This is a genomic window from Neobacillus cucumis (assembly GCF_023715505.1).
The window spans coordinates 1-57671 of the sequence record NZ_JAMBOH010000027.1 but is presented as its reverse complement, the minus strand read 5'-3'; the positions used below and the strand labels follow the sequence as shown (position 1 = coordinate 57671).

Annotated in this window: 52 protein-coding genes, 1 pseudogene and 1 riboswitch (1 of these 54 running past the window's edge); of the genes and pseudogenes, 24 read left to right on the top strand and 29 right to left on the bottom strand. The window is 38.1% G+C overall.

Annotation, left to right across the window (positions count from 1 at the left end; genetic code table 11):
* The 5 genes from M3226_RS25280 to M3226_RS25260 all read left to right on the top strand — a co-directional run.
* Positions 1-732 carry the 3' portion of a beta-glucoside-specific PTS transporter subunit IIABC gene (locus tag M3226_RS25280; RefSeq protein WP_251571406.1) on the top strand. 1113 nt of this gene lie to the left of the window's left edge, so 732 of the gene's 1845 nt are visible here — the last part of the coding sequence; its start codon lies off the left edge, out of view; the stop codon is at positions 730-732.
* An 18-nt stretch (positions 733-750) separates the two neighbouring features.
* On the top strand, positions 751-2211 hold the full coding sequence (locus M3226_RS25275; RefSeq protein WP_251571405.1) for a glycoside hydrolase family 1 protein: 1461 nt from the start codon (positions 751-753) through the stop codon (positions 2209-2211).
* 33 nt (positions 2212-2244) lie between these two features.
* Positions 2245-3093: a PRD domain-containing protein gene (locus tag M3226_RS25270; RefSeq protein WP_251571404.1), complete on the top strand. Its 849-nt coding sequence runs from the start codon at positions 2245-2247 to the stop codon at positions 3091-3093.
* 222 nt (positions 3094-3315) lie between these two features.
* Positions 3316-3444: a YjcZ family sporulation protein gene (locus M3226_RS25265; RefSeq protein ID WP_144565903.1), complete on the top strand. Its 129-nt coding sequence runs from the start codon at positions 3316-3318 to the stop codon at positions 3442-3444.
* 393 nt (positions 3445-3837) lie between these two features.
* The gene (locus M3226_RS25260) at positions 3838-3954 is read left to right on the top strand and encodes a YjcZ family sporulation protein (RefSeq protein WP_098996083.1); all 117 of its coding nucleotides are present in this window, start codon (positions 3838-3840) and stop codon (positions 3952-3954) included.
* A 319-nt stretch (positions 3955-4273) separates the two neighbouring features.
* Here the strand turns inward: M3226_RS25260 and M3226_RS25255 are convergent, their stop codons facing one another.
* Positions 4274-4420: a hypothetical protein gene (locus M3226_RS25255; RefSeq protein WP_251571403.1), complete on the bottom strand. Its 147-nt coding sequence runs from the start codon at positions 4418-4420 to the stop codon at positions 4274-4276.
* Positions 4421-4681: 261 nt separating this feature from the next.
* Positions 4682-5197: a DUF5683 domain-containing protein gene (locus M3226_RS25250; protein WP_251571402.1), complete on the bottom strand. Its 516-nt coding sequence runs from the start codon at positions 5195-5197 to the stop codon at positions 4682-4684.
* 330 nt (positions 5198-5527) lie between these two features.
* Between M3226_RS25250 and tagU the strand changes: the two genes are divergently transcribed.
* On the top strand, positions 5528-6460 hold the full coding sequence (gene tagU / locus M3226_RS25245; RefSeq protein WP_251571401.1) for a polyisoprenyl-teichoic acid--peptidoglycan teichoic acid transferase TagU: 933 nt from the start codon (positions 5528-5530) through the stop codon (positions 6458-6460).
* 456 nt (positions 6461-6916) lie between these two features.
* Here the strand turns inward: tagU and M3226_RS25240 are convergent, their stop codons facing one another.
* The gene (locus M3226_RS25240) at positions 6917-10240 is read right to left on the bottom strand and encodes a glycosyltransferase (protein ID WP_251571400.1); all 3324 of its coding nucleotides are present in this window, start codon (positions 10238-10240) and stop codon (positions 6917-6919) included.
* Between the two features lie 335 nt (positions 10241-10575).
* Positions 10576-10658: riboswitch (cyclic di-GMP riboswitch) on the top strand.
* Between the two features lie 341 nt (positions 10659-10999).
* On the opposite strand from M3226_RS25240, the gene M3226_RS25235 reads away from it, so the two are divergent.
* The gene (locus tag M3226_RS25235; RefSeq protein ID WP_251571399.1) at positions 11000-11980 is read left to right on the top strand and encodes an LCP family protein; all 981 of its coding nucleotides are present in this window, start codon (positions 11000-11002) and stop codon (positions 11978-11980) included.
* Between the two features lie 600 nt (positions 11981-12580).
* On the opposite strand, the gene M3226_RS25230 is transcribed toward M3226_RS25235, so the two are convergent.
* From M3226_RS25230 to M3226_RS25225, 3 genes are all read right to left on the bottom strand, one after another.
* Positions 12581-13141: a DUF6241 domain-containing protein gene (locus tag M3226_RS25230; RefSeq protein WP_251571398.1), complete on the bottom strand. Its 561-nt coding sequence runs from the start codon at positions 13139-13141 to the stop codon at positions 12581-12583.
* A gap of 249 nt (positions 13142-13390) precedes the next feature.
* Positions 13391-13480, bottom strand: coding sequence for a hypothetical protein (locus M3226_RS32855; RefSeq protein ID WP_374110688.1), 90 nt, complete (start codon positions 13478-13480; stop codon positions 13391-13393).
* 341 nt (positions 13481-13821) lie between these two features.
* Complete coding sequence (locus M3226_RS25225; RefSeq protein ID WP_251571397.1) at positions 13822-14355, bottom strand: NUDIX hydrolase; 534 nt, start codon at positions 14353-14355, stop codon at positions 13822-13824.
* A gap of 578 nt (positions 14356-14933) precedes the next feature.
* On the opposite strand from M3226_RS25225, the gene M3226_RS25220 reads away from it, so the two are divergent.
* Complete coding sequence (locus M3226_RS25220; RefSeq protein WP_251571396.1) at positions 14934-16109, top strand: glucose-1-phosphate adenylyltransferase; 1176 nt, start codon at positions 14934-14936, stop codon at positions 16107-16109.
* Positions 16110-16248: 139 nt separating this feature from the next.
* On the opposite strand, the gene M3226_RS25215 is transcribed toward M3226_RS25220, so the two are convergent.
* The gene (locus M3226_RS25215) at positions 16249-16443 is read right to left on the bottom strand and encodes a hypothetical protein (RefSeq protein ID WP_251571395.1); all 195 of its coding nucleotides are present in this window, start codon (positions 16441-16443) and stop codon (positions 16249-16251) included.
* 656 nt (positions 16444-17099) lie between these two features.
* Here M3226_RS25215 and M3226_RS25210 point away from each other — a divergent pair.
* The 4 genes from M3226_RS25210 (at position 17100) to M3226_RS25195 (ending at position 18525) form a co-directional block, all read left to right on the top strand.
* Entirely contained in the window at positions 17100-17510 is a 411-nt protein-coding gene (locus M3226_RS25210) for a VanZ family protein (RefSeq protein ID WP_251571394.1), read from the top strand.
* Positions 17511-17794: 284 nt separating this feature from the next.
* On the top strand, positions 17795-18013 hold the full coding sequence (locus M3226_RS25205; RefSeq protein ID WP_251571393.1) for a DUF1659 domain-containing protein: 219 nt from the start codon (positions 17795-17797) through the stop codon (positions 18011-18013).
* A gap of 36 nt (positions 18014-18049) precedes the next feature.
* The gene (locus M3226_RS25200) at positions 18050-18268 is read left to right on the top strand and encodes a DUF2922 domain-containing protein (RefSeq protein WP_251571392.1); all 219 of its coding nucleotides are present in this window, start codon (positions 18050-18052) and stop codon (positions 18266-18268) included.
* A 119-nt stretch (positions 18269-18387) separates the two neighbouring features.
* A complete protein-coding gene (locus M3226_RS25195) occupies positions 18388-18525 on the top strand; it encodes a YvrJ family protein (RefSeq protein ID WP_098996039.1) in 138 nt (45 codons plus the stop codon).
* Between the two features lie 55 nt (positions 18526-18580).
* On the opposite strand, the gene M3226_RS25190 is transcribed toward M3226_RS25195, so the two are convergent.
* The gene (locus tag M3226_RS25190) at positions 18581-19792 is read right to left on the bottom strand and encodes a DUF3298 and DUF4163 domain-containing protein (protein WP_251571391.1); all 1212 of its coding nucleotides are present in this window, start codon (positions 19790-19792) and stop codon (positions 18581-18583) included.
* Positions 19793-20041: 249 nt separating this feature from the next.
* On the opposite strand from M3226_RS25190, the gene M3226_RS25185 reads away from it, so the two are divergent.
* Positions 20042-21217, top strand: coding sequence for an N-acetylmuramoyl-L-alanine amidase (locus M3226_RS25185; RefSeq protein WP_251571390.1), 1176 nt, complete (start codon positions 20042-20044; stop codon positions 21215-21217).
* Between the two features lie 212 nt (positions 21218-21429).
* Here the strand turns inward: M3226_RS25185 and M3226_RS25180 are convergent, their stop codons facing one another.
* Positions 21430-22362 carry a ribokinase gene (locus tag M3226_RS25180; protein ID WP_251571389.1) on the bottom strand — a complete coding sequence of 311 codons (933 nt, stop codon included), beginning with the start codon at positions 22360-22362 and terminating at the stop codon, positions 21430-21432.
* Positions 22363-22380: 18 nt separating this feature from the next.
* Complete coding sequence (locus M3226_RS25175; protein WP_251571388.1) at positions 22381-23265, bottom strand: MurR/RpiR family transcriptional regulator; 885 nt, start codon at positions 23263-23265, stop codon at positions 22381-22383.
* 229 nt (positions 23266-23494) lie between these two features.
* Here M3226_RS25175 and M3226_RS25170 point away from each other — a divergent pair, with 229 nt between their 5' ends.
* Together M3226_RS25170 and M3226_RS25165 are read left to right on the top strand one after the other, a co-directional pair.
* Positions 23495-24487, top strand: a complete 993-nt coding sequence (locus M3226_RS25170) for a sugar phosphate isomerase/epimerase family protein (RefSeq protein ID WP_251571387.1) — start codon at positions 23495-23497, stop codon at positions 24485-24487.
* Between the two features lie 15 nt (positions 24488-24502).
* Positions 24503-25756: an MFS transporter gene (locus tag M3226_RS25165; protein ID WP_251571386.1), complete on the top strand. Its 1254-nt coding sequence runs from the start codon at positions 24503-24505 to the stop codon at positions 25754-25756.
* 190 nt (positions 25757-25946) lie between these two features.
* On the opposite strand, the gene M3226_RS25160 is transcribed toward M3226_RS25165, so the two are convergent.
* On the bottom strand, positions 25947-26573 hold the full coding sequence (locus M3226_RS25160) for a response regulator transcription factor (RefSeq protein ID WP_251571385.1): 627 nt from the start codon (positions 26571-26573) through the stop codon (positions 25947-25949).
* Between the two features lie 224 nt (positions 26574-26797).
* Here M3226_RS25160 and M3226_RS25155 point away from each other — a divergent pair, with 224 nt between their 5' ends.
* Positions 26798-27748, top strand: a complete 951-nt coding sequence (locus M3226_RS25155) for an alpha/beta hydrolase (protein WP_251571384.1) — start codon at positions 26798-26800, stop codon at positions 27746-27748.
* A gap of 49 nt (positions 27749-27797) precedes the next feature.
* Positions 27798-29438: a flavin-containing monooxygenase gene (locus tag M3226_RS25150; protein ID WP_251571383.1), complete on the top strand. Its 1641-nt coding sequence runs from the start codon at positions 27798-27800 to the stop codon at positions 29436-29438.
* 155 nt (positions 29439-29593) lie between these two features.
* Here M3226_RS25150 and M3226_RS25145 read toward each other — a convergent pair whose 3' ends face one another.
* Positions 29594-31027 carry an MDR family MFS transporter gene (locus tag M3226_RS25145; RefSeq protein WP_251571382.1) on the bottom strand — a complete coding sequence of 478 codons (1434 nt, stop codon included), beginning with the start codon at positions 31025-31027 and terminating at the stop codon, positions 29594-29596.
* A gap of 705 nt (positions 31028-31732) precedes the next feature.
* Between M3226_RS25145 and M3226_RS25140 the strand changes: the two genes are divergently transcribed.
* Complete coding sequence (locus M3226_RS25140) at positions 31733-31909, top strand: DUF2187 family protein (RefSeq protein WP_098532599.1); 177 nt, start codon at positions 31733-31735, stop codon at positions 31907-31909.
* Positions 31910-32378: 469 nt separating this feature from the next.
* On the opposite strand, the gene M3226_RS25135 is transcribed toward M3226_RS25140, so the two are convergent.
* From M3226_RS25135 to M3226_RS25125, 3 genes are all read right to left on the bottom strand, one after another.
* Entirely contained in the window at positions 32379-32507 is a 129-nt protein-coding gene (locus M3226_RS25135; protein WP_251571381.1) for an SDR family NAD(P)-dependent oxidoreductase, read from the bottom strand.
* Positions 32508-32523: 16 nt separating this feature from the next.
* Complete coding sequence (locus M3226_RS25130) at positions 32524-33363, bottom strand: aldo/keto reductase (protein WP_251571380.1); 840 nt, start codon at positions 33361-33363, stop codon at positions 32524-32526.
* A gap of 92 nt (positions 33364-33455) precedes the next feature.
* The gene (locus tag M3226_RS25125) at positions 33456-34382 is read right to left on the bottom strand and encodes an aldo/keto reductase (RefSeq protein ID WP_251571379.1); all 927 of its coding nucleotides are present in this window, start codon (positions 34380-34382) and stop codon (positions 33456-33458) included.
* Between the two features lie 164 nt (positions 34383-34546).
* Between M3226_RS25125 and M3226_RS25120 the strand changes: the two genes are divergently transcribed.
* A complete protein-coding gene (locus tag M3226_RS25120) occupies positions 34547-34873 on the top strand; it encodes a winged helix-turn-helix transcriptional regulator (RefSeq protein WP_251571378.1) in 327 nt (108 codons plus the stop codon).
* 57 nt (positions 34874-34930) lie between these two features.
* Here M3226_RS25120 and M3226_RS25115 read toward each other — a convergent pair whose 3' ends face one another.
* The 3 genes and pseudogenes from M3226_RS25115 to M3226_RS25105 all read right to left on the bottom strand — a co-directional run bounded on the left by M3226_RS25115 (position 34931) and on the right by M3226_RS25105 (position 35955).
* Complete coding sequence (locus tag M3226_RS25115) at positions 34931-35119, bottom strand: hypothetical protein (RefSeq protein WP_251571377.1); 189 nt, start codon at positions 35117-35119, stop codon at positions 34931-34933.
* Between the two features lie 67 nt (positions 35120-35186).
* Positions 35187-35381, bottom strand: a pseudogene (locus M3226_RS25110) (aspartate aminotransferase family protein); the annotation flags it as partial.
* On the bottom strand, positions 35374-35955 hold the full coding sequence (locus M3226_RS25105) for an MMPL family transporter (RefSeq protein ID WP_308211988.1): 582 nt from the start codon (positions 35953-35955) through the stop codon (positions 35374-35376). The pseudogene M3226_RS25110 and the gene M3226_RS25105, both read right to left, overlap by 8 nt.
* On the opposite strand from M3226_RS25105, the gene M3226_RS25100 reads away from it, so the two are divergent.
* Positions 35852-36628 (top strand): processed acidic surface protein, encoded by a 777-nt coding sequence (locus M3226_RS25100; RefSeq protein ID WP_308211987.1) that lies wholly within the window; start codon positions 35852-35854, stop codon positions 36626-36628. The genes M3226_RS25105 and M3226_RS25100 overlap by 104 nt on opposite strands.
* Positions 36629-36971: 343 nt before the next feature.
* On the opposite strand, the gene M3226_RS25095 is transcribed toward M3226_RS25100, so the two are convergent.
* A complete protein-coding gene (locus M3226_RS25095) occupies positions 36972-38192 on the bottom strand; it encodes an ammonium transporter (protein WP_251571375.1) in 1221 nt (406 codons plus the stop codon).
* Between the two features lie 405 nt (positions 38193-38597).
* Between M3226_RS25095 and M3226_RS25090 the strand changes: the two genes are divergently transcribed.
* The gene (locus M3226_RS25090) at positions 38598-38879 is read left to right on the top strand and encodes a hypothetical protein (protein ID WP_251571374.1); all 282 of its coding nucleotides are present in this window, start codon (positions 38598-38600) and stop codon (positions 38877-38879) included.
* 747 nt (positions 38880-39626) lie between these two features.
* Here the strand turns inward: M3226_RS25090 and M3226_RS25085 are convergent.
* The 3 genes from M3226_RS25085 to M3226_RS25080 form a co-directional block, all read right to left on the bottom strand.
* Complete coding sequence (locus M3226_RS25085; protein ID WP_251571373.1) at positions 39627-40289, bottom strand: hypothetical protein; 663 nt, start codon at positions 40287-40289, stop codon at positions 39627-39629.
* A gap of 106 nt (positions 40290-40395) precedes the next feature.
* Positions 40396-40719, bottom strand: coding sequence for a DUF805 domain-containing protein (locus tag M3226_RS32850; protein ID WP_374110689.1), 324 nt, complete (start codon positions 40717-40719; stop codon positions 40396-40398).
* 252 nt (positions 40720-40971) lie between these two features.
* Complete coding sequence (locus M3226_RS25080; RefSeq protein WP_251571372.1) at positions 40972-41241, bottom strand: hypothetical protein; 270 nt, start codon at positions 41239-41241, stop codon at positions 40972-40974.
* Between the two features lie 931 nt (positions 41242-42172).
* Here M3226_RS25080 and M3226_RS25075 point away from each other — a divergent pair.
* From M3226_RS25075 to M3226_RS25065, 3 genes are all read left to right on the top strand, one after another.
* Positions 42173-42391 (top strand): DUF1659 domain-containing protein, encoded by a 219-nt coding sequence (locus tag M3226_RS25075; protein WP_251571371.1) that lies wholly within the window; start codon positions 42173-42175, stop codon positions 42389-42391.
* A 37-nt stretch (positions 42392-42428) separates the two neighbouring features.
* On the top strand, positions 42429-42647 hold the full coding sequence (locus M3226_RS25070; RefSeq protein ID WP_251571370.1) for a DUF2922 domain-containing protein: 219 nt from the start codon (positions 42429-42431) through the stop codon (positions 42645-42647).
* 102 nt (positions 42648-42749) lie between these two features.
* Positions 42750-43739: a DnaD domain protein gene (locus M3226_RS25065; protein ID WP_251571369.1), complete on the top strand. Its 990-nt coding sequence runs from the start codon at positions 42750-42752 to the stop codon at positions 43737-43739.
* A 376-nt stretch (positions 43740-44115) separates the two neighbouring features.
* On the opposite strand, the gene M3226_RS25060 is transcribed toward M3226_RS25065, so the two are convergent.
* The 7 genes from M3226_RS25060 to M3226_RS25030 all read right to left on the bottom strand — a co-directional run.
* Positions 44116-45012, bottom strand: a complete 897-nt coding sequence (locus tag M3226_RS25060) for an SH3 domain-containing protein (protein ID WP_251571368.1) — start codon at positions 45010-45012, stop codon at positions 44116-44118.
* Between the two features lie 151 nt (positions 45013-45163).
* The gene (locus M3226_RS25055) at positions 45164-46180 is read right to left on the bottom strand and encodes an extracellular catalytic domain type 1 short-chain-length polyhydroxyalkanoate depolymerase (protein ID WP_251571367.1); all 1017 of its coding nucleotides are present in this window, start codon (positions 46178-46180) and stop codon (positions 45164-45166) included.
* Positions 46181-46898: 718 nt separating this feature from the next.
* Complete coding sequence (locus M3226_RS25050) at positions 46899-47423, bottom strand: type 1 glutamine amidotransferase domain-containing protein (protein ID WP_251571366.1); 525 nt, start codon at positions 47421-47423, stop codon at positions 46899-46901.
* A gap of 377 nt (positions 47424-47800) precedes the next feature.
* Entirely contained in the window at positions 47801-47989 is a 189-nt protein-coding gene (locus M3226_RS25045; protein WP_251571365.1) for a hypothetical protein, read from the bottom strand.
* A gap of 24 nt (positions 47990-48013) precedes the next feature.
* Positions 48014-48370 (bottom strand): hypothetical protein, encoded by a 357-nt coding sequence (locus M3226_RS25040; protein ID WP_251571364.1) that lies wholly within the window; start codon positions 48368-48370, stop codon positions 48014-48016.
* 192 nt (positions 48371-48562) lie between these two features.
* Positions 48563-52060: an immunoglobulin-like domain-containing protein gene (locus tag M3226_RS25035; protein WP_251571363.1), complete on the bottom strand. Its 3498-nt coding sequence runs from the start codon at positions 52058-52060 to the stop codon at positions 48563-48565.
* Between the two features lie 131 nt (positions 52061-52191).
* The coding region (locus M3226_RS25030; protein WP_251571362.1) for an Ig-like domain-containing protein at positions 52192-57671 on the bottom strand (5480 nt) is incomplete at its 5' end.

Genomic DNA, 57671 nt, shown 5'->3' with positions numbered 1-57671 from the left:
CTCCAAAATAAAAAGGTGCTAACAAGTGTAATGATTGGCTCTTTCATTGGCGGTACATTTATCGGAATCGTCGGTTTACAGGCGTTCGTACTTGTTGGACCAGGGTTAGCGAGTCTATCGATGTTTATCTCTGAAGATTTGCCAAAAAATATTATCAATGCCATCATTGGTTTGGTTATCTCATTTGCAGTATCATTTGTAGCAGCATTTATCCTTGGGAAAGATAAAAAGGTAAAAGAAGAGCAACAGGATTTCATTTCAAATTTAACGGCTGAAAAAGAGTTCAAAAGTCCTATTATCGGGCAAATGATTCCACTATCAGAAGTCAAAGATGAAGTCTTCTCATCAAAGATTATGGGTGAAGGAATTGCTGTAATTCCCTCAAAAGGAGAATTATACGCACCTGTTGACGGCAAAATTGAAATGATTTTTGATACCAACCACGCACTGGGAATGACGACAGTAAATGGAGCACAGATTTTGTTCCATGTAGGGATTGATACAGTCCAACTAGGAGGGAAATATTTTACTCCGCAAGTGAAGGTTGGAGATGAAGTAAAGGCCGGAGATTTATTGTTAACGTTTAATATTGATAAGATTGTGGCAGAAGGATTTGATCCAGTCACAATGGCTGTTGTAACGAATAAAGACAAGTATTCAGTCAAAGTAGCTGATTTAAAGAATGTTGATCGTAAAGATACCTTAATGTTTGTAACGGCATTAGGAAACTAGAATAGAGGAGAATTTGATATGACTAAAGGATTTCCAGAGAATTTCTTATGGGGCGGCGCTGTAGCCGCCAATCAGGTAGAAGGCGCATGGAATGTAGATGGAAAGGGACTGTCGGTAGCCGATGTGGCTACTTATAAGTCTAACTTAAAATTAGATGATTATGAGGGCCACGTTTCCATTTCGTCTGAAGTGATTGAAAAAGCGATCGCTGATCAAGATGATAAACTTTATCCAAAACGGAGAGGGATTGATTTTTATCATCGTTATGAAGAGGATTTGGCGCTGTTTGCGGAAATGGGATTCAAAACCCTGCGTGTCTCGATTGCTTGGAGCCGAATTTTCCCTACTGGAGAAGAGGAACAACCAAATGAATTGGGATTACAATTCTATGATCGCTTATTTACGGAAATGAGAAGATTGCGAATTGAACCGATTGTCACCCTCTCCCATTATGAAATGCCTCTCGCTTTAAGTGTGAAATATAATGGTTGGGTGGAAAGAAAAGTAATCGACCATTTCGTAAGATTCTCGAATGTTTGCTTTAATCGATATAAGGACCTAGTCAAATACTGGCTGACATTTAATGAAATTGATAGTATCAACCGTCATCCATTCACCACTGCTGGAATCATTCCAGACCGTTGCCCGGAAGGCAAAGAAGAAGAACTCGTTTACCAGGCATTGCACCACCAATTCGTCGCATCCGCTTTAGTTACAGCCGATTGCCATCGAATCATTCCGGGCAGCCAGGTAGGCTGTATGCTGACAAAGCTTACGACTTACCCTAATACTTGTAGCCCTGAGGATGTAGAAGTGACCCTAAAACGAAATCTTCACAACTATTTTTACTCAGATGTACAGGTTTTCGGGGAATATCCAGTCATGATCGAAAAAATGTTTGAGCGGAAAAATATCCAGATTAAAATGGAACCAAATGATCGAGACATTCTTCGTAATCATACGGTTGACTTCATCTCGTTTAGTTATTATATGTCACTGACCGAATCTGCAAAAGATGGTTTGGAAAAGACTGCTGGAAATACTATAATGGGCGTTAAGAATCCATATTTGCCTTCAACGGACTGGGGCTGGCAAATTGATCCTGTCGGCTTAAAGATATCCTTAATTGAATTGTATGATCGTTATAAAAAACCACTTATTATTGTAGAAAATGGCATGGGTGCATTTGATAAAGTTGAAAGTGATGGATCCATCCATGATGACTATCGAGTGAATTACTTTAGAGAACACTTCAAACAGATGAAAGCAGCCATTGAAGAAGGCGTGGAACTCTTTGGTTATACAAGCTGGGGACCTATTGACCTGATTAGTGCAGGAACATCCCAGATGTCCAAACGATACGGCTTTATTTATGTTGACCAGGATGATGAAGGAAACGGCACGCTAAACCGCAGCCGCAAAGATTCCTTCTACTGGTATAAAAAAGTAATTGGAAGCAATGGAGAAGATTTGGAATAGTAATCCGACTTCTCTCATGGGAAGGTGATAACGGTGATAAAAATTAAAAAAGTCCTAAATTCAAGCGTAGTATTGGTAGAAAATGAACAAAAGAAAGAATACATTCTTTTTGGTAAAGGAATTGGTTATGGACAGAAAGCTGGTAATGTTATTGAGGAACACCAAGCGGATCAAATGTTCCTACCAGTTGAAAATATCAAAGTGAAAGAGTTTCTTGGTTTATTGGATACCATCCCACCTGTATTTATAGAGCTGACTCAGCAAATTGTCAATTTTGCGGAAGAAAAGCTGAACACGAAGCTCAATACGGGTATCTATTTTACGTTGATGGATCATTTACATTTTGCCGTAGAAAGATATAAAAAAAATATCAACATCACCAACCGCGTCTATTGGGAGATTAAAAATTATTATTCAGAGGAATTTGATATTGGCGTATATGCCCTAAAGAAAATGAATGAAAAGCTCAATATTGAATTACCAATTGAGGAAGCCGCCAATATCGCTTTCCATTTAATCAACGCTCAAGGGGAAAAGAAGGAATCGAAAAATGGCATGAAGTTTGCCAAAATGATTGGAAGTATTGTCAACTTGGTCCGGTACACGTTGAATATCAACATAAATACGGAAAACATTCATTATACTCGGTTTATCACCCATGTTAAATTTTTTGTAGAGCGTTTCTATACAGATAAGATGATTGATGAAAAAGACAATGTACTGTTTGAGCAAATTGCCAGCTTGTATCCACACGCTATGGATGGTGCGTTTAAAGTGAAGGAATATATTAAACAAGTTCATGAAAAGACGATTCCAAATGCGGAACTTGCTTATCTTGCCGTCCATATACACAGGTTAATTTCTTATAATCAGCTTGGATAAGCATGATGCCACTTGCTTTATATAGCAAGTGGCCTTTTTTTGCCTAACTTAAGCACAGGGACGGTTCTCATGCTTCGGAAGCATGAGAACCGTCCCTGTGCTCCCCTTGCTCCGCCTGTTAGACTATTGTACTGTCCTACTTATAATTAGGGAAAGAGCCCTTCCATACTTTATTTCTTAACATAAAGTATAGGGAAGAAGTCTATAGGGAGGTTTTATAAAATGTTTGGTTATGGTGGTTTCGGTGGTTGTGGCGGCTATGGCTACGGCGGCTTTGGTTATGGCGGTTTTGCTTTAATCGTAGTATTATTCATCTTGCTGATTATCGTTGGAGCAGTCATTTGTTTCTAAGGAAAACCTAAAAAAGCCCTCTAAAAAGGGCTTTTTTGATGCAACTTTTCCATTTTGGAAGTGATAGTCTAAGGACCTGAATATGGTTAGACTGGCTACACTCTAGAGTATGCACCTGTTTATATAACTACCCAAAGGGGAAGTCTCATTATCTTTTTAATTTAACTCAGCACTTGTCCATGCGATTTTAATACTGATACATATGCTATTACTCCACCAAACATCAAACATTTTGTTTCTTTCTTCCCGGAACGCCTGTTAAGCAGGCGTTTCTGATATTTAGTCAAATCCCTGATTTTGTCCTAATTAATGATAATTGTCCATACCATCACGGTCTTAAAAAATATACTAAAGTGTACTCAAAAAAATCGGTTTTGATTGGTGGTGATAATAATGGGCTGGTTTTGTGGCGGCTACGGCTACGGTGGTTATGGTTACGGCGGCAGCACTTTCGTATTAATCGTCGTATTGTTCATTCTTCTTATTATTGTTGGTGCATCCTTCTATTAATCAATGTAATTCGAACTGGGAAAAGGCTCCGTTTTGGAGCCTTTTCTTATTCTAACCAACGCCAGTAGATCTTTAGGTTCGATTAAATGCGAAAAAAAGGCAAATAAAAAAGAGCCAAATAGCTCTTACAGAAAAATAATAGTATCAGCCCCACCTACGCTGTATACCTTGATGGCCACGTTTGCCATCCGACCTAATATCATTATAATTGGAAGCGTTTTCAAAATCAAGATATTTTTATAGATTTTTACCTATTTTTTTAATTATGCTCATAAAAAAGGACTGCCAGGGTTTCCCCAACAGCCCGTTCATCTATTATTTAGCAAATGACCAGTTGTTTTAAGTCCGCTTTTAAATCTTCCATCAATTTTTCAAGTGTCAATTCAGTTTCATTTTCGCCTTTTTCATATGCCTTTTTGACAATCTGTGAAAAGTCAATAAGGTTCTGCTTTGCGTTATGATTCAATTTCCTATTTTCCCTCCTCGTAATATACTAAAATTACATTTTACTATCAATTTCGACAATTGTAAACGTCATTCAGTAGAGAAAATTATGTCATTTTTGTGAGAAAAAACAGAGGTTTGTAATGGTTTTGTAGTTTAAGTAATAATACATGCCAACAGTCTTTTATAACAATTTATTTACCACTTCTGCAACTTCCTTAAACACACAAAAAAACCGCTCTTAGTAGCAACGGTTTCATGTTTACAAACTATAGTTTTACGCTTAAGAGCTCGGTATTTTTCGATATATTTTTATTTCACCCAAATGAGCCAACAGCCCAAACATAAACCCAAGAAACAGTCCGTTAAACACTGGATAATCAAGAAATGGAAATATTGTAATGACGTTGCTATCATGCAAGCATAAACCGAAGTCCATTCCGATAACGAGACCTATAAAGAACCCAGAAAAATAGGTTCGTTTTTCAACAACTTTTCCCTCTAGTTTATTATTATTGGATATTGCCGAATTATAGGCCTGCCAGATAGCAAATCCATATAGGGAAGGATAGAATAGCCCCCAACTGTAATTAATCGTTTGATGAGCGTTCAGGATATCCCCTGTTAAGGTGCTAAATAAAACTAGATTTAGGTGTGATTTCAAGTTGATTAAGAATTCTAATATTAGTAATAGAAAACCGATAAAGTATTCTTTATTATATAATTGTCCGAATCCCGGTAGGACGATTGACCATAACATGGCAGCATTTGGCGATTTATAGGGCCGGCTACTTCTCATCGGGGTCTCTCCCTTTAAGTGAAATATATTACTATAATTTCGCCGTATTCAGGTTAAATTCCTCCCTTTTTACATATTTTAGTAATTAAGTCCTAACCTACACTTTTTTTGAATTCTTCCCACCAATATCGATCAGTTTATCTGCGTTTATCCAAAGTTAACCTTTAATAATTGCTTTCCTAAAATTTCATTTCTTCGTCAATCTTTATACTAAACCCATCCATAAATTCCATGAAAATCCCATATCTTTTTTATATCTATTTTCCTATATTTTTGGTATTCTAATAAACGAGTGTAAAATATTTGTCAAAATTTTGGAGGTATACTCGAATGAGGTCTCAAAAAACAAAGAAAAAGAGAACTTGGTTGAAAGCCACCGGTATTATTCTTCTAATCCTTGTTATTGGTGTAGGAGTTTACGCATATAATGTATATAGTTCATTAAAAGAGGCTGTCACAACGATGCATGAGCCAATTGATAGACAGAAGTCAGAAAAACGCGAGGCCCCGGTTGCCTTTACAGATAAAGACCCATTTTCAGTGTTAATGCTTGGTGTCGATGAGCGACAAGGAGACAGAGGCCGTTCCGACACAATGATCGTGCTGACTGTTAATCCAAACAACAACTCAGTGAAGATGCTTAGTATCCCGCGTGATACACGCACAGAGATCGTTGGTAAAGGTAAGCAAGATAAAATAAACCACGCTTACGCTTTCGGCGGAGTTCAAATGTCGATTAACACAGTTGAAAACTTTTTAGACATTCCAATTGATTACTACATGAAGGTCAACATGGAAGGTTTCAAGGATATTGTTGATGCTGTTGGTGGTATCACAGTACAAAACGATCTAGATTTTTCTAATGGAGGCTATCATTTCCCAATAGGACAGGTAACTCTAAACGGGGATAAAGCTCTAAGCTATACAAGAATGAGATATGATGACCCCCGCGGCGACTTTGGCCGTCAATCAAGGCAGCGTCAAATCATCCAGGGCGTTATTAAAGAGGGAGCAAGCGTATCAAGCTTGACCAATTACTCAGATATTTTAAATGCCCTTGGCAAAAACGTGAAAACAAATCTTACTTTTGATCAAATGGCCGACATTCAAAAGAATTATAAATCTGCAGGATCAAACATTACCCAAATGGAGATTAAAGAAACAGGAACCAAAATCAATGGGATTTATTATGGTTTAGTTTCTGACGCAGAGAAGCAAAGAGTTCAGAATGAATTGAAGACTCAATTAGAATTAAATAAATAAAAACAAAAAGCTGATTGGATTTGATAACCAATCAGCTTTTTTATATCTACTTGAATGACAGTTTAATTATCAAACCAATCCCTTTAGCTGGTGAATAGTACCATCTTCGGAAATCATCAATTAAATGAAGCATGAGAACCGTCCCCGTGATTCCCCTTTTCCTTCCCACAAGTTACACACTTGTCTGTATAGTAGCTATATTTATGATGTCTACGGAAGTAGCAAATAATTCCCAATAATTTATGTTTAATCATTTGAAATGATTCCTCCTCTGATTACTATGTTAATAAGCATAATAGAGAAATGTTATCAAACAATGACCATCAGATTAAAAACTATTAAATTCCAATTAAATTAGGATTAAAAAAATGCAAGTGTAGCGAGTATAGCAAACGGCATTTTTATATATAAATAATTGGGTTCAGCAAAGTTGCTGAACCCAATTGTAATAAGAGTTTATCCTACCTTCTTAACCACTTCTATATTTCCAGTTCTCTCTAATTTTCCCCAACCAACTCGTCCACCTTTAATGGCTTTGAAGATCGATTTCCAAGAAACCCATAATAACATGTAGCGGTAAAAGATTCTTTGGAAAAACAAAAAAAACAGAGGGGTAAGTTTAGATTTTTCCCATCTTAACACTAATAGGCAAATTACTAAATCAACGATAAAATATCCTGTATAAAGGATTAAAAAGTATTTTAAATTCCCCGTGATTAATCCAATAACCATTAAAATGTCTAGTAAAGGTGCAAAAAGAGGGACTAAGAACTGAAACAACAAAATATTAGGAAGAGCAATAAAACTTAAGGATTTGTTGTTATTTTTCCAAAAAGCATTCTTATGTTTCCATAAGCATTGCAAGGTACCATAATTCCAGCGAAAACGCTGTTTAAGAAAATCCCTGATATTTTCAGGTGCCTCTGTATAAGCATAGGCCTGCTCTTCAATTGCCACTTTATATCCGGCACTTAGTATCCGTAAAGTGAGGTCCGTATCTTCAGCTAACGTGTCATCAGTAAAATTCCCCAGATTTTCAACGACCTGTTTTCTCCACGCCCCTATAGCGCCGGGAACAACCGTAACACAATTAAGCAAGGCATGAGCCCGTTTTTCTAGATTAAATCCATTTACATACTCCATATGCTGCCATGTGGTTATTAAATTTCTTCTATTTCCCACTTTTACATTCCCAGAAACAGCCGCTACCTTGTCATCCGCAAAATGTCGGACAAGCAGCGAAATGGCTTTCGGCGCGATCATGGTATCCGCATCAATGGCCACTATAATTTTGCCCTCTGCCTTTTTAATCCCCATATTAATAGCGGAAGATTTACCACCGTTTCGCTTAGAGTACCTTCTAACCTTTGGATGATTAGAGAAATTTTCAGAGATGACGACTGAAGTCTTGTCCTTCGACCCGTCATCTATAACAAGGACTTCTAAGTTTGCATAAGTACTATCCAGAACGGACTGAATCGTCCTTTTGATAACCTTTTCTTCATTGTAAGCAGCAATCACTACACTGACTAACGGATTATATCCTTCTTTATAAGTCTTCAATAAACTGCGTTTTTTATGTCTCCATGCGAAAAAAATAAACAATGAAAGACGAAGGATAAAAACAATAAGAGCTCCGTAAAACAATTTCACAAGTACATTTTTTAAAACCGATATCGTCTCTAAGACAAGAGAAAGATATTGAATATAGGAGTTTTCCTTTTTCGAAGTCTTAGGAGATACACTTTCTTCGTTTCTATTCATCATGTCGCTCACGGTGACAAACGTATATCCCTGATGTTCCAACTGCTCGATTATCATGGGTAACGCCTGAACAGTAGCTGTTCTGTCCCCACCGCCATCATGAAGTAAAATAATGTCCCCGTTAGCTGCCTGTTTCATGACATTCTCAACAATGTCTTGTTTATTATTTAATTTCCAATCCGAAGAATCAACGTCGTAATTAACCGTCATATATCCCATCTGTGATATATCCATTAATCTTTGAAACTGTGATTTCACATAAGGAGTCTGCTGATCCCCATCATACATATTAAAATCATCCCCATAAGGTGATCTATATAGGATGGATGAATGCCCCGTAATCGCTTGAATAATACGTTCAGTTGAATTCAATTCCCATTTCAATTGGGGATAAGAAACATTATATATATTCGGATGTGAAAACGTATGATTCCCAATTTCATGGCCTTCTTGATCAATTTGTTTAACAATATCCGGGTGAAGGAGGGCATCTTTACCGATGATAAAAAAGGTTGCCTTTATATGATACTTCTTCAATATCGCTAATATCCTTTTTGTATAAGTAGGATCTGGTCCATCATCAAATGAAAGGACTACTTCTTTGGGGGTTGAAGGTTTATTTAATCGCTCTATTTCAGATGCCTTAGGAAAAGAAAGATAAGACTCACTTTTAATTAATCCCAAATCATCAAAATTCAAGCTTCTACTTCCTTCCTGCTGATCTGTTAATGGATGAAGAATACTCCCATTCCCATAATTATAGGTACTATCTCCGTTCTTTACAGATAATAAGGTATTGGTTTTTAGGCCTCCTACCACATTCCAAACAGATGGATCTTCCGTTCCTAATCTCCATAAAGCGATCCCTTTAGCCCCGCTTGATACAGCAGCTTTCCATTGATTATAGAAAGTCACACTATCTAAGAACCATATTTCATGTATTCTTTTATCCTTTTGATAACGAATATAAGGGCTTTTACTCATGTCATCCCACTGAACACTTAAGTTTGATTTCTCAGCCATCCTCATGATGTCTTTAAACGAGACAACCTTCCCTGCCTGCCCCGTCTCCCAGTCCCAATCGTACCCATAATTCCCCAAACTAATAATGAGCTTGTCTTTCGGCACTTTTGAAAGATTCTCCATATACCATGATTGCGATGAGATAGGTCCGGGATTTTCCATATTCTCATCATATAGCATTAAGATCATTCGATCACAATACTCTTCAAGTTTAGTATAATCAAACGAGTCATTCGAAGGTTGGATATCCATGGTTACGAGAAGGCCTTCTTTATGAAAAGATTGATAAAGCTCTCTCATAAAATTTGTCAATAAATCCCTGTCACTTACTCTATTAAACTCAAAATCTATGTTAATACCATCGTAGCCATTCTTTTTTATTTCCTGTTGTAAATTACGTATAAGTGTGGATTGTGCCCTAGGAGAGTGTAAAAGACGATGAATGATTTCTTCGTCCCACTTCCCATTTACCACATTATTAATTAACGGAATTACCATGGTATCATGTTTTTTTGCTAGTGATCCTATATCCTTTTCCACATCACCTTTTAATTCCAAGTTGGAACCTAACTGATACCATCCTGGTATCAGTACATCTATTTTATTTATATTTCGCTTTAAGGAATTTTTACTATTCTTATCCCAATTAACATAAAAGGCATAAACATCCGTTTGGTTTGCCATTTCCTTTTTTAAAAACTTTTGATTTACCTGTTCATTTGAATCGGCGGAGTAATTTACGAAATCCCCGTTAACAGGTTGAAGAGCAGAGTAGGTACCCCATTCCGTTTTTTTCAATGAAGGTACTATTGGGTCTTTGACTAAGCTTAAAACAGTTATGAAAAGGCTGGAAAGAAGTAGAAGTACTAGTAGGACAAAGATGAATACACTCCACCTAAGATTAGATGTATCTTCGAAGATAATTCGCGTTTCATTAGCTGTATTCATTTTTTTCTTAGGATTGTTATAACCATCGGGTGCCCTCTTAAACAAATCTTCCACCTTCTCACTATGCTTCCGCATTTATCTTCTATTTTTTTAAAAATAAAAAGGTTCAGCATGTTGCTGAACCCATTCATTTCACATTTATTGATTTTAATACTAATAGCGTGGAAAATCAATCCATTTTTGGTTTAAGCACTAAGTAAACGTTGTAGACCTTCGTTCCACCCACCGTTCGATAAGAAATATCCATAAATTCAAAGGGATAGATGAATAAATAAAACCATAATAAATGGAGATTCATTAAAATTGTATTAGGATTAGCTTTTCACTATCAGAATAGTAGAAATAGTGTTACAATATTAGACATAATTGCTACTATTTAAATCTGATAAAGGCAAACTTATTGAAAAATAAGGACGCAAAGTCTCAGATCTAAGGTGAAAGCTAAGATGGCTGGACTACGAGATTAATATTCAAAGGGGCTGGATCACTTGAGTATTAAATCCATAATTTGTTTTTTTTCCAGAAAACATAAAATAGACTACTACACCAGTAAATGTGTTAGATGTGGTAAAAAGTGTAGAACTCGATAATACGGGTTCTTTTTTTCACCTCTACTTTCAATAATCGATGTTAATTTTATACATCCAAAGCTTTAATCATCATTACCTATCTTTTCCACATCAGCAAAAAATGCGATTTTCCATTTATAATATATTGAGTCCAATCTCCAATAATAGTAAGATGAGTCAGTAATTATAATTCTAGATAACATCATTCTATTAATTTAATACAGTGGAGGAAGAAATGAAGAAAAAGGGCACTAGAAAATGGAAAGTCATAGGCTTCAGCATTTTAGGAATCTTTGTTTTAGGGATGGCTGCATTTGGTTATGAATACTATCAATTACAACCCAAGAATCATTTTTCATCAGTGCCTGTAGTGGGTGCTAAAGGGTCATCTAATTCAACTAGTGCGGATGAAAAGGTTGAAGTGAAAACACCAGTATTTAACGTCCTCTTAATTGGTTCTGACCAAAGAAAAGGGGACAAGTTAGGTCATACCGATTCTATGGTGCTAGTTCACGTAGATTTGAATAATCATAAGTATCAAGCAGTAAGTATTCCTCGTGATACACGTGTACATTTAGATGGTTATGGATATACAAAATTAACTAGTGTTCAATATATTAAACAAGCTACCGATGGGTCTAAAAAAGGGATCGAAGCTGCTGTTACTGCCATTAGTGAATTTATGGGTGTTCCAATCAATTATTATGTTGAAACAGACTATTGGGGACTCCAAGCGATGGTGGACTCGTTGGGCGGAATCAAGATGGACGTACCTTTTGATGTAAAATTAACACACCCTTGGTATGCTGAAAATAAAAATAAATTAATTAGTAAAGGTACCTATTCATTTGATGGAAAAATGGTAACAGAGGTTGTTCATGAACGTTACTCACTAAAAAATGGTGAATACGGCCGTCAACAACTTCAGGAAGAGGCATTAAAGGGGATTGCAAAAAAAGCTTTAAGCCCGAGCAATATCACAAAATTGCCAGCACTTGTAAAGACAATACCTGATTTTGTCGTGGCCACAAATATGTCCACATCTGATATGTTGAGCCTTGGACTGTCCGCCAAGAACTTTGATCCAAAAACTCAGCTAGTTTATCAGCAAATCCGTGGTGAAGGAAAGAAACTTTACGATGATATCTTAAAAGCAAACAATTACCAGATTGTTATTAATCAAGAACAAGTAAAGGATATAGCTGTTAATTTCTAATAATAATAGTATAAAAAAGGACCTGTGCTTATAGCGGACAATCGGAAGTTTTGCATGGAAAAAGGCACAACTAGCGTTAATGCTAGTTGTGCCTTTGATGTTTTCTAGGCAGAACTTCTACACTCAGATGTAATGAATGAATCATTGAAAGAGGAGCTATTTAAGATCTTACTTGTTGACAAATAGAGTTTATCTTTATTTTTGTTGCTATTCAAATGAATAATATTCAACAAATTAGTCCCTACCACCCAAAAATATATTTTTAAATAATACAAGTAATTTATCCTATTGCAATTGTAACCGTTTTCATTTATAGTAATAAAAAACATACTTACGATACATAATGGGTACCTACAACTATATAGTAGGAGTGGATGAGCATGGACGAGCAAGGGAATCTTTTAGTTGGGTTATTATGGGGTACGTCTCTGAGTGTTCCGTTATGGATTGCGTTTATAGGTTGGATGAAACTTCTTTTACAATTTGTCATGTAGCTATATGCTAGATACTATAAATATCACTTTTAATAGAGTAGGGACCCACAACTGTATAGGATCCTTACTCTTTTACATTTAACCAAACTGTTTTTTTGCCGGCCTCTTATCGAAAGTTTTGTTCAATGAATTCTTGTTCTTCTCCTGGTGTCAACAGCCGTGTCGCAACTCCGATTGACCCGTCTTGAAGGGAGAGAATTTCATTATGTGCTTCGACCGCGTTTTCGAAATTCCCTGCGTTCCACTCGTTCAAGATTCGGAAATAAACGTCTTTGTAAACATAATTCGTTTCGTCTAGTGTTTTAAGCAATTCGTGAATTCTTTCGGGTGTCATTTCGGTCGCTCCGTCTTTGATATCTGCAGCAACCTTTTGGTGTGTCATACGGTGAACAATCCATTGGAATTCGGCTTCCTTAGGAATGTATTTGCCTTTAGTGATTTTCTCTTCAAGTTCGGCTTCGCTTTCTATTAGCGTATCTTCGTTTTCTATTGGCAAGTCAAGCGAAGATACGTCTTCGTTTTCTACGTTTGTGTCAGACGAAGTTACGGCTTCCGCTTTTTCGTTCCCGTAGCTAGTCGCTTGATATATTAGCACACCGACAATAATGATCCCCAACACCGCAACAATCGAAATACTAATCAAAAATCTGTTCAAGAATTTTTCCATTTTCCCAACCGCCTCTTTAAACTTATCATAATTCTAATGAATACGGATTTGAAAGCATTTCGTTACAAAATAAGGGTCAAGCCACGATTCTTTTTCAACTGAATCGAATAACATATTTATCTTGCAGAAATGTGTTTTTCAGTATTCTCAGACGGTTCTCATGCTTTGGAAGCATGAGAACCGTCCCTGTGCTCTAAAAATAAAAGAGGAAGGATTATAACGAAATACGCCCCTTCCTCTTTTAAATAATTAAGTATGTGAAACAATTATCTCACAATGACCGTCTACCTCAAATTCTCCAAAGCCGACAGGAATAACAAAATGGGTGCCCTTCTTCAATCGATAATCTATACCATTATGAGAAAGAGTCCTTCTCCATTGATCACACTAAAAAGCAAATATTGATCATTAAATGAAAAGCTGGACTTCCCGCCCACTTCCTACTTATAAACGGAGAAGAACTCAGATTCCACATATGTAGTCATCCTAGTATTACCTTTCTCCTCAACCAATTTCGTACTTACAGCATCTTGATGCGGAACAGTAGTAACCTCCATTGCTTTCTGTAGATGAAGATCCCTTAAGTTCCCTTCTGCATCCCGACGATCATAGTCGTACACCCGGTAGGTTGTATAAAAACGTGTTTTAAAATTAATTGTTCCAAAAGAAGGTGATCCTCATTACTGTTCATCCGTCGTAAACTTATATCTTAAAATAGCGGCAAGACCTGCTCCATGCTTAAACTCATCTTGAAGAACCAAATCTTTCAACTCTTCCATTGTGAGATCATGCAATTCAAGTGTCTCGCTATTCTCTAGCTTTTGCTCTGTCGGTGTTAACCCCGCTGCCGCAAACAAGAATATTTCCTCTGTCGTTGAGCCTGGAGAAGGATAAAAACTGCCTAATTCAAGCCAATGCTCGGCAACATGACCTGTCTCTTCCTCTAGTTCCCTTTTGGCCACTTCAATTGGTAAATCATCTTCCTTATCAATCATTCCGGCAGGCAGTTCCCATTGCCAGCTATTTATCGCATGACGATATTGTCTTAGACAAATTACTTTATGATCATTGGTTATAGGAAGAATGCAGACTCCCTTGGCAAAGTCTAAATAAGAAAAAGTCTTTTCGTCCCCGTTAGGAAGAATAACCTCATCAACTGTAATTCCAAACCGGTCTACCCTTTGCTTAGTAGAGTGTTTTATTTTCCAATCCATGCCGTTCACCTCAATTATCAAATCTTTTATATTAAAATTTACCTAAAATTATGTCCAGATATTAGGATACTATAATTCATTACCAAAGGATAGAATCAATTTCCTTTTTACCTTATCTTAAAATAAGTTCCGAGACTCACTAAGCGAATTGCTTCGATTATAAAAATATAGTAAAGAAATTTTCTGTAAAACCTTGTATGCATATTTTTTATAATTTTCAGATTCTTTTCGTTATAATTCGACAGAAAAAGAGAAGGTTCTATTATTAATTTTAAATAATATATGGGTTAAACATCAGATTACTTAAATTATGTCGATTTATGTTTGTAAAAGTCGGAATTGTTTGATTTTATCTTATTACCTCGTTTGCTACAATGGAAAACAGATTGCAACAAACTTACAACATGGAAGGGGCTTAAATTTGATGCAAAGTCTATTAGATAAAATAAAGTTGGAAGACACTTTTACCATAAATGAGGAAGATGAGCAAGAATCTGAAGAGTTATATTACAAGTTATGGGAAGATGATCGATTATAACTAAAAATAAATACATATATCCTTTTACATGGAGGCAACTATGACGAAAAAACAATGTATTGCTATGCTATTAGCTGGGGGAAGAGGTTCTCGATTAAAAGAATTGACCAAATATATAGCAAAGCCTGCTGTTCCATTTGGTGGAAAATATCGAATCATTGATTTTACATTAAGCAATTGTAGTAATTCTGGTATTGATACTGTTGGTGTTTTAACACAATATCAACCTCACACTCTTCAAAATTACATTGGTGATGGCAAGCACTGGGACTTAAATCGAAAAAGCGGCGGCGTTACCATTCTTCCGCCATATCAATGTGAGTCAGGTGAAAGATGGTATGAAGGCACCGCACACGCTATTTATCAAAACCTAAGATATATTGAACATTACAATCCAGAGAACGTTCTCATTATTTCCGGTGATCACATTTATAAGATGGATTACAGTAAAATGCTAGAGCAGCATATAAAAACATCGGCAGACGCCACCATTTCTGTCATAAACGTACCATGGAATGAAGCGAATAGATTTGGCATTATGAATATTAATCCCGAATCAAAAGAAATACTAAATTTTGAAGAAAAACCAGAAAATCCTAAATCAAACCTCGCCTCTATGGGGATTTACATTTTTAAATGGGAACTGTTAAAAAAATATTTAGAAAGAGAAGAAAAAAACCCACTCTCTTCTAAGGATTTTGGGAAGGACATTATCCCTGCGATGATCAATGATAATCGCAAATTACAGGCCTATTGTTTTAAAGGCTATTGGAAGGACGTCGGAACCATTCATAGTCTCTGGGAAGCGAATATGGATTTACTCTCCTTTAAAAGCAATCCCATCTTACAAAATGAAGACTGGTCTATTTATACTCATGAAACTTCCCAGCCGCCAACCTATTTGGACGGAAAGGCTAGTGCACACCAATCTTTGGTAAGTGAAGGCTGTAAGGTGTTTGGAAAGGTAGAAAACTCAGTTCTTTTCTATGGAGTTACCGTAGGCAAGGGAGCTGTTATTAAAGATTCCGTTATTTTGCCCAATACCATCATCGGTGAAAATGTGGTGATTAACCGAGCCGTTGTTGGTACAGGAACGGTAATTGAAGCTAATGTTAAAGTGGGGGAAGCTCAGCCGTTTAGTGAAATTACCTTAATTGGGGATAACCAGACTATTCAAAAGGATATTACTGGAGAAATTAAGGTAAAAGTTGTTTAGATAAAAATTCTTAACATATAAACAACATTAAAAAACTCCTTACAGAAAGGAGTTTTTTGTTATTTGTCTAATCGAGGCTCCTCTTTTTCCACTGAACGACACCCGACTTTAGCAATTTTATTATGACAATTACTCGGCATTAATGCCTTACAGAAACATTGAAATATTGTTCTTCTAGCGGATGCGGATAACGGAACTGTACAGGTGTACCCTCTGGAATTTCTGGTTTCACCACAACTGTATGGGATAATTTTTGAATCTCCTGAATTCTTTCCGCTATTTGGTCTAAATTTCTCCCATCAAAATACAACGGGTGGTTTTGATCTAATTTCATTCACTTTCTCCCCCTATTTTAAATATGTCTGTTTCCTTTTAGGTTTTAATTAATACACTCTTAAACCTAATGCAATTCTCCTATAACTAGGCAGAATTTTTTTCTCAAGCAACCAAATTACCCAGGTTTATGTAAAAACACTTTACCTTATAATAATATAGTCGTAGTGCTAAAGTTGTAAATTAATGGTTTTCGACAATATTTTCAGGTCCTTCGTTTTTCTATGCATCTACTGCAAAGGACTTTCTTGATTACATGGGAGTAACGGAGTTCTCTTTATGGATAACCACATATGGCTTTTTGTACAAAAAACATACTGTCCTTCACAACACTTTTCTTCTCCCCATTCACCAATATATGGGACTAAACACCTTCCATTCAGGGAATAATAAGAGCTATGTTTTGTTTAATCATTAGACTAATTAGTGCACACAATGGAGTGGAGTATATGAAAGAGAATGATGATGGAAGGAAATTTGGTGTAGGATGTTTATGGGGTATCCTATTATCCATTCCCTTATGGATGATCGCTTATTTCATATTTCGTCATGTACTACATTAATCAATACTTTCACCTACATACCTAAGTGCATACAGGACGACAAATAAAATAAACATGTTAAGATATTCCTATAAATGATTCAACAGGAGTTCCAATGAAAAAAAAGATCCTTATTAATCTACTTTTTATTTTTTCACTGATTTTTATAGTCCGCTACACTATGTTTCCCAACTCTTCCCTAGGCATAGGTATGAGCAGAGGAGAAATAAACTTAATCCCATTCAAATCGTTAGGGAATCCACTATCTCCTGGTTTTGTTGTTAATGTTGGGGGAAATATTCTATTATTTATTCCTTTTGGTCTGGTTTTACCATTGAAGTTTAATAAGATTGATAGATTGCAGATAGCCACTTTGATTGGATTATCTGTATCGATTATGATTGAGTGTATTCAATTAACGATGCCTAATAGAACGACGGATATTAACGATGTTATTTTAAATACTTTAGGAACCTATATTGGTTTCCGTTTATTCAGTAAGCTTAAGTTAGCGTACAATTTATAATATTTATATAACAGATAAAATGGTGCATCATTCTATTAATCAAAATAGCACGCACAGGAAAAGACTCCGCTATGGAGTCTTTTCCTGTTCCACCCCACGCCGGCTAAACACCTTCCTCACGGTTTCTTCAACTATTAGGACTGAGGTGAAGCAAAATAATCTTCCTGTCTTTGTAAATTAACCAGAAGAAAAGCTAAAGAACCGGTCCTTAAAAAACATTTTCGACCTACCTGTCCTTTTAGCCTCTCAAACTATATATATAAGGCGAAAGGAGGTGATTGAAGATGGCACAGGGATTACTAGAAACAACAAAGCTTCGATTGGTATTTCAAGCGGGCATCGATAACGAAGGAAATCCAATTTTAAAGTCTAAAACGTTTAGCAATGTAACGAAAGCAGCAACAGCTGACCAGTTGTTCCAAGTCGCTCAAGCGATTTCAGTTTTATGCAACGGCGACTTAAACAAAGTGGAACGTAATGACAGCTCGGAGATTATCGGTTAATGTTCAAAAAAATCCAATAATGGGAGGTGAAAATAAATGGCGAAAACATTAGAATTGCAATTTGACACCGAGTTTGGCAAAACCGCGAAAATCACAGTCGACAATCCAAAAGAGCCAGTTAACGAGGAAGTCGTAAAACTCTCGATGGAGCAGATTATTGCAGCTAACATATTTACTACAGGAAGCGGCAAACTTGTCTCTTCAAAAGGCGCAAGAATCATCGACCGCAATGTAACCGACTATGAACTAGCATAATAACAACGAGGCCGGATTCTCATGAACCCGGCCTTTTTTTTGAAGTGTGTGAAGCGGGAAGCACGGGGACGGTTCTTGTTCTTCGGAATCAAACCTTTAGGAGAAAGGAGTGAAGAATCGTGGAACAAATCATACCATTCATTAGTGAAGTAGGATTCCCTATCGTAGTGACCCTTTATCTGCTATACCGGATTGAGTCAAAGTTAGATCTGGTGGTCCAATCGATACAAAATCTGCCCGACCGAATGAAGCCGTAAGGAATTAGGAGATGTGAAACAGTAAAAAGGAAGCATGGGAACCGTCCCCTCGCTTCTAATCATCAATTTGAAATGTTTTCATAATTTCGGGAACAACATTCTTTATGAAATCATTGGCTTGTAAATTAGTCTGTGGGGTTTGTGCAACAGAATACGAATAAATAAGATCACTATCTTCAGCAAGTTTAACTTCCGCTCTAGAGTTTAATGAGGTCCATATAGGTTTTTCATACATATGAAAGCTAAACAATAAGGGTTGATCAGCAGAATGGTAATATACATTGATTTCAGATAACCATTGATTCTTCTCCGAGTATTCAGCTCTTTCAAATCTCAAACGGTCCATCCATTCATTTGGAACTGAAAAATGATAGCCCTCGGAAACATAAATGGTTGTGGGATCATTGGATTGTAAAATATTAATCCCATGACTCTTGAAAAATGCTGCGTTTAATACACCTTGAATATCCGAAAAAGAAAGATGATATTGGAGCGTACCTTCAGCGAATGAGGCATATTCATAAGGCGGAAAATACATCATTAAGCCATCCTTCGTTAAATAAACCTGTTTTAAATCATCAGAACTGATTTGTTTAAACTCCCCCATCACTTCAAGCGTATGCAAAACATCTTGTTTTAGGACGAGTTCGCTAATGAGTTGTTTTGTTTGCGTGGAACCATTAAACAGTTCATTTGGCTCAACCATCCTGCCATTATCCAAGTCAACCAGGATAGGTACGCGCGACGGCATGCCATGTGCAGCCCCGCTAAGATAAGAATATTGATCATATACAAAACTGATAAGATGGTCATTCTGAAAAGTGATTTTGTATTTTGATTGGAACGATGAAGGCGCACTTGGATCATCATTCGTCATTTGACTCTCGTCAGCTGCGTTCGCTTTCTTCTTCAAAAGATCATTAATTTTTCCTTGTGCGATTTTGTCTTTCATGCCATCAAGTTGCGGGTAAATAATATTGATAATCGGGGCGTCTTTCACAATGGACTCATCATGGATTTTAATTGCTTGACGGGTGGATTCCTGTTGATCGTTAGGTTTTACTTGTTGATCAGTAGTTTTTCCCGGTTGAGCAGTAGGTTTTTCTTTTTCATCGGCAGGCTTCTCCTGTTTACCTCCCGTTTTTTCCGGTTCATTGTCTTCGGTTACTTTTGGTTGTTCTGAAACAGGCTCTTTCTCCTGTACACCGCTGCACCCTACAGTAAAGAAAACAACCAGTGCAATGGCCATTGTCCACTTCAGTTTCATCCTCTCACTCCTTATATATATCCATCACATATATTTATAGTAAGTTTCCGGTTTCCTAGAATATAGAAATTTTTTTATTTTTCAGGGCGAGCGCGGGGGAGCAGAGGGACGGTTCTCATGCTTATGGAAGCATGAGAACCGTCCCTCTGTTTCCTTCTGTTTCCTTAATTTTCTTAAAAATTTGATTATTATTTTATTAAAATCTGTCAATGCTAGTTTTAGAGTATAAAAAACAGGGAGGTTGCTAAAATGCTATCATCTAAATTACGGAACAATGGCCTAATTAAATTTCTAACGATCCTTAGTGTCATTACAGTCCCCTTGTTGAATAATCAGCAGACAGCTAATGCAGATAAAGCTACTTCCCGGGTCACGGTCACTGTACCTACGCTTAATGTCCGGGAAACTGCCGATATTTCAAGTAAGATCATTAGCCGCGTTCATCAAGGAGATTCATTTGAAATCATACAAAAGCGGAATGATTGGGATCAAATTAAACTAACAAACAACCAAACTGGCTGGGTGTATGATGCCTACATAACCTCGGCTGAAAACATCAGCGGAACCATAGAAACCTTTTCGTTAAACGTCCGGGAACGTCCAAGTGTCTCTAGTAGTGTAGTAGGTTATTTAAAAGCGGGAACAAAAATAACCATCCACTCGGAACAAGCTGGATGGGCCAAAATCGTCTCCCCTTCTGGTCTGAGCGGGTGGGTGAACGAAAAGTACATCGCTAGAGATACACCTAGCAGCCATCACACACAACCGACTGCCCCTACAGCAAAGAAGAAGTCTAGTAATACAACGGAATTGAAAGTAGCCAAGGCTTCAGACGTTCCCATCAATACCCCATCAAATCAAACCGGGCTTATGCCAAATAGTCAGAGATCCTTGAAAGGAAAAATCATTGTGCTAGACCCAGGACACGGAGGGAAGGATAATGGAACAAAAAGTATTGCCGGCACACCCGAAAAGTCATTGAACTTACCAACAGTGGAAGTGGTGAAACATAAACTTGAAGCTGCAGGGGCCGAAGTCATTTTGACGCGAACGAACGACACGTATCTCCCCTTAGAGCAACGCGCCAATGTCTCCAACCAAAACCGTGCTGATGCGTTTATAAGTTTTCATTACAATTGGTCCAATAACCCATCGGTAAATGGCATAACTGATTTTTACTATCAAAAGTCCAGTAATCCATTAGCCACAGCGATCTTAAATCAGGTGGCCAAAGAAACAAAATTAACGAACCTTGGAACAAGATTCAACAACTTGGGTGTTCTCCGAAACAACAAACAACCAGCTACTCTAATAGAACTCGGCTTCCTATCCAATCAACAAGATGACACCACCGTTGAAAGCCCTCAATTCCGTAATAACGTAGCCCAAGGAATCTACCTAGGATTACTTGATTATTTCAATTAAAGTAAAAAGCATGGGGACGGTTCTTGTGCTTCAAATGACACAATGCACTCCTGATGAGGCACTGCCCCCTTTTTCCTTTAAGAGAGTGAGTCATAAAAAAATAGCCCTCAAGACTGTTCATAAACAACTCTTGAGGGCATCCATATATATATAAAAGGGGGTTGAAAAAGCTTGTCTTAATAATAGCTTCGTATTCTTACTAAAGTCTTAACCTAATTCATGGCAACCGGGTTCTTAAGTCCTGTAGGAAAAATATCCCCTTTGGTAGGAAAGGAATCCTGTCCTCCTTCTTTAGTTACCGTTATTGCACTGACGTGCGTAGCGAATTTCATACATTGGTCAATAGAGAAGTCTTGTGACAATGCATAGATAAACGCTCCGATAAAGGAATCCCCTGCTCCAGTAGCATCAACGGCTTGAACGTTCTCCGCAGGAAAAAATTCGCTGTAAGCCTCAGTTATTACAACAGAGCCTTCTTTACCCAACGTTATGACAACCATCCCACCAGTTTGAGGAAGCATTTCTTTACCAACATTAATAGCATCAAAAGGAGATTGAATCGTTTTTCCTGACATAAAGGCTGCTTCAGTTTCATTTACAACTAAAATATCAACAGACTTTAAAATAGATTCTTTTATATTTCGAGCAGGAGCATTATTTAAGACTATTTTTAATTTAGCATTTTTATACTTATAAATAATATATTCCACAACTTCTTCAGGAATTTCTTGCTGTAAAACAATAAAAGCAGTGGAATCAAACAAATGAGCGACTTCATCAATATCATTTACTGTAATTAGATGGTTAGCACCTTCAACAATGGTACTATAATAATCTCCGTCCGGCATTACGTGAACAACGCCAATACCAGTTGAACCTTGTTTTTTAATATAGGAAGTATTAACCCCAAAGGCAGTTAATGAACCGACTAATGCTTCACCAAAACGATCATCCCCCACTTTCCCAATCATGAAGGTCGGCAATCCTAGCTTTGCACATTGAGCCGCTTGATTAGCACCTTTTCCACCTGCACTTTGAATCAGTTCATCCGCAACAAATGTTTCTCCTATATTGGGCATACGCTGTTGTTTGACAATGATATCATAATTTAAGCTACCAATAACAACTACATTTTTTGATTCCAATCTAAATCCCTCCAGATTTTAAGTTCGGTGTGATATAACCGATTCTTTTGTTTTTATTAGGTTTTCATATGATAAATTTTGCTGATTCAAGCTTAAAATGGTGAATAAAACATCCAATATATTTAATTGAGCGATTCTAGCAGCAGCATTCTCACCAGTGATTGGGGAATTACGGGCAGAAGAATGCAAGATAATATTTGAAAATTCCGTAACCGGACTCTTAACGTGATTTGTCACACAAATAGTGGTAGCTTCGTTTTCTTGTGCTAGTTTGAAAATATTGATCACATCTTTAGAAGTACCAGAGTGGGATACACCTAATACTACGTCTCCTTTTTTCAATAGTGACGAGCCCATTAATTGCATATGTGAATCTCTATAAAAGATGGCAAAAATACCAATTTTCAATAATTTGTGCTGAAAGTCTTCACAAAGTATACCTGATCCACCATTTCCTACTAATACTAATTTTCCTTTAGACTGAATGTTTTTTAACACATTTACTGCTTTACTTAACTCTTGCCGATTAATGACAGCTAATGTATCTTGTAGTGCAACGATTGAATTAAAGAAGACCTTTTCTAAAATTGTTTCGTTATCATCTTCAAAATCAAAATCCTCTTGCATCTCATCATTAATAGCCGTTTCTCCATTTTTTAAATAATCTGCTATCGCGTGTTTTAATTCATAAAATCCTTCACATTTAAGCTTTTTACATGCTTTAGTAATACTTGACTCACTCACTTTAAGATGAGAGGCAAGTTCACTAATCGTCATTTTTGCCAATTCCTGATACTGATTACTTATAAAATTCACGATTAATTTTTCTTTTTTACCAAGTGACGGAGCAATACTCCGAGCATATAGAATGACTTCTTTTCCCTCTAAATTAGTAGATTTCATCGTTATACCTATCCTTCTGATTTGGGTTTATTATAACACAATTAATAAGCGTTTCCACACAAAAATTTTATTATCACTTTATTAAAAGTAAAATTTAAGTCGTTAATTTTGCCTAAAATAAATATTTTCAGTCAAGTTTTTCATTTTTATTTACTAACCAGTAAAAAATACTTTATACTCTGGTTAAGTTAAACCTTCCTTCCGAATAATAAAAAAGAGGAGTGCTAAAATGAAATTTTCAACACGATTAAATTCATTTAAAACAAAAAAGGAAATTTTCTTTAAAGATTACGACAGTAAATCTTTAACCGTAGTGGATTATATTTCGAGAATGGCAACTGTTAAGGGGCTAACACATGTCGAACTAAACTATCCTGAACACTTCGTCGGAGTAACAGTGGAAGAGATCCAAAATGTTCTGGCGAAAACAAACCTAAAGATAAGCGGAGTTGCCCTACGATTTGTTGATAGCTATGCTTACGGTGAATTTGCCAATCCAGACGAAAGCATCCGGGAACAAGCAATTGCGACAACAATGGAGGCAGTAAAATTATGTAACGATTTAGGTGGGGAAGTTACGACTATTTGGCTTGCAAATGATGGGTTTGATTATCCATTTCAATTAGACTATGAAAAAGCATTCAATAAAGTGGTTGACGCTTTAAAGAGAATTACACAACGTTTTCCTGATAGTAAAATTAGCTTTGAATATAAACCCTACCAACCAAGAGCTTTTTCTTTAATAGGTGATATATCAACCACATTATTACTAATTGAGGAAGTTGGTGCTCCTAACTTAGGTGTTACACTCGATTTTTGTCATATGTTAATGAGAAAAGAGAATCCGGCCTATTCCCTCGCACTTGCAGCAAGGAAAAATAGAGTAATGGGTTTTCATTTGAATGATGGATATAAGGACAATGATGATGGATTAATGCTCGGGTCTGTTCACTTAATGCAAACACTTGAATTTATCTATTATGCTAAAAAATATAACTATGATGGACTTATTTACTTTGATACATTCCCGATTCGTGAAGATCCTGTAAAAGAGTGCGAGCAAAACATTGAAATGTACAAAGTATTAGATGCCTTTTTAGAGAAATACGGATTAGAGAGAATAGAAAAGATCATTCAAAACGAAAATGCACTGGAAGCCCAACAGCTGTTACTGTCTTTAATAAAAGACAAAATGGATCTTCTAGCAACAAGCATAATCTAAGGGAGATGTATTGCGATGTTGAATAAGATTGGATTACCAAAGAACTTATTGTGGGGTTATATTGGTCTGACTATTTTTATGATAGGTGATGGCGTAGAACAAGCATGGATTTCGCCGTACTTGGTGTCTAGAGGGATGAGCATTGAAGATGCTTCCCTTCTACTCACTGTTTATGGAATCACCTGTGCTATTGCGGCTTGGTTTTCAGGAGTTTTAGTGCAAACACTAGGACCACGGAAAATCATGTCCTATGGGTTACTTGCTTTTATCATCGGAAGTCTTGGGTTTATTGGATTAGGCATTTATAAACTAAATTTTTCTATAATGGTACCATTTTATGCCCTAAGAGGGTTCGGATATCCTTTATTTGCTTATTCATTTTTGATATGGATTAACTATAGTTCACCATTAAAAATAAGAGGTACAGCAGTGGGATGGTTTTGGTTTATGTTTTCTCTTGGACTAAGTGTAATCGGACCATTTTACTCATCCGTTGCCATCCCTGTAATGGGGCAAATTAACGTACTATGGTCTGGGTTAATCTTTGTTGTAATCGGTTCCTTGATCGCAATTTTGGTCAACAAAGATAAGATACCAGAATCTGAAATTCATGCATTCGAATTGAAGGAACTTTTGCAAGGGATTACAATTTTAAAAAGAAAGCAAATTTCATTAGGCCTAATTGTGAAAACGGTTAACGGATTAGCTCAATATGGACTTGCTGTATTTATGCCTATCTATCTTGCCCAATACGGTTATTCAACAACGGAATGGCTGCACATGTGGTCAACAGTATTCATAGTAGCCATTTTTGCAAATCTATTCTTTGGATTCGTTGGAGATAAAATAGGATGGAGAAATACGATCCAATGGGTTGGCGGAGTAGCCTACGCGCTCGTTCTTGTACTAGTCTTTTTCACTCCGCAAATGGTAGGACATAATTATTTAGTCATGACCATTGTATTAAGTTTATGCGGTGTAACCATGGCAGGATATGTTCCATTATCGGCACTTTTCCCTCTACTCGCACCTGACAATAAAGGAGCGGCCATGTCAATATTAAATTTAGGGGCAGGTTTAAGTACGTTTTTAGCTCCTGCCATTGCAGGATTGTTCTTTAAGTCACTTGGTGCAGGAGGAGTTTTATTTATCTATGCTGGATTCTATATATTAAGTGCTATTTTAACTCCACTTTTAAAAACACCGGATGAATTGTTAAAAGAGAATAATAAAAATGGTCAGTCTGATAAAAGTGTGATTGCAGGTTAAATTTTATTTAATATCAAAAATGGGAAAAGAGTTACAACTCTTTTCCCGTTTTTTTATTCCATAGTCATCTTGGTTTATTTAAATAAATAGTAATTTACTAGTTATCCAAGTAGTAAAGACTGGCTGACACCCTCCAAAAGTAATTGTATTTAAATAGAAGCACGAGAACCGTCCCCACGCTTCTACGCTTCTATATTTTAATAATCCCTCTTCGAAATAATTCGGCCACAGCATGGGCACGGTTTTGGGCGTTGAGTTTTTTTATCGCGGATTTTACATATTGTTTTACGGTTACTTCGCCAATTCCCATATAGGCGGCCATTTCCTTCGTACTTTCACCACGGGCGATTCGCTTCATAACTTCTAACTCTCTTTTGCTAATCTGAATCGTTTCTCCATCCATATTCGTCGAATCATCCAGCACCTTACCCACAAGTTTACCAAACAAGGTTAAAGAAGACAGCATTTGGTCATCCATCTTGACAGTGCCATCTTCAAACTCTGTGGTGCAAATATACCCAATGACAACGCTCCCATTACAAAGCGGTACGATTGCCGAAGAAGTAATCGGAAACCGGTCTGAAAATTTACAGGTCGAATGGTTTAAGAAGTATTCGAGTCCTGTACTATATTTCGCCTTTCTTTCACGAATGGCTGCATAAATGAGAGGAATCGTCTGGATGTCATCACGAATATCTCCAATATGGACTAACCCAGACGAAGTTAAAGCAATAATGCCTTCACCAAGATGTTCTAACGGGGAATACCTGAACAAATAGGCATCCAAGACAGGAAACATTTCCAAATATACTTTCAAGATTTCAAGCAATTTCTCTTTATGATTCGAAAGTGACTCTAGGTTTCGAACTCGCTCTTGTAACGTAAAACTGGTTAAAATAGTGTACTACCTCCTTTTTAGGGAATAATATATTCAAAATTAGGAATATTCATATTATAAAATTAATTGTACTATTTTCATAGATAGTAAGTTACTATTTTTTCTTAACTATCAAAAAAAATGATTGGAAAGAGGGAGATCGTTTGACTAATTTAATTCCACAAGCAAAAGCCTATTTGGAGGCATTTGCCCAAATGCCACAGCTTCAATCGTTGAAAGCGCAGGAAGTAAGAGATCTATTCGCACAATTTCCTCCTGTTGAAGTAGAAATGGCACCACTTGCTAAAGTGGAAGACAGGTTGATCCCTGTCAGTGACGATGCAGAGATTAAAGTCAGAATTTATACTCCTGAAGGTGAAGGCCCTTTTCCTCTCTTTGTTTACTACCATGGGGGCGGCTGGGTCATTGGTGACCTTGAAACAGCCGATGAAAGCTGCCGAATGATCGCCAACCGAACGGAAAGAGTCGTGGTGTCTGTAGATTACCGGCTGGCGCCTGAATATAAGTTTCCAATCCCTGTCCAAGATTCGTATGCGGCCTTAGAATGGGTTAATCAAAATGCTACAGCACTAAATGCAAACGCTTCCAATATTGTAGTAGGCGGCGATAGTGCAGGCGGTAATTTATCGGCCGTTGTTTCAATGATCGCGAGAGATCAAAACGGCCCAACCATTTCAGCACAAGTGTTAATCTATCCTGTTACGGATTTAGCTTATGATACCCGCTCTTACAAAGAGTTTTCCGAAGGCTACGGGCTCGACCGCGACTTGATGATCTGGTTTGGCGACTATTATATCAATCATCCATTTGATGCAAAAAATCTCTATATTGCCCCATTACGTGCCGATAACCTCAAGAACCTCCCTTCCACCTTTGTAGTAACGGCCGAATGTGACGTCCTCCGAGATGAAGGAATCGCGTATGCAAACCGCTTACGGGATGCAGGAGTAAAAGTCGAAGCTTATACAGAGCCTGGCATCATTCACGGTTACTTTACCAATATGGCCGTATTCCCTGAACAAATCAAAGGCACCATTTCAAAAATCACCCAATTTATAAATACATCCACTAAAGTCACCCAAGCCAACCGCTAACATTTTTAAAGCTTACGATACTGATTTTAATTTTATAGGGGGAATTGAGATGCCATCTACTAAAAAAGAAAATCAAGTAACCAATCTCGATGCAGTGGTCATCGGAGCTGGTTTTTCAGGATTGTATATGCTTTACCGTTTACGGGAGGCCGGTCTCTCCACTCGTGCCTATGAAGCAGCAGGCGGGGTCGGAGGCGTATGGTATTGGAACCGCTATCCAGGGGCACGCTGTGACTCCGAAAGCATCTATTACAATTATACTTTCTCTGAAGAATTATATAAGGAATGGTCATGGACTTCACGATACCCTGAGCAGCCTGAGATCCTGAGGTATTTGAACTTTGTAGCCGATAAGTTCGACCTCCGTAAGGATATTCAGTTTCAGACCCGGATTCAATCGGCCCACTACGATGAATCATCCAATCGATGGAATATCCGAACAGAAGATGGTGAAAGCATTTCGGCAACCTACTTCATCACGGGTGTTGGCTGTATCTCCACCGCCAATATTCCGAATATGAAGGGCTTAGACAACTTTAAAGGCGATTGGTACCATACGGGACACTGGCCGCACGAAAAAGTAGACTTTACTGGAAAGCGTGTGGGAATCATCGGTACAGGCTCAAGTGGTGTTCAGGCTATTCCAGTAATCGCGAAGGAAGCCGCCCACCTTACTGTTTTCCAGCGAACACCTCAGTATACGGTTCCAGCTAGGAACCATCCTCACACCAAGGAATATATTCAACAAGCAAAAGAAAACTTTCATGAAATAAAGAAAACAATACGCGCATCCTTAGGCGGCCTGCCGACCCCGCCGAGCGATCGTTCTGCACTAGAAGATTCACCAGAAGTTCGCCAGCAGGTATTTGAGGAAGCATGGAAGGAAGGCGGTCCTGCGATCTTGTTTTCTTATGCTGACCTCCTAACAAATGAGGACGCAAACGAAACTGTTTCGGTGTTTATCCGTTCGAAAATACGCGAAATCGTAGAAGACCCGGAAACAGCCGAAAAGCTGTCTCCTACTTATTATTACGGGACAAAACGGGCAATCATTGATACTGACTATTTTGAAACCTACAACCGCCCAAATGTCAGCTTGGTCGATGTAAAAAAAGCGCCAATTCAGGAGATCACGGCCCAGGGAATTCGCACAGCTGATGCTGAATATGAATTAGATGTGATTGTTTTCGCAACCGGTTATGATGGCATGACGGGCTCCCTATTTAAGATGGATATCCGCGGCAAAGACGACGTTTCCCTTAAGGACAAATGGGAAAATGGTTCCGCGACGAGCACCTATTTAGGAATCGCAACAGCCGGATTCCCGAATATGTTCATGATTACGGGTCCAGAAAGTCCATCTGTATTGGGCAACATGCCAGTTGCGATTGAGCAGCATGTCGAATGGGTAATGGATTGTATCCAGTATCTTCGAAAGCATGACATCGCTGCGATCGAGGCCAATGCAGACGCCGAACAAGCCTGGAGCAAGCATTGCCGGGAGTTAGCCGACACAACCCTCTATACGAAGACCGAATCCTGGTACACCGGTGCAAACATCGCTGGCAAAGCACGAGGATTCCAAATCTATGTTGGCGGCTATGGCCCATACCGCGACCATTGCACCGAAATTGCCGCTAAGGGCTATGAGGGATTCTCCTTCATCACCACAGCAAACACAGTGGTTTAGAATGAACTCTGTTAAAAGGATGAAATCATTTGATTTCATCCTTTTTTTATTGTGATAGTGACAGGAAGCATGTAAAACTGCCTAGTTCCTGCATTAGTTTTTTGCTCGTAAATGGAAGCATGAGAACCGTCCCCGTACCCCCACGTCCCCCCCCATTAATGCAGAGAATTCATTGCCGCATGATGGACGATGACCCGGCGGATAAAGAACGCAATGACCAGACTGATCAGCGTCACGATCAATGCAAACAAGAACACGTTCTGTGAGCCAAGCGTCATGGCGTTAGCCATCTCGGCCGGTTTGGTTGGAGCAGGAGATGCGTGCATATACTTCTCCATACCGCTCGTTAGAATGATAATCGCAATCGTTGTTCCGATCGCACCCGCAACCTGTTGCAGCGTGTTCATAACTGCCGTACCGTGTGGGTAAAGCTCCGGCGGCAGCTGGTTCAGGCCGTTCGTCTGCGCCGGCATCCAGACCATGGAAATCCCGACCATTAGTCCGATATGCAAAGCGACGATAAATGCAATCGAAGATGAGGCCGATATACCGGAGAGAAGCCATAACATGATCGCGACGACGACGAGGCCGGAAATAACGAGCCACTTCGGTCCATATTTGTCGAACAAACTCCCCATGCGCGGCGATAGAATGCCGTTTAGCGCACTGCCCGGCAACAGCATCAGTCCAGCCGTAAATGCCGAGAGTTTCATTCCGTTTTGAAGGAACATCGGCAGAATAATCATGCTTGACAAGATAATCATCATACAAGAAAGTACCATAAGCAGTCCCACGATATACATGGGATACCTAAAGACACCAAGGTCCATCATCGGCTCATGCATAAACACCTGCCGGAGAATGAACAGTACAAGTGCCACAAGCCCGATGACGATGGGAAAGACAACAGCTGGGTTGGACCAGCCATCAACCCCTTCGCCCGCCTTGCTAAAGCCAAAGACCACACCTCCGAATCCGATCGTTGATAATACGACAGAAAGTAGATCGATTCGTGGTTTCGTGACTTCAGTAACATTTTCCAAATACTTCAGCCCTACCAACAGCCCTATCACTAAAAACGGCAGCGATAGCCAGAAGATGTAGTGCCATGTTAAATATTCAATTAGAAGACCTGCAACGGTCGGACCAATCGCTGGTGCGAACATAATCACAAGTCCGACGAATCCCATCGCCGCCCCGCGCTTCTCCGGTGGATATACAACGAGGATCGTATTGAACATGAGCGGAATCAATAGGCCCATGCCTGCCGCCTGAAGAACACGAGCGACCATAAGCATTTCGAAATTGACCGCAAGCGCCGCAACCAATGTGCCTGCAATCGAGCTCGCCAGCGAACCGATAAACAATTGCCTCGTCGTAAACCATTGCAGGAGCAACCCAGTCATCGGCATCAAAATGCCGAGAGTAAGAAGGAACCCGGTCGTCAACCACTGTGCGGTAGCTGCCGAAATTTTAAACACGACCATTAAATTACTAATCGCAATGTTGAGAGCCGTCTCACTGAACATGCCAACGAAACCGCAGATAAGCAGCGATGACATGATTGCACGAGTATTGTATTGCTTCATTTTCGGATTCCACTTCCCTCTGATATCTATTTTCACACCACAATAAGTGTGTTATCTGTTACATTTTAGTGTCCACAATTATCCAAGTCAATAAAAGAACTGTTGAAGCACGGTGAAGCACGGGGACGTTTCTCATGCTTCCTTTTACCGATGGTTTATACCTAATTTACAAGAAACGACATCCCTGCGACTGGATTCCCTATGTGCTATACTATTCAAACGTTTGATTAATATAGCTGCAAATGTTGGCCTATGCAGCATTCCCCTGCCAAGTATAAAAAATGATTGTCGAGAACGAAAGGAGAAACCTGTAGACGAAAATTCATCTTTCTACAAATTCGGACTGTCTTCTCTTGAACTTACACAATCCAATTAAATTCCCACTTTTTCCACATTACACAAACGTTTAATTAAAAACGCGTTCACTACGCCCTAATCCTGAATTACTTACTTCTAGCCTCTAAAAAATATGTCAATGATTGTCTCCCCAACTTTGATGACATATGTACACAGACACCTAGTATACCTATAAAAAATGCTCTTTGACATCCCTCTTCTACTTATTAAAAAAATAAGAAAGGCTCCATATCTTTGGAAGATACTCTTACAATTTCTATGACACATCGCCTTTTTCCATGTAAAATGCCTATTAATCAATATCTCTTTTATGAATCCACCAATTAATAGATGTAAGGAGTGGTTTACATGTATTTGAAAAAAGCAATGGTTGGAGACAATATTGTATCAATTAATGGAATTAAAGGTAAGGTCGAGAAGGTCGGAGAGAACTCGGTCATAGTTGAAATCCTCGAAAATATCTCAGGCCGAAACTTTGAAAATAATAAGACAGTTGTTTCTCATAAAAAATATGTAGTCCTTTAATGTTCTAATCAACCGTTAAAAAACTTTCCAAAAGATTTCTCAAAATAATTGTCGAGCACATATACACATTTTACAGAAAAAAAGACAATTTCCCGGAAAATTCTTTTGCTTTTGCACAACTGTCTTTGCATTAGGGGCGTGACACGCACCCCTATTACTGAAAAACGCAGACCAAATCTTCGGTATCAAAGATTGATCTGCGTATTCTTTCATATAATACTTGAACTTATTTCTTTAACCGCAGTTTATAGAAGTCGGAATCACTTGCGTTAGCAGCAACTGTTTTTAATTGCTCTAAATCATCATAAACAGACACGACTCGACCGACATACTCATCTAGTTCCCCTGCCGCCAATAAAAAGGCAAACTGTGGTGCCTGATGCGGCGGTACATCTATGTTTTGCTCGAATAATGACTCGATTCCAGTTAAATATTTTTGTCCTACCCCCTGTATATCGCTGGTAACGTGTCATGTCTGTATCGTCTCGAGATCTCTGCCAGTTCCAACCACAGAAAATCCTTTTTCCGCAAAAAATAAAGCAGTGTTACGGCCAATCCCTCTTGTTGCACCTGTTATGACAACTACTTTCTGTTCCACCTAGAGTCCCCCCCTATTAATCTCTGCCGACCACTTCAGGGTCACCGAACTGACGCTTATTCTGATTAAGCGTGCTTATTTGAGTTAAATCTTCTTGTGTAAGTTCAAAATCAAAGATATCCGCATTTTCAGCAATACGATGCGGTTTGATTGATTTTGGAATAGTCACCACTCCTGTTTGGATATCCCAGCGCAGGATCACTTGGGCGGTAGACTTTTTGTACTTGTTTGCAATCTCAACTAAGACTGGGTCGTTAAGAAGACCGCCTTGCATAAGAGGGGACCATGCTTCAAGCTGGATTTCATTCTTTTTACAAAAATCATGTAATTCCTTTTGATTAAAGACTGGATGGTATTCCACTTGGTTGACCATCGGTTTAATTTCACAGTTTGCAAGAAGGTCTTCGAGATGGTTCACATTAAAATTACTTACTCCAACCGCACGGACGCGCCCATCCTTATAAAGTTTCTCAAGTGCCTTCCATGTCTCAACATATAATCCTTTAGAAGGTACTGGCCAGTGAATTAAATAAAGGTCTAAATAGTCTAAACCTAATTTGTTCAAACTTGTTTCAAATGCCGCCAAGGCAGACTCATAGCCTTGGTCGCCGTTCCAGACCTTAGTTGTCACAAATAACTCTTCACGAGGTACGTTCGATTCAGCTATCGCTTTACCTACTCCCTCTTCATTTCCATAAATAGCAGCAGTATCAATGCTTCTATACCCGACTTCAAGGGCAGTCTTTACGGAATTTACTACTTCCTCTCCTTCTTGGACTTTGAAAACACCGAACCCGAGCCAAGGCATTTTTACACCATTATTTAACGTAGTAGTACTTAGTGAATTTTTTGTCATTCCTCTCTCCTCCTTTATCATTTATAAAAAATTATAACGCTACATAATTTCTCCACTGATGAACAGGCTTCCAGTTTAATAGCTTTCTCCTATTAAACTTCCACAGCTTGTGGATGCTGATCTGATACCAATTCCAAGTCTGCAGCCCGTGCATTTAATTCAACTTGTTCGACATTTTTACAACCTGGGATTACACTTGTAACAGCTGGATGTTGTAGACACCATGCAAGTGCCCATTGAGCCATATTAACTCCTTCTGGGACTTCATTTCGTTGAATTTCTTCAACTAGTTTAAGCTGTTTTAAAACTTCACTTTGTAAATGGTTATTCCGAACATCGTTTTGATCAAACACTGCACCCGGCTTATACTTTCCGCTTAAATAACCGCTTGCTAATGGAACCCTTGCCAGTACCCCAAGATTTTGCTTTTCACAGGACGGAAAAACTTGTTCCTCTGGTTTACGGTCTAACCGGTTATACACAACCTGAATCACACTGGCATTTACTTCTGTTGCTAAGTCCGTTTGGTAGATATTCTCGTTTGAACCGATTGAAATTCCTAGATGACGGATTTTTCCTGCCTCCATCTGCTTGTCCAAAACAGTCCATAATTCTTCGTTTTGAAAAACGTCATCACCGCCGGAATGAAATTGATATATGTCTACATAGTCTGTTTGAAGGGCTCTTAAAGAATCGTCTAACTGCTTAACGACTTCCCCAGCAGACCAATGATTTGTACGGGTAAAGGTTTCATGGAAATGATGGCCGAATTTTGTTGCGACGATCCAATCCTCCCTTTTTTGATTTTTCAAGTAACTTCCGATCAATTTTTCAGAAAGGTGATCACCGTAACATTCGGCTGTATCAATCAAATTAATTCCCATTTCCTTGGCCTTGTCTAAGATTTCATCTACTTCTTTTTGTGTGAAATCTTTTCCCCATTCGCCGCCATATTGCCAAGTACCAATTCCTACAACAGAAACGTTTAAATCTGTTTTTCCAAGCTTACGGTATTTCATTTGGTTCATCTCCCTCTCTTTCAATATGTATAATAAAAACGGTTACAAAAAAAGTATACGTTTTCCTTATTTAAACAACAACCACTGAAATATTTTTGCTATACTAACCTATATAATAATTACTATTAAATTTATAGTTGCTATAAATTAGAAAGAGGTAGTCTATGAGTGAAGTAAAGGAAACAGCACCCTTAGAGATTGAATGTTCCATTGAAAAAGCACTTAGTGTAATTGGGGGAAAGTGGTCTTTTCTCGTATTAAGAGAGTTATTCGAAGGGAAAAAACGGTTTGGAGAATTACAAAAAGCTATTTCAAAAGTAAGTCCAAAGGCCTTAACCGATACTCTAAGACACTTAGAATCCAATGGCGTATTAATTCGGACTGTTCACGCCACAGTACCAGTAACAGTTGAATATACACTTACTGAAAAAGGACAATCGCTACATACGATAATTATAGAAATGAAATACTGGGGTTCTTACTGGGCATAGTATGGCTCAAAGGCTTTCATTAACGGCTTGCTGGGCACGCATACAAAAAGGAGAGGTTTACTCTCCTTCTTCTACTACGACTTTATATCCGTGTGACACTAACTGGGCATCATAAACCTCACGTTCTACGATATAAAACGTCTCTCCGGTTTCAGTTACCACCACTTCACTTGGACTCTTATCAACCTGTGCATCAACCAAGCTTTCATACGGTGAGCCAAGGAGTTCAATTACATTTATGGACATACATATCACCGCCTTTTTGCTATCTTATCAAAATATTGCAAAAAGTAAAGTGAAATTAAACATTGAGTTAATTAAAGTTGAGAATACTTTCCTTTAAACACTTCACAATAAAGGAAAAATCATCCTCTGTAATACTTAATGGTGAAGAAAGCTGTAAAATATTATTGTAACCGGCAACAGTATCACCGTTTTTGCCAATTAATAGGCCTTTTTCTCTGCACAGAGCGACTACTTTATTAACCTTTTCAACAGTCCTACTTTCCTACAATCCATCTTGGGGCCCACCAGTTGGCAGGACCGAGCAGTTTCATTAATGCGGGAACTACGATAATTCTGATTAAGGTAGCATCAATGAATATGGCACAAAATAAACCAACACCTAGTGCTTTTGTAATTTCAATATTGGTAAAAATGAACGAACCCACAACAACTAGTAAAATGAAGGCAGCACTACTGATAAGACGACCCGTTTTCTGAAGCCCAGTAGCGGTACTTTTTTCATTATCACCTGACCTATCGTATTCTTCCTTAATTCTTGATATTAAAAAAACTTCATAATCCATCGAAATCCCAAACACAATGCAAAAGATCGTTACAGGCATAATGATACTAACATAGCCAGTGGAGGTTATATTTAGAAAACCCGTTAGCCATCCATACTGAAACACAATGATAACGATTCCTAGACTTGCTCCAAGGCTTAAGACGTTCATCATAACAGCCTTAAGCGGGATTAGCACCGATCTGAAAGCATACAACAATATTACATACGTCACGGAGATAATAAACACCATCATCAACGGTAACCCTGAATTTATTCGGTCCATCATATCCACAAGCAAAGCAATTAACTCAAAAAATTTTAACGAGTTATTAACTAAATATGGTCTTACCGAGAAAGAATTTAATGATTTAATGAACCATTTTGGTGATAACTTGAATGACTATAAATTTATAGAGGATTTGGATGCATCAGTTGCATTCTATGTAAACTACGATGAGTATATGGCGGAAACCGAAAAAGCATTAGGGGAATTTGGTATTACTGAAGAAGAAGCAGAAAGATTTTTTAACTACTTAGCTGAAGTAGAAGAAAAAAATAAAGATCAACTTGACCAATTAGCAACAAACGATACTCTTTGGGAAAAATTCACCAATGTAGAAGATCCTAGTCAATTAAGCGATGAAGAACTTAATGAAATGGTTCAAATTTTAGAACAAACAATCGCGTTGTATGAAATTAAAATGAACTTTAAGGTTAACGGCCAACCAGTAACCTTAAATGATTTATTAAAAATGCAAGAAATTCCAAAAGGTAGTTTATCTGGCAGTGTTTACAGTACTTCAGGGGAACTTCTGTTTGACTTTAATATACCTCAAGAGTTTTTTGAATCACTTGACGTTGTAGACAACGGGGAGGATTTACTTCATTTAGGTGAAATATCAGATGATTATGTTGATCATATGCATGAAAAGAAATATGAACAAGGACGACAAAATTTAAAATAATACCTTGGCCCTTCTCTACAGGGAAGGGCCCTTGTAAAAAATGCAACCGAGATGAATCGGACAGTTTGTTCGTACCATTGGTTGTAGAAGAGGAGGCATGGCCTTCCTGCTATTGGTCCATGACAATAAAAAAGGCGATGCCTTGTGTTAGCATTAACATCGAATTCTTGCCCCGGTATGTTTCCGTGTACCTTTTTGAAATCCTGCGCCAAGAGCATGGGTTACTGTAATTCCAATCACTTCGACTTGAGCCAAAGCTTGCTTCAATTCTTCAATTTTGTTGGACGTGTAATAATTTCAATTTTTGTTAGAACTTCGCTCATACAATCACCCTTTTAGGAAATTATGCTTCGTGATAGGCTTTTTCTCCATGCAGTGTAATATCCAAGCCGATGGATTCTTCTTGTTCATTTGCTCGAACAGGGACGAAGACTTTTACAACTTTTATAATAATATAGGATACGATTCCAACAAACAAATATGTGGCAACAATTGCTATTAACTGCTTTAATACTAAGCTTGGATCTCCATAAAATAATCCATTTGCTCCGGCTGAATTTACGGATTTTGTTGCGAACAAACCGGTCGCAATTCCACCCCATGTTCCACCGATTCCATGTAATCCAAATGCATCAAGAGCATCATCATAACCAAATCTTTCTTTCACCCAGAAAACTCCCCAATAACAAATCGTACCTCCAAGGAATCCAATTAATATGGAGGAAGCAGGGGTAACAAATCCGGCAGACGGGGTAATGGCTACTAGACCCGAAACTGCACCAGAAATAGCTCCCAGCATCGTCGGTTTTTTATTTATCAGCCATTCAATTACTAACCAGCCAATAATTCCTGCAGCTGCTGCTGTATTTGTATTGATAAGTGCGTACATCGCAACTTCATTTAGGGTTAAGGCGCTTCCAACATTAAAGCCAAACCATCCAAACCAAACTAAGGCTCCTCCCAATATGGTAAGTGGCAGGTTATGTGGAGTTGTTGAGACTGCGTCTTTTCTTTTCCCGAGAACGATTGCTAGTACCAGTCCGGTAACTCCAGATGAAATATGCACGACGTTTCCTCCGGCAAAATCAAGTGCTCCGAGATTACGAATCCATCCGCCTACTCCCCAAACCCAGTGAGCTACAGGAGCGTATACCAAGATGGACCAAAGGACTGTAAAGATAGCAAAAGCAGAAAAACGCATACGCTCTGCAAAGGCCCCAGAAATAAGCGCTGCTGTTAAAACGGCAAAGGTTAGCTGGTACATCATAAACAGATTATGAGGAATCGTTGCACTGTAATCATTATTAGGTTTAAAGGTTACATCTTTTAATCCCACCCAATCGAGTCCACCAATAAATGGATTTCCATGTGTTGAAAAAGCAAGCGAATAACCAAATAGAATCCAAATAATAGAAACAATTGCAATTGAGCCAAAGCTGTACATCGCGGTGCTTAACACGTTTTTACTTTTTACCATACCTCCGTAAAACAGTGCTATTCCCGGCGTCATAATCCAAACAATAATGGTTGACAAAAACATAAATACTGTATCGGCCATCTGCATGTTTTTATCTCCTTTGTAAAGTTTTTATGTTAGGTTTTATTACATGTACTCGTTAATGAATCTATCATATTATTTTATTACTATGTTATCAATAGAATATTTTGATAATTTCATTGTTAAAATAATACAATGTTATATCTTGTTACGTTAGTGTAAGTCAAATCCTTCACAATTTACTGCTAAATGGTAGACGATATGAACCAACATGTTTGGCTAAATTCTAGGGAAGCGTGGGGACGGTTCTTCCGCTTCGGGTAACCCTACCTTTAGGTGAAAGTAAGCATGAGATCCGTCCCCCTTTGCTTCCTAATACGACAAAATCATTTATGTTTTTTACCATAAAAGAACAAACTTCTTGTCCACTTCCTGTTATGCTAGAACAAAGCATTAGAAGGAGGAGATTTCATGCAGACATGTATAGTCATTCCAAGCCCATGTAGGTTTAAGACATTCATGGAAATTGCTTTAGAAGTTACTTTTTCTAAACTGGATCCGGTAACACACGAAAATTTAAAAAGATTACTGAACAGAGTTCCAAATAACTTGTCGTCAGAAACATTGGCAACCTCAATGGAAGAGAATAAACAGTTAAAAGAATGTATCAATGCATTTAAGCAATCCAAAACATATTATTGGGTTCGAGAAGACTTTCTTCAAGAATTAAAAGATATCGAAAGACAATGTTAGGGGGCGACAATATTTTGTCGTCTTTTTTCTTATAAAGTTCCTAAGGTAGAATCCTTACTTAACAACATACTTTATTGTCAATTTAGGTAGTTGATACTTAAAAAAAACATCGGAAACTTCGCTATATCTCACGTTCTAAACCTAATTTCCAAGAAACGACATCCCTACGTCTTATTTCCCTAGGTGCTATATTATTCAATCGTTTGATTAAAATGGCTGCAAGTGTTGATAATAAGCATTCCCCTGCAAAGTATGAAAAAAATATTGTCGAGTTTGAAAAGAGAAATCGTTATAAGAAAACGCATCTTTCTACAAATTCGGACTGTCTTCTCTTGAATTTACATAATCCTATTAAATTCACACTTGTTCTACATTACACAAACGTTTAATTAAAAATGGCTTCACTTCTCTTTAATCCTGAATTACTTACTTCTAACCTCTAAAAAATATGTCAATGATTGTCTCCCCTACTTAGATGACGCATGTACATAGTCACCCTGTAGGAGTGGCAACATTTTCTATTGGAAGTTCATTAAGACCTAAGTGGAGACCAAAACACGTTGCAGGAGATATCGATGGTACTGCATTTGTTATGGACGACTATAGTGTACACAGGTCGTTGATATCATCTAAACAGCATAACAAAAATAGGCTACCCGATACCATGGTGGCAGCCTATTTTTGTTGTCTGTAATAATAGAGAAAAGTGAATATTTATACTGCATAATCTACCAAGTTTTTTATACATTACTTAGGAACAAATTTAACGTGTAAATCATTGTTAAGATCGATAGTGTCTCCATCTTCAAGTTCTAAATTATTGTACTGACCATTATAAAAGCCCCCGCCAACACCAAACATTTCATTTACCTTCATGCCATCATTAACAAAGAAGTTCCCTTGACCACTAGAAGCTACAGCATCATAAAGACCTGGTTCAATGTCACGACCAACTAGGTACTTACCAGCACCAAATGTTTTTGTCTTAGCTGCCAATGCTTGAGCTTCCGCTTGGGCTGCAGCCTTTTCTTCTGCCTTTTTCTTTTCTTCTTCTGCTTTAGCTTCTGCCGCCTTACGCTGTTCTTCTTTCTTAGCTAATTCAGCCGCCTTAGCGTCAGCTTCTTTTTGCTGATTAGCTTTCTCTGTTTCAGATAGCTTAAACCAAGGAGCCGCTTCATCTACTTTTGCTTGCAATTCCTTGTTATCTGATTGTAAATCCTTGTTATCTGACTTCAAACTTGCAACAGTTTCTGTCTTAGTAGTTAATTGCTTTTGTAGTGATTTCACTTGTGCATTAACTTTATCTAAGTCACTCTGCGATGGACCGCCAGATGAACCAATAATTAATGCGATTACTGCTGTTAGTACATATCTCCATCTTTTTTTAAGAAATACCAATATTGTTTTCATAATTTTCCCCTTCTTGTTCATTTTCTTTTTCATTTAGTATTCTGTTAAGCAATCCTCATCATAAAAGTGTTTCCGTTATCATGTATTACCGCCGGTTCATCAATAATTAATAATCTACTATATGAAGCACTGAATCATCTTCATTTAGCCTATAGTTGTTGCCAATCTTTTGTTTGTGGTACCTGTACTGCATGAGGATCTGGACCATATAGGTTATCACCTTGTTGACTTTCTCAACAAACGTGAACAAGATGAATGATAGGACCAGTACGAAAATCCATAAAACTGCAGCTCCGCCCTTGCCAATGTCATGTAAATGACGAACACTAACAGAAATAGTCAGAATGATAATAGCCAAGTAATAAAGTATTAGAAGGGAATAAAACATATCTGATTCTGTTACAGCCATCATAATAAAAATGGCAAATATGAATATGAATATGAATTAAATAGATAAAACATCCAATACTCTTTCCGAGTAGACTCTCCCACTAAAATTAGCGTAATTCTTCATTGCTTATGCATACCATTCCACATTAAAACCCCCGTTAATATATTTGTATAATGCAATTTTATTATATGACGAAATTTACCAGAATGATAGATAAAAAAGACCAGGCATTAAGACCGATCCAAAATGGCAATTGATCATCACTAATACTAAATGGGTCAGCAAGATATCCTACGATTGAAAGAGATCCGTCGTCGGATTTTCTATCTTCTTTACTAAGAAGGAAGGAATATCTTCTTTTCTGAAATACTCAGGCAACTCAACATTCCGTCTAGTACATTTTCCTCTTCTTAATCGACGTTTGAAGGATTTAGAAAGATACATATTCTGTTCTTCTACAGATAAATTCATAACTAGACGATACAATTCCAGTTCTAGTTGTTCCTTCTTACGCTCTTCCTGTTGCTTTGTAATTCTTTCTGCCGTCTCATCATAACTCATTCCATAACCAGTTCCAGAAGGATTACATTACTTTAATGCCTCAAGATACTCTTCGCCATCAGTGAGGAATTTGACTCGGTCAAAATCCCACTGATGTCCCATATCCGAATAAATCTTACCAAGAAAACCATGCGGAAATTGTTTTGCATGGTTAAAAGGTTCCGTAGCCAACTAAATTGAAAAGTCCCTTCTACTCTAGTAGCAGGGACTTCTTTCTAATTCAAAACCTTACTCAGCCTATCCCTTATCTCCTCCAGCTTGACCATGCAGAAGAGCCATGAATCTGCATGTAAATCTTAAGATTACGATTATAGACTTCTCTTAGAAACATGCCAAAAATTGGCTGATTCCCTGCGTTCTAAACCTCTTTACAGGAAACGACATCCCTACGACTAGATTCCCTATGTGCTACACTATTCAAACGTTTGATTAAAATAGCTTCAAGTGTTGGTCTATTCGTCATTCCCCTGCAAAGTGTGAAAAAAGATTGTCGAGTTTGAAAACAGAAACCTGTATACGAAAACTCACCTTTCCACAAATTCGGACCTTCTTCTCTTGAAATTACATAATCCTATTAAATTCACACTTTTACCCCATTACACAAACGTTTAATTAAAAATGGCTTCACTTCTCTCTAATCCTGAATTACTTACTTCTAACCTCTAAAAAATATGTCAATAGTTGTCTCTCCAAACTTATATGACACATGTACATAGACACCCCTGTTCGAGTAGCAACAATTTCTATTTGAAGTTAATTAAGACCTAAGTGGAGCAAAGTGCTAGGCTGTGCTAACCTTGGCACAGCCTTCTTTCCGTGGTTCTTCCTCATGCACGGACCTCCAATAAACAAACTAGTAAAAATAGTTTCGACCTAACTGTCCTTTTATCCTCTCAAACTATATATATAAGACGAAAGGAGGTGATTGAAGATGGCACAAGGATTACTAGAAACGACAAAGCTTCGGTTGGTATTTCAATCGGGAATTGATAACGAAGGAAATCCAATTTTGAAGTCTAAAACATTTAGCAATGTAACGAAAGCGGCAACCGCTGACCAGCTGTTCCAGGCAGCACAGGCGATCTCAGTTTTATGCAACGCTGACTTAAACAAAGTCGAACGCAATGACAGCTCGGAGATTATTGGTTAATGTTCAATAAAAATCAAAGGATGGGAGGTGAAAAGAAATGGCTAAAACCTTAGAATTGCAATTTGATACCGAGTTTGGAAAAACTGCGAAAATCACAGTGGACAATCCAAAGGAGCCAGTAGACGAAGCAGTGGTAAAACTCTCCATGGCACAGATTATTACAGCTAACGTATTTACTACAGGCAGCGGCAAGCTTACGTCTGCAAAAGGTGCAAGAGTCATCGACCGCAATGTAACTGACTATGAACTAGCATAATAACAGCAAGGCTGGGTTCTCTTGAACCTGGCCTTTTTGGAAGCGCGGGGACGGTTCTTACGCTTCGGAATCAAACCCTTAAGAGAAAGGCAGTGGTTCAGGATGGCGAAATATAGAATGATACATACAGATTTTTGGGAGAATCCGATCGTTATAGAGGAGTTTACTCCAGAGGACAAGTTTTTTTACCTATATCTACTTACAAATCCCTTTACAACTCAAATTGGAATCTATAAGATTACGAAAAAACAAATGGCATTTGATCTCGGTTATTCGATTGAGAGTGTTTATTCGTTAATGGAACGATTTATCCAGCATCACGAGTTGATTCGTTACAATCCTGAAACGAGAGAACTTGCGATTAAAAACTGGGGGAAAGATAACCTACAAAAAGTGGGAAAACCGGTGATGGATTGTATCTTTTCCGAGTTAAAGGAGGTAGAAGATCTCTCACTGATTCGATATGTATTGGACCCTATTCAAAGACAGGAAATTCGCAGCCTATATGAATCTTTCTGTGAACAAGAAGAAATGGTTTTCGACAATGAGGCTAGCGAGCAAGATGAAAATGATACATATCTAAATCCTCTATATGGAGAGCATGACGATACGTTGACGTATCGCTATACGATGCGTGGACAAAAAGAAAAAGAAGAAGAAAAAGAAAAACAACAACAAGAAGTTCTTCAGCCAAATATAGAGAACAATCCATTCGTAGTGGATCATCAAAATACAGATGATGTGAAAGAAATCATTGAGTTTTGGGATTACAACGGATTTGGTTTTACGAACATCAGTGCCAAACAGCAGCTGTTATCTTGGTTAGATAATTCTAGTTTCCTTCAGCCAAAAGATGTGATACTAAAAGCGATGAATATTGCATGTGCCAATAACAAGCGCAGTCTGGGTTATGTTTTTGCGATTCTTAAAAACTGGGAAATTGAATCTTTACTGACTGTTGAGGAAATTGATTCGTATCATCAGAACCAAAGGCCTGTACCTAAACATAGGGAATCTATCAAAGCGTTTTCTACCAGAAGACATATTCCAAGTGGATTTGAACCTGACCTTACGGCAGGAGAAGATCAGTAAGTATGCCGGAAACGTTATGGTCGTCTATAACCCTGATTGTCTACCTAACTTGGGCTTGGAAACAGAGTTCGGTCGTCTATAACCCTGATTGTCTACCTAACTTGGGCTTGGTAACGGAGTTCGGTCGTCTATAACCCCTATTGTCTACCCAACTTGGGCTTGGTAACGGAGTTCGGTCGTCTATAACCCCTATTGTCTACCCAACTTGGGCTTGGTAACGGAGTTCGGTCGTCTATAACCTTAGCTCGCCCTGTTCTTTGAAAAAAAATGTCCTTCATCTGGATATGAAGGACAAATTTAAATTGCGATTCTCCTGAAAAGAGTGTTTCCCTTGCTTTTTAACGTTCGTAAGTAAACCCATTACAAAATTGAAAAATCAGTATTTGTTTAGCTCCTGAATCGGAGTTTGAATGATGACTGGATTCTTTTTAGGATCCAACCATTTCAAGATGTTGACAACATTCGTTTGAGTAGTTGAAGTACATCCCAGCGTATATCCACTTCCAATGTGGAAGAAGATCGCACTACCTTTATACGGAGTTCGCTGTGTATTGTAGTTGATAACGAAACCATAGGTATAAGCTGCGATATTCATGTTTTCAGCACTCTTCCACTGACCTTGTGTTTTACTTCTTGATTGCCAAGTGTTGTAAAGTTTTGAAGCTGGATCATCCACCCATACATCATCGCTTGTGATTTTTCGATAAGGCATTTTGGTTCCTGGATTTCCATAACGTCCAAATGCGGTTCCAATGGAATACTTCCCAATTGGAGACTTTTTACCGCCTTCATTCATACTTGCGGCAGTGGCAAATCCATATTTACCAATATGGCCTGTTGTGGTTAAAACAGGAACCCATTTTCCTTGGGAGTTTCTCTCAAAGGTACGAATTTCAGCATTTGAGGTATTGTAACCGTTAGAAGTCACAAGAATTAACTGCTTGTTACTTCCTATTGTCTTTAACCCTTCCGCCAAATTTTTAGTCGGGGCTGCAGGCTTTTTAGTGGTTAGGTATTGATTGGATGCCCACCCTGTTTTACCAGCAACCGTTACTTTATCCCAAGAGCCTTTCGTTTCTGAAACAGTGACAGCTTGGTTTTGCTTAACGGTTGTGACAATGTTGTAGGTCGTTCCCGGACCTGTTCTGACATTCAATGTAGTCGCTGTTACGTATTTTGTTACGCTTGCCGCAGCTTGAACCGGTTTAACGACAAGAAATCCTGCAAATAAAACAAACATGGCAACAAAGATGGCTAATCCCTTTTTAAACATCTAATTATCTTCCCCATTCTAGTTATGATTAATCTATCTTTTATTATAAAACGATTATATCTTTCTATTTCAATAGAAAATAGGTATGAAGGTCTTAAAAGCGGGAATAGAGATGAAGTCTTAAATAGATTAGAAAAATCGGAAAATAGGTTTATCCTCTTTTCTTAAAAAGCTTCGTAAAAAGACGAAGAAAAAAGTTCTTTTTAGGTGCTTCGACCAGATTTTCAACATGGGGCTGATGGTGTTTGGTGAAAAAATCCCAAATGATTTCTGTTGCATTGGGGCCTGATGGATCCGTATAAGAACCATTTGAGCTCCCGCCAGACCATGCGTGCCCCATTTGATCAATCATCCATAGTTCCATTAAAAGTTCACCGCCCCTATCTCCGTATGCATGTTTCGTACAACTTCTTCCATTGATAAGGTCTGATTTGACCTGGAAAGGTGTAATATCAGCTCTTCCTTTACCACCTTCTACAAGAAAATTAGTTTGTGCCCACTGTATGATAACCTGCTGTCCATTAATGGGATGTACAATTGTATCGCAGATGCCATGGAAAACAATGACAGGCATTTTCTTCTTGAACTTTCCCATTTCCTGAAAAGCTCTGTTTCCGCATGCATAGGGGTCCGAAACGCCTTTTTGCATGCTTTCTGTAGCTGCCTTAGCCATCGGATCGGTTAGAAAAAATACATTAGCAGCATCATAGGGAAGTCCCGAACACACTCCGATACCGCTAAATACATCCGGATAGGTAACTCCAAGAATGCAAGCGAGTGCCGCACCTGCAGATAATCCCGCTGCGAACACCTTACCTGAATCGATGCGGTATCTACTTTTAACCTGATTAATGATTGCATTAATTAACCTGGGATGTCCCTCTCCACGGTGCTGATTTTTATCTAAAAACCAGTTCCAGCATCCAAATAGGTTATAACCAGCCGGATCCATAGGATTAAACAGGTGATTCATGTCAGGATAGAGTACGAGAAAATTTTCTTTTTCAGCAAGCTCATTCATATTTGTTCCAGCAGCAAAATCATCCGGAGATTGTTCACATCCATGAAGCATTACCATCAACGGAGTATCTTTGTCTTCTTGATATTCGCTCGGAACATAAAGTTTGTACCTAAAATTCTCATATGAAAAATCTAGAAATTCCCCCAACTCTATCAACCTTCCTAATTTAAACTATATGTTTCCATTATACTTCTACATTTTCCTTTTTTCGAAAGATAGCATTTTTTGAATTCTACTATACGTCAAACGCATTCAATATTGAAGCAAAAACAGGCTGCTCTACCTCCTACTATGTATTTTAAGAGATGAAAGATAAAAGAGGAAAGTAAATCCTTCTAATCACCTTTAGCCCTTATACCTAAAGTTTTACTATTGGACTAATGTATAAATTAAGGATAGCTGTCATGACAAACTTTATAAACGAGCCTGAGTACTTTTCTTGATTAAGGATGAATGCTTCCGAATTTCGTCAAGATTCGTTCAAGGCTATTCCTAATCAAACGTTTGATAAAATCCCCTGTAACCCCCGCTATAAAAGAGTTTTCATTTAACCCTCAATAAAAAGATTGTCTCATTTACAATTCTTTTTTTTAATAAACAAGCAATTATTTCCTAGAAAATGAGTAATTTCTACACTCTCCCCACTTTCCGACTAAATTTTAGCTTTTTCACCATTGATCAAACGTTTAATTAAAAACAGCTTCATTCCATTGAAATAGTGGATTGTTGAATCCCGGAACAGGAAAAAATTGTCGAGGAGTGTTGGAGGCATCAGAAGTTCATCTGGTAGGACTTAATCAAAATAAACTGTCCATTTAAAATGAACAGTTTATTCTCACTGATTTTCCCAGTGTGACACACAATTTTATTTTCGTTCTAATACAGAAATAAATTCCCGTAAATAGTCAGGCAGATCAGGCGGGCGGCGACTTGAAACAATGTGACCGTCAGTGACGACAGGCTCGTCATACCAGATGGCTCCTGCATTTTCCATATCATCCTTAATACCAGGTGTACTGGTTACTTTTTTACCTTCCAGAATTTTTGCGGAAATGAGGACCCACCCTGCATGGCAAATTTGACCGATCGGTTTTTCGCTGGCATTCATATCCTGAAGTAGACTAAGGACCTCAGGAAAACGGCGGATTTTATCAGGAGCCCATCCTCCAGGAACTAAAATGGCATCATAGTCCTCAGCCTTCACATCAGCATAAGCAAATTCGGACTTAGCGGGAACGCCATATTTACCAATATAGGTTTCGTTAGCAAGTTCTCCTGCTAAATGGACAACTGCCCCCTCTTCTTTAAGCCTTAAAATCGGGTACCAAAGTTCTAAATCCTCAAATTCATGATGAACCAAGCTGATAATTTTCTTCCCCTGTAAACGCATATCCCATTTCCTTTCCGTATCGTTTATTTTTGATTTTCTATTATAAACCTTACCATAAATAAACTATTAATAAAAAACGTTCGCTCCCGAAAGGGGAAACCATCCTCACCCCCTCTCATACTTCAATGCATCAGAAAAACAGAAACAAATTACCTGGCTAAAAGAAGGCGAATATAACTTTACATCTTTATTTGAATTTAACGGTTAACTGCCTCCTATGTCATGCTAATATGCATCTTTCCTTATGTTGATAAATGTACCCTTTCTCTTCTTTGGCCGCCAGGATAATCCCAATTTTGCAAAAAAACCAACAGAACTCTGTTGGCTTTTTGTTTCTCCGTGGAGAATCAGTATTTGTTTAGCTCCTGAATCGGAGTTTAAATGATGACTGGATTCTTTTTAGGATCCAACCATTTCAAGATGTTGACAACATTCGTTTGAGCAGTTGAAGTACATCCCAGCGTATAGCCACTTCCAACGTGGAAGAAAATTGCACTGCCTTTATTCGGAGTTCGTTGTGTAATGTAGTTGATAACGAAACCGTAGGTATATGCTGCGATATTCATGTTTTCGGCACTCTTCCATTGGCCTTATGTTTCACTTCTTGATTGCCAAGTGTTGTAAAGTTTTGAAGTTGGATCATCCACCCAAACATCATCGCTTGTGATTTTTCGATAAGGCATTTTGGTTCCTGGATTTCCATAACGTCCAAATGCGGTTCCAATTGAATACTTCCCAATTGGAGACTTATTACGGCCTTCACGCATACTTGCGGCAGTGGCAAATCCATATTTACCAATAGGTCCTGTGGTGGTTAAAACAGGTACCCATTTCCCTTGGGAATTTCTCTCGAAGGTACGAATTTCAGCATTTGGGGTATTGTAGCCATTAGAAGTGATAATAATTAACTGTTTGTTGCTTCCTACTGTCTTTAATCCTTCCGCCAAATTCTTAGTGGTTAGGTATTGGTTGGATGCCCAACCTTTTTTACCGCCAACAGTAATTTTATCCCAAGAGCCTTTCGTTTGTGAAACGGTAACGATTATTTCATTCTATTTCAATAGGAATTAAGTAGTACGTGTAAAAATGAAAAGCTGATTGGATTTCATTAATCCCAATCAGCTTTTCTTCTTTTAAAATCACTTAACCGTAATTTTTCTAGTAAGTATGGTTTTATTTCCTGATTTATCCGTCACCGAGTAGATCAAGGTGTAAGTACCTTTTTTCTTGGTATTCACCGTTCCTGTTATTTTTATGGCACTTGTTAAATTACCATCAACGTTATCTTTCGCAGTCACACCTGCTCTTGGATTAAACGCGGAGTTTAATTTTATAGTAATATTTACTGCCCCTGAAATCACAGGTTTAATATTATCGATGACAGTAATCTTTCTTGTCGCGGTTGTTACATTACCGGATGCATCCTTGACTGTGTAAACTAAGGTGTAAGTACCTTTTTTCTGCGTATTAACGGTACCTGTCACTTTAATTAATTTGGTCAAATCACCATCAACATTATCCTTCGCCGTTACACCGGACATTGGATTGAATGATGAGTTTATTGGAATGGTCTTGTTTATAGCCCCTAATATAACAGGTTTAACATTATCAATAACAGTTATTTTTCTTGTAACTGTTGATACATTCCCTGATTTATCCGCAACTGTATATGTTAATGTATAAACACCCTTTTTACTTGTGTTCACAGAACCATTTATTTTCATTGCACTTGTCAGGTCTCCATCAATGTTATCACGGGCTGTAACACCAAGCTTCGGGTCAAATTTTGTATTAATAGTGATGACCTTATCTGATGCTCCATTAATTATTGGCTTTATAGTATCCAGTACTGTTATTTTCCTTGTAACGGTTGTTGTATTTCTCGAACTATCTTTGACACTATATGTCAATAAATAGACACCTGGTTTCTTATTATCTATGCTACCAGTCACAACAATACTGGATGTAATATCCCCATCTACATTGTCTGTTGCCGTTACTCCACTTAATGCATTAAACGATTCTCCGACATTAATCGTTTTATCAGCTACGCCATTTATGATTGGCTTAACTGTATCCACTACTGTGACTTTTCTTGTTACGGTTGTTATATTTCCTGAACTATCCTTCACACTATATGTCAATAAATAGACACCTGGTTTCTTATTATCTACGCTGCCAGTAACAACGATACTGGATGTAATATCCCCATCTACATTGTCTGTTGCCGTTACTCCACTTAATGCATTAAACGATTCTCCAACATTAATCGTTTTATCAAATACACCATTTATGATTGGCCTTTGTGCATCTGTTACACTTATTTCTTTTACTTCACTTGTATTTCCCGCTTTATCTTTCGCGGTCACCATTAATTTTGTCCCTGCTTTTTGGGTAGGAATAGAAACTGAGAATTTCCCATCTGTTCCAGTTGTTCCAGAGCCAATTAACGAGCTATTCACTTTCACTTCAACTGTAGAGCCAGCCTCCGCTTGCCCAGTAACAGAACCATCTCTGTCACTTACAATATTAACCATTGGTACTGCCGGTGCTGTAACATCTTTTACCGTTACATTTGTGGCTGTACTTATATTTCCTGCTGCATCTTTTGCATACACTTGAATTAGTGTGTCTGCAGGCTGTTTAGAGATACTGATCGTGAAATCTCCTGTATTACTGCTAGTGGTGCTGCCAAGTTGATTTTGCCCTACTTTGGCAAAAACAGTTGCATTAGGTTCAGCCGTTCCTTTGATTTGAGTATCGGAATCACCAACCGGGTTTACATTCGGGCTTGCTGGTGGAGTTGTATCCAACCCTGTTCCAGGAATATTGGCAATCGTATAAGTAATATCCTGTCCTTTATTGGCAGGGATCGATAGTCCATCCTTTGAATTGAAGGCTGCCACAATCGCCCCTCCACCACGAAGATTAATATTACTTCCTTGATAAACTTTTTCCTTCAACGTGTTAAAAGTAGAAACATCTTTGAATCCATAAACCCCTGTAGATTGCTTTAATAATAAGGCCATTCGAAAATTGGTCATTAATTTCCCAAAAGTTATATCTGAACTAATATACTTTTTAGCAACATCCTCAATTGCTTTATAGTCACTATTTGGATCTGTTAATATCTCTCTAAAAATCTTATCTCCCTGATTGGCTTGAACTTTAATATATTGTGCAAAAAGATAGGACAAGGCATAATTCGATAAAACATCACCGCTATAATCCCAGTACAATAGGGAATGTCCATTTTGAATGGATGAAGAGGAGTTATAGTAGTCGATACGATCGGTGAGTCCTTTACCTAAATAAATTTGTTCTGCAGCCATGGATAGACCCTCATCTAACCAGGTATCGGTATCACTTTTTCCTTCTATAAGAACATTTTCATTATAATTGACCATATGTTGAAATTCATGGGCCAACGTAGAGTATACGTTTGAAACATCTTTTGTAGAACTCATGCCCATGGATGGGTACGTATCAATATAGAATATTTCAGAATGATTAGAATAGGAGACGTTATACAAATCTGCTGCCCCAAAATAACCTGCTACATATCCGCCGCTTCCTGAAAAACCATCTTGAATGTCATAACATAGAATATTCACCTTCCCATCATGGTCAACATCTGATTCAGAACCAAAATTATTCACAACCGTGGAATAGATTTTATTATCAAATTCTTGTCCTAGTTTGGCAGCATCTGCATCGGTGATCTGGTTATTATTAACCCATATATTTGCCTTTGAACCACTATAAGCTAACTTTGTGTTAATTTGATAATTCGAATCATCAGTTAAGTCTGTAACCCAAAAATATTTATAATCCCCTACTTGATAAGATGGATTTCTGGTGAGTAAACTTTTCCTAATTAATTTTCCTTTGTTGTTAACACTATCAAAATGCTTATTATAATCTACTTTATAAACACTTGGTTTTAAATTTTTAGTAGATAAGTTATTCATTGCTTCAATATTAAAAGCTCCTGTTGGCTCTGTCGAATTTCCATTGGTAGATTCATTGCTTATAACAGCATATCGATCATTACCTGAGATTGTTCCACCAGATGTATAAAAAGGATTAGCTACCTTAAAGGTTATTACATCTGAATAGTATGCATCATAACTATTTTTTGATACTCCTACTCTCATATATATATAACGTTGATTTTGGTAGCTGGATTTGGCTACAGAGGTATTTAAATTAACAGCGTTATACCCATATGTATTGTAAGTCGTATCCCCCACATAATTTAAGGAATTTGAGGCTTCTTTATAAAATTCAATGCTTATATATCTATCTTTAATATAAGAATATTGAGATCGATAAGCTAAGCTTATTGTCATATAGTCTGTACCAATAGTAGAAGTAGTTATATCGGTAAAATTAATAGAGTGATAATAATTGTTACTGTCCCATAAATATCCAGCCAACCCTCCCTTGGCTATAAGCGGATAACTAGAGGGATCAAGATAATTAGCCTCCTTTTTTAAGGACTTTCCTGGAGTGTTCCCACTCTCAAGGTTCGAGCTCATGCTTTTTACTGACTGTGGAGAAGCCTCTGCTGCAAACGCAGCCCCTGGTACAATGAACAGTTGCAGAGCTAATATAATTGCTATAATTTTCTTCAAAAAACAAACCTCCTTCATAAATTCTATTAATCTATCATTCTAAATATCTCACATCTCTAAAACGATTTAGCCCTAAATCAAGAAGCACTTATTAGTTAGTGCCTCTCGACTTATAAAGGGCTGTACTCTTTCTACTGAACTTTCACAGAGGTAGCAGCACTAACATTTTTAGCTGCATCTGTTGAATATACACTTACAATAGTATTTTTCCTTTGTGCCTTAACTTTTACTGAAAATCTACCATATTTATCGGCTTTCCCAGTACCAATGATAGTACTTCCAACTTTAATTGTAATAGTTGAATAAGCCTCTGCAGTTCCAGTTATCGTTATTGTCGTACTTTTTACAATGTTTACCTTTGGCTTAGCTGGAGGCGTCTTATCCATTACACTCATTATTTTTGCTGCACTTACATTTCCAACCGCATCTTTAGCCGTTACCGAAACCTTTGTTCCCGCTCTTTGAAGTGGAATCAAAATCTTAAAGTTTCCTAGGTTGTCTGCTTTTGCCTGATATTTCTTTATTCCAATCATAATGGTTACAGTTGCACTAGCTTCTGTTTTCCCGGTAACCATTTTCGTTTGGTCTGTGATCAGATTAACAGTCGGTACCATAGGTGCGGTCTTATCCAAAACAGTTAACGTAACTGCTGGACTGATATTTCCTGCTGTATCTACTGCGGTTACGATGACTTTAGTTCCCGCTTTTTGAAGTGGTATCGCAATCTTAAAGTTTCCTAGGTTGTCTACTTTTGCCTGATATTTCTTTATTCCAATCATAATGGTTACAGTTGCACTAGCTTCTGTCTTCCCAGTAACGATTTTCGTTTGGTCTGTTATAGGATTAACAGTAGGAGCCATAGGTGTTGTCTTATCTAAAACAGTTAACGTAACTGCTGGACTGATATTTCCTGCTGTATCTACTGCGGTTACGATGATTTTAGTTCCCGCTTTTTGAAGTGGAATTATTATTTTAAAGTTTCCTAGGTTATCAGCCTTTGAACTAAACTTCATGTTTCCAATCATGGCCGTTATTAATGCACCAGCTTCTGTTTTCCCTGTAATTTCTTTTAACTTATCGGAAACTGGATTAACTGTTGGAGCAGAAGGTGCTGTCCTATCCACGATGGTCACAGTAGTTGGTTCACTGATATTGCCATCTGTATCTTTGGCTGTAACCTGCAAAATCGTACCCACTTTTTGCATTGGGATTATAATAGAGAATTTACCATCTGCTCCTGCTGTACTAGAACCGATGGCGGTTCCGTTCACTTTCACTTCTACCGTTGAACCAGCTTCCGCATGACCGGTAACATTTGTTGCCCTGTCGGTTACCTCGTTCACAACTGGTTTTGCTGGAGAAGTGACATCTTTCACTACAACGGTTACAGATTCACTCACGTTTCCGGCTTGATCTGTTGCGATAACGACTAGCTTTGTCCCCGCTTTTTGGACTGGAATTATGACGGAGAACTTACCATCTGCTTTGGTTATTCCAGAACCAATGACAGAACCATTTACTTTGATTTCCACCTTAGAGCCGATTTCCGCTTGACCAGTTGCAGTCGTTGACTTATCTGTTACTTGATTTACCACTGGTTTTGCTGGTGAAGTGAGATCTTTCACTACTACTGTAGTTGCTTCACTTATATTACCAGCCTTATCTGTCACTGTTACAACTAGTTGTGTTCCCGCCTTTTGTATTGGAATCGTGACGGAAAACTGACCATCTGTTCCAGTTATTCCAGAGCCAATCACAGAGCCATTCACTTTGATTTCCACTTTAGAACCGATTTCCGCCTGACCAGTTGCAGCCGTTGATTTATCTGTTACTTCATTTACTACTGGTTTTGCTGGTGTAGTGACATCTTTAACTTCGACTGTCGTAGTTTCACTTGCATTCCCTGCAGGATCTGTTGCTGTTACCACTAACTGGGTCCCTGCTTTTTGGACTGGGATTTTAATTGAAAACTTTCCATCCATTCCAGCCGTTTCGGAGCCAATAACAGATCCACTTACTTTAACTTCCACCTTAGAACCAGCTTCTGCTTGGCCAGAAACACTTGTTGTTTTATCGGTTACCTCATTCACGACCGGTTTTGCTGGTGACGTAACATCTTTAACGACAACCGAAGTTACATCGCTAACGTTCCCAGTCGGATCTATTGATGTTACGGTTAGTTGTATCCCTGCCTTTTGAACCGGAATCGTAATGGAGAACTTGCCATCGATTCCTGCGGTTCCGGAGCCAATCAAAGTGCCATTTAACTTGATTTCTACTTTCGAACCAGGTTCTGCCTGCCCAGTAACTGCTGTTGACTTATCTGTTACTTCATTTACGATTGGTTTCACTGGGGAAGTAATATCTTTAACCACCACTGTAGTTGCTTCGCCCACGTTTCCTGCTTGATCTGTTGATGTTATGACTAGTTGCGTCCCTGCTTTTTGGACTGGTATCCCTATGGAGAATATACCATCGATTCCAGATGTCCCCGAACCAATTGCAGTACCGTTCAGCTTGACCTCCACTTTTGAGCCCGCCTCTGCCTTGCCAGTAATAGCTGTTGACTTATCTGTTACTTCATTTACAACTGGTTTTGCCGGAGAAGTAACATCTTTAACCACAACCGGTGTAGCTTCACTCACATTTCCCGCCTGATCTGTTGCCGTTACGACTAGTTGCGTCCCCGCTTTTTGAACTGGAATGCTTAAGGAGAACTTACCATCTGATCCAGTTGTTCCTGTTCCAATAACAGAATCATTTACTTTGATTTTTACACTTGATCCGATTTCTGCCTGACCAGTGACAGCTGTTGATTTATCTGTTACTTCATTTACGACTGGTTTTGCTGGTGATGTAACATCTTTAACCTCAACAATTGCAGTTTCGCTCACATTACCTGAACTATCTGTAGCCGTTATTAGTAGCTTAGTCCCTGCCTTTTGTACTGGGATTGTAATCGAAAACTTCCCATCCGCTCCGACATTTGCTGATCCAATAATAGAACTACTTACTTTGATTTCAACGTTAGAACCAGCTTCTGCCTGTCCTGTTACCGTATTTGACTTTTCAGATACGTCATTTACGACAGGTTTAACTGGGGCTGTTATATCCTTCACGACTTTCGTAGTTGTCTCGCTCACATTACCTGAACCATCAGTAGCGATAATCGCTAGTTGAGTTCCTGCTTTTTGTACAGCAATTGAAACGGAGAACTCTCCATCTGGACCCGTTGTTCCTGAGCCAATGACAGCACCATTTACTTTGACTTCTACTTTCGAAGCAACTTCAGCCTCTCCTGTTACAACGTTTGCTTGATCAGTTACCTCATTTACAACTGGTTTTACCGGCGAAGTGACATCTTTGACCACAATCGTAGCAGTTTCACTCACATTTCCGGCATTATCCGTTGCCGTTACTACTAATTGAGTTCCAGCTTTTTGTACAGGAATGATAATAGTGAACTTTCCATCCGCTTCCACTGTATTTGAGCCAACCAGTGTATCATTTAGCATAATATCCACCTTGGCCCCTGACTCCGTCTGACCAGAAACGGAAGTATCCTTATCGGTTACCTCATTTACATCTGGTTTAGCAGGAGACGTACCATCTTTTACGTCATAGGTAATGGCCTCACTTATATTACCTGCATGATCTGTAGCGGTAATGACTAATTCCGTGCCGGCTTTTTGAACTGAGACCGCAGCAGAGAACTTCCCATCCGATCCAGTTGTAGCTGACCCAATAAGAACACCATTTACTTTTATTTGCACAGTAGAACCAGCTTCAGCTAGCCCTGTAATTACAGTATCTTTGTCAGTCACCTCATCGACAGTTGGTTTTGATGGAGGGGTAACATCTTTGACAGTTATAGTTGTCGAATTACTTACGTTCCCTGAACTATCTGTTGCAGTAACGATTAATTGAGCTCCTGCCTTTTGTACAGGAATAGCTATGGAAAAATTCCCATCCGTCCCTGCGGTACCAGAACCAATAACCAAACCATTAACTTTAATGTCCACCTTCGATCCAGCCTCAGCAACACCTGTTACTGCTTGATCATTATCGGTAACATCATTCAAAGTTGGATTTGCTGGTGGTGTTAAATCTTTTACTTTCACTTGCTTTGAAGCAATCAGTTCATTATTAGTATTGTAAACTTCAAATGTTAGAGTACTATTTTCGATCAAATTATTTCCCTGTATGTAAAAATAACCTTGACCATTTGAAGTTCCAGTTCCTATTACACTATTATTTTCTAATATTTTTATAGTTGAATTCGGTACAGTAATGCCAGAAATCGTTTGTGTATATTTTGTGATTTCATCAATAGTTAGATCTGGAATAACCTTGTAGGAATAGTAATAAGAATAACCAAATAAATCTGTTATTTTTACAGATAAGGTATCACTACTTCCAACATAAAAGTCATTCAGCCTAAATGTCCCATCATTCCTTAATGCTATAGCTTGTCCATTTATTGCTACGCTAACAAACGGTAGTGTGGCACCGGTTAGGTTTAATTTGCCATTGTTGCTGACTAGCGGTGTTCCATATAGCGTTAATGGGACATCTGTTAACACACGTCCACTGACATACATGCTAGAGATATAGTTTGTACCTGTGAATATCGCTTGTCCGTTTGATGGTGTGTAATATCCAAAGTAGACACTATTCGCATATAGGCTACCAACTAAATTAAGTCCACCATAACTTCTTAAACCACCAAGTACATAAATATTGCCGTAGATCGTCACATTACTACTTATCGTTAATGTGACCCCTGGTTTAATATAAACGTTGTTACTTATCGTTTTATTTGACCATGTCTCATTTGTTGAGACTATATAACTATTTAATGGCGTAATAGGTTTAAGGACAGAAAAAGTTCCCGCGCTCAAATCGACAGCATCTGATTTTACAACGGTAGAATTATTATTAGTATCTTTAATCTCAATTGAGTCTACCTTCCATTTTCCTGCTTCTGTATTACTATCGATCGCCATCTGACCAACAAAACGCTGTCCATTATAGGATAATGTCACCGAACGTTTAGATTGACTAATCGGTGATATGTAATTAATAGTTGCAGACTGGAGATTGGTATCGTCGGATGCGTCTACATAGATATTTAGATTGTCACCTGATTCAACTGTACTCTTATCGATAGAAAGGGCCGAGAATATAGGTGGATTATTTTCTGTAATAGCAGTAAATTGACCACTTCTTAATTTATTTTCATAATCAGAATAACTTGGTAAATATGTTACATTATCCGATGTATCATAAACATAAACACTGGATATCTTATATGTTCCTGCTTCTGAATTTGACGTAATCGTGTAGGAGCCCTCATATGAATTCGTTAAAGAATTGTAATTCGGATAAATTCCGATCGTTTTATTTGTAATAGGTGACTTGTAGTAGACATACACACGGCTTACTCCAACGTTATCCGTCGCCTTTACACTTATTTTGACAGATTCTCCAGCCTTCACTTCTGTTTTATCTACTTGTATACTATCAAGGACCGGATTGGTTACATCTGCCGTTGTACCCGATACTGTAAATTGACCACTTCCTAATTTATTTTCATAATCGGAATAACTTG

Coding starts and splice junctions, on each gene's coding strand:
- M3226_RS25095 (WP_251571375.1), bottom strand. CDS start 38,192: ATGCAGATGGCCGATACAGTATTTATGTTTTTGTCAACCATTATTGTT.
- tagU (WP_251571401.1), top strand. CDS start 5,528: ATGAGGTCTCAAAAAACAAAGAAAAAGAGAACTTGGTTGAAAGCCACC.
- M3226_RS25165 (WP_251571386.1), top strand. CDS start 24,503: ATGTTGAATAAGATTGGATTACCAAAGAACTTATTGTGGGGTTATATT.
- M3226_RS25265 (WP_144565903.1), top strand. CDS start 3,316: ATGTTTGGTTATGGTGGTTTCGGTGGTTGTGGCGGCTATGGCTACGGC.
- M3226_RS25150 (WP_251571383.1), top strand. CDS start 27,798: ATGCCATCTACTAAAAAAGAAAATCAAGTAACCAATCTCGATGCAGTG.
- M3226_RS25130 (WP_251571380.1), bottom strand. CDS start 33,363: ATGACAAAAAATTCACTAAGTACTACTACGTTAAATAATGGTGTAAAA.
- M3226_RS25225 (WP_251571397.1), bottom strand. CDS start 14,355: ATGGATTGGAAAATAAAACACTCTACTAAGCAAAGGGTAGACCGGTTT.
- M3226_RS25170 (WP_251571387.1), top strand. CDS start 23,495: ATGAAATTTTCAACACGATTAAATTCATTTAAAACAAAAAAGGAAATT.
- M3226_RS25250 (WP_251571402.1), bottom strand. CDS start 5,197: ATGAGAAGTAGCCGGCCCTATAAATCGCCAAATGCTGCCATGTTATGG.
- M3226_RS25220 (WP_251571396.1), top strand. CDS start 14,934: ATGACGAAAAAACAATGTATTGCTATGCTATTAGCTGGGGGAAGAGGT.
- M3226_RS25185 (WP_251571390.1), top strand. CDS start 20,042: ATGCTATCATCTAAATTACGGAACAATGGCCTAATTAAATTTCTAACG.
- M3226_RS25060 (WP_251571368.1), bottom strand. CDS start 45,012: ATGTTTAAAAAGGGATTAGCCATCTTTGTTGCCATGTTTGTTTTATTT.
- M3226_RS25070 (WP_251571370.1), top strand. CDS start 42,429: ATGGCTAAAACCTTAGAATTGCAATTTGATACCGAGTTTGGAAAAACT.
- M3226_RS25260 (WP_098996083.1), top strand. CDS start 3,838: ATGGGCTGGTTTTGTGGCGGCTACGGCTACGGTGGTTATGGTTACGGC.
- M3226_RS25275 (WP_251571405.1), top strand. CDS start 751: ATGACTAAAGGATTTCCAGAGAATTTCTTATGGGGCGGCGCTGTAGCC.
- M3226_RS25200 (WP_251571392.1), top strand. CDS start 18,050: ATGGCGAAAACATTAGAATTGCAATTTGACACCGAGTTTGGCAAAACC.
- M3226_RS25115 (WP_251571377.1), bottom strand. CDS start 35,119: ATGTCCATAAATGTAATTGAACTCCTTGGCTCACCGTATGAAAGCTTG.
- M3226_RS25075 (WP_251571371.1), top strand. CDS start 42,173: ATGGCACAAGGATTACTAGAAACGACAAAGCTTCGGTTGGTATTTCAA.
- M3226_RS25050 (WP_251571366.1), bottom strand. CDS start 47,423: ATGCGTTTACAGGGGAAGAAAATTATCAGCTTGGTTCATCATGAATTT.
- M3226_RS25175 (WP_251571388.1), bottom strand. CDS start 23,265: ATGAAATCTACTAATTTAGAGGGAAAAGAAGTCATTCTATATGCTCGG.
- M3226_RS25120 (WP_251571378.1), top strand. CDS start 34,547: ATGAGTGAAGTAAAGGAAACAGCACCCTTAGAGATTGAATGTTCCATT.
- M3226_RS25125 (WP_251571379.1), bottom strand. CDS start 34,382: ATGAAATACCGTAAGCTTGGAAAAACAGATTTAAACGTTTCTGTTGTA.
- M3226_RS25065 (WP_251571369.1), top strand. CDS start 42,750: ATGGCGAAATATAGAATGATACATACAGATTTTTGGGAGAATCCGATC.
- M3226_RS25090 (WP_251571374.1), top strand. CDS start 38,598: ATGCAGACATGTATAGTCATTCCAAGCCCATGTAGGTTTAAGACATTC.
- M3226_RS25045 (WP_251571365.1), bottom strand. CDS start 47,989: ATGAATATCGCAGCATATACCTACGGTTTCGTTATCAACTACATTACA.
- M3226_RS25235 (WP_251571399.1), top strand. CDS start 11,000: ATGAAGAAAAAGGGCACTAGAAAATGGAAAGTCATAGGCTTCAGCATT.
- M3226_RS25140 (WP_098532599.1), top strand. CDS start 31,733: ATGTATTTGAAAAAAGCAATGGTTGGAGACAATATTGTATCAATTAAT.
- M3226_RS25145 (WP_251571382.1), bottom strand. CDS start 31,027: ATGAAGCAATACAATACTCGTGCAATCATGTCATCGCTGCTTATCTGC.
- M3226_RS25230 (WP_251571398.1), bottom strand. CDS start 13,141: ATGGAAAAATTCTTGAACAGATTTTTGATTAGTATTTCGATTGTTGCG.
- M3226_RS25205 (WP_251571393.1), top strand. CDS start 17,795: ATGGCACAGGGATTACTAGAAACAACAAAGCTTCGATTGGTATTTCAA.
- M3226_RS25080 (WP_251571372.1), bottom strand. CDS start 41,241: ATGAGTTATGATGAGACGGCAGAAAGAATTACAAAGCAACAGGAAGAG.
- M3226_RS25085 (WP_251571373.1), bottom strand. CDS start 40,289: ATGAAAACAATATTGGTATTTCTTAAAAAAAGATGGAGATATGTACTA.
- M3226_RS25215 (WP_251571395.1), bottom strand. CDS start 16,443: ATGAAATTAGATCAAAACCACCCGTTGTATTTTGATGGGAGAAATTTA.
- M3226_RS25190 (WP_251571391.1), bottom strand. CDS start 19,792: ATGAAACTGAAGTGGACAATGGCCATTGCACTGGTTGTTTTCTTTACT.
- M3226_RS25210 (WP_251571394.1), top strand. CDS start 17,100: ATGAAAAAAAAGATCCTTATTAATCTACTTTTTATTTTTTCACTGATT.